Raw genomic sequence first — 43,463 nt, 5'->3', positions numbered from 1 at the left:
TTGTACACGATAGTAGCTTGTCTCGAATTAATGTAAGGTTACACTTGCCTAAAACGTACTAGAACCATGCACGTTTTAGGCAAGCGCAAACCTCAGATCAAAACAAGACAAGCTACTGGTACCATGACCGCTTAAGATGTTAGTTTACGCTCCTCGAAAACCCGTTTGAACCGTGCGTGTTTCCGATGAACGTAAACTTTAAATTTGATGCGGTCAAGGTACTGGATACCGTAAATCAGGGAGGGGAAGTCGCATGAGCGAAATTCCGAACGAGAACGCGGCGGCTTCGGTCGCCACGCTGATGATTATCACGGGAATGTCGGGCGCCGGCAAAACGATTGCTGTGCAGAGCCTGGAAGATTTGGGCTTTTTCTGCGTAGACAATCTGCCGCCGGTTCTGATCCCGAAATTTGCCGAACTGATTGAACAGTCGAACGGCAAGATCGCCAAGGTTGCGCTCGTTATCGACCTGCGCGGGCGCGAGTTTTTCGCGGCGCTGTCCGAATCGCTTGCGTACATCAAGGACCACTTCACCATTCACAGCGAAATACTGTTTTTCGATGCGAATGACGCGGTTCTGGTGCAGCGCTACAAAGAAACGCGCCGCCGGCATCCTCTTGCGCCGGACGGCATGCCGCTCGACGGCATTCGGTTGGAGCGCAAGATGCTGGAGGAACTGAAAAATTCGGCGACGCAGATCATCGACACGACCAACATGAAGCCGGCCGTTTTGAAAGAAAAGATCATTTCGCGCTTCGCGCATATGGAGACCAACCAGCTATCGGTCAACGTCACGTCGTTCGGCTTCAAGTACGGCGTGCCGATCGACGCGGATCTGATCTTCGACGTGCGTTTTTTGCCTAATCCGCATTATGTCGACAATCTGCGCCCGCTGACGGGACAGAATAGCGACGTCTATGATTACGTGATGAAGTGGCCGGAGACGCAGACCTTTTTGACCAAACTACTGGATATGCTGCATTTTCTCATTCCGCAGTACCGAAAAGAAGGCAAAAGCCAGGTGATTATCGGCATCGGCTGTACCGGGGGCAAGCATCGCTCGGTCGCCATTTCCGAATATTTGGGCCGCATGCTGGGAGCGAGCGAGACGGAAAAAGTGCGCGTTAATCACCGGGACGCCGATCGGGACCGCCACTAACTGCAATCGAACATTCGAGGGGTCCAATGTACTGAGGAGTGAACATTTATGAATACGAAGCAACAGCCGCAGCGCCCTGTTCGTCGCCCACGCATTGTCGTGATGGGTGGCGGTACAGGACTGTCTGTGATGCTGCGGGGATTGAAGGAGCAGCCGCTCGACATCACGGCCATCGTTACGGTGGCCGATGATGGCGGCAGTTCCGGCATTCTGCGCAGCGAGATGCAAATGCCGCCTCCGGGCGATATTCGCAACGTGCTTACAGCGTTAGCCGATGTAGAGCCGTTGTTGTCGGATATGTTAAGTTATCGTTTTAAAACGGGCAATGGCTTGGCGGGACATAGTCTCGGCAATCTGATCCTGGCTGCTATGACGGATATTTCCGGAGACTTTGTCACCGCCGTGCGTGAGCTCGGGCGGGTATTCGCCGTACGCGGACGCGTCTATCCGGCGGCGAAAGAAGGCGTTATTTTGCACGCGGAGATGGACGACGGCACGATCGTGACCGGCGAATCGAACATTCCGGAATACGGCGGCAAAATCAAACGGATCTTCCTTGAGCCGGCGGAAGTCGAAGCGTTGCCGGAAGCCGTTTTGGCGATTCAGCGCGCTGATGCAATCCTGCTCGGTCCGGGAAGTCTGTACACAAGTCTGCTGCCGAACCTGATGGTGCCGCAACTGTCCGAAGCGTTCGTCGCGTCGAGCGCTGTCAAGATGTTCATTTGCAACGTCATGACCCAGCCTGGCGAAACGGACGGATTCAGCGTAGCGGATCATCTTCAGGCGGTACACGACCATGTGGGCAGTCATTTGTTCGATTACGTGTTGGTCAACAGCGGACTGATTCCCGAAGCCGTGCAGCTTCGGTACGCGGAAGAAGGAGCGACTCCGGTCCGGTTGGATCTGGAGGAGATGGCGGCGACCAACTGTACCGTTATTGCCGATACTTTCGTCAAGTACGGCACGTATCTGCGCCATGACGCGGAGCAATTGAGTCGGCATATTAACCGGCTTGTGGAAGACTGGATGATGAGAAAGGGGTGAATAGTCCATGTCGTTCGCGGCTCAAACCAAAAAAGAACTGACCCTGGTAGAGGCGGACGCCTGCTGCGAAAGAGCGGAGTTATCCGCGTTGATTCGAATGAACGGCTCGGTCCAGCTCTCCAACAAGAAAGTCAGTCTCGATATTTCAACCGAAAACGCGGCGATCGCTCGCCGGATCTACTCGTTGATCAAAAAGCATTTCAGCGTGCATACCGAACTGCTTGTACGTAAAAAAATGCGGCTGAAAAAAAATAACGTCTATATCGTGCGGATTCCCGCCGGTGTGCAAGAACTGCTCGGATCGCTTAAAATCACGTCGGAAGGCTTCCAATTCCTGCCCGGCATCAGTCCCGAGATCGTGAAAAAGACCTGCTGCAAACGCGCTTATTTGCGCGGTGCCTTCATGGCGGGCGGCTCGGTCAATAACCCGGAAGGCTCGTCGTACCATCTGGAGATTGCCTCTATGTACGAAGAACACTGCCAGGCGCTCGTCGATCTTGCCAATGAATTCAACCTGAACGCTCGCTGCATCGAACGGAAGAAAGGCTTCATTTTCTACCTCAAGGAAGGCGAGAAAATCATTGAACTGCTGAATATTATCGGAGCCCACCAGTCTCTGTTCAAATTCGAGGACGTCCGCATCATGCGCGATATGCGCAATTCGGTCAACCGGATCGTCAACTGCGAGACGGCCAACCTCAACAAAACGATCGGCGCCGCCGTGCGACAGATCGACAATATCCGTTTCCTGCAAAAAGAAGTCGGTTTGGAAAGCCTGCCGGAAAAACTGCGCGAAGTCGCCGAAGTCCGTCTGGCCCATCCCGAAATCAACCTGAAGGAAGTCGGCGAACTGCTCAAAGGCACCGTCAGCAAATCCGGCGTGAACCACCGGTTGCGCAAACTCGACATCATGGCGGAGAAAATTCGGGGCAGCTGAATATGGCTGCCTAAAGTCTGCCGGGAAAGTTACGTTGGCGGGGGGAAGCGAGAAGACTGCGAGAGAAATTCGTTCAAAACGCTGTCTCACTTGGAAAACTGGAATGAAATTTGAGTGGAAGTTTTCCAAGTTCAAAGGCGTTTTTCACTGAATTTCTCTCTCCGTCTTCTCGCTTCCAGCTACGTTGGACGTTCCCGACAGAGTTCAGCCTTCTCGAATTTTATTTTTTAAAAAAAATAAAAGAAAAGCCCTACCCAAAAAGCCCAAGCGGAGGGAGAAATTCAGTTCAGGACGCCTTTGAACCGGAGAATTTGAGATTGGCATAAATGCCAATCTCAAATTCTCCGGTGAGACAGCGGCTTGAACGAATTCCTCCCGCAGCGCCCCGGCTTTTCAAGCACGGCGGTTTTAGACTAGTGTGAGCAACCGAAGTTATGTTATACTAAATATAATAATGCGTTTCGACAGGAACTTCATTTTGCATAGGGGGTAAGATTGCTCATGACCAAGCACCCGGTAGTCGTTCGACTGAAGACGGGGCTGCACGCCAGACCTGCGGCTTTGTTCGTTCAGGAAGCTAACAAATACTCTTCCGAGATCTTCGTAGAAAAGGAAGATAAAAAAGTAAACGCCAAAAGTATCATGGGGATCATGAGCCTGGCCATTAGTTCCGGTACCGAAATTCACATCAGTGCGGAAGGCGCGGACGCCGAACAGGCTGTAAACGCTTTAATCAGTCTTGTTAGCAAGGAAGAGTTGGAAAATCAATAATTTTTCCATATAGCGTCCATCTACGGTTATACGCGAAACCCTCTGAATTCTTTAGAGGGTTTTTACGTATTTCACGATTTCGGACTCTAATCTCTTTATGTTTTCACATTAAAAACAAATATTACCAATTAGAAGAAAAAATAATCGGAATTCCGCTATATAGAGCCCTTCGGGCATGTTTGGGAGGCAAGGCGGCAAGGGTAAAAATAAAGTACCGATACGCTTGCTACGTACATATATAAAAGCATCGGAACAACCCCATATGGATAGAGAGAAGGGAGATTAACAGATTGAAAACAAATAACGTTTGGAAAGCGGCATCGGTCAGGTGGACCAAAGCCGCAATGGCTGCTGCGCTCGCGCTTACGCTGCTGCCTCCGTCGCTGACTTCGGCCGCTGCCGAAACGACACCGTCGGCGACATCCGCTTCCGCCCAGAATACCGCGCTGACCGCATCCTCGGTCACGGCGTTCCTGGACGCTTTTTTTGCGGAAGAAGCGATTCAGGAGATGGCTCCGGGAGCCGCGGTGGTGGTGGTTAAAAACGGGCAAGTTCTTGCGGAAAAAGGCTACGGTTACGCCGATGTCGACAGCAAGCGCACCGTTGATCCCAAAAATGACGTATTCCGCATGGCGTCCGTCTCGAAAACCTTCACGGCCGCCGCGATCATGCAGCTTGTCGAGCAGGGAAAAGTAGGGTTGGATACCGATATTCGTACATACCTCGGCGATATAGCGTTTAATAACCCGTTCACCGAACCGGTTACTGTCGCCGATCTATTGACTCACCGAAGCGGCTTCAAGATTCAGGACCCGCGCCAGGAAGACCTGAATCCCGATCTGGACGAGTACGTCGATTTGAAAGATTATATTGCCAAATACATGCCGGACGTTGTGCGCGAACCGGGTACGGCTTACATGTATGACAACTTCGCTTTCCTGCTACTGGGTTATATCGTGCAGCAAGCGAGCGGAACTCCGTATGAAGACTATATGGACAAAAATGTTTTTGCGCCGCTTGGCATGGACAACACGGGCTTCCTGCTTACGGACGAGCTGCTGGAAAACGCGGCGACCGGCTATGCTGGAGGGGAACCTGTTGATCCGTATACGGTTCGACCGACTGTGATGCCTTCGGGAGGTATGCTGTCCACGGCAGACGATATTTCCAAATTCATGATCGCGTTCCTGAACGACGGTAAAACGGCTTCCGGTGCGCAACTACTCAAGGCAGATACCGTAGCTTCCATGACGGAATATCGCTCGGCGATCCACCCGCTGCTGCCCGATGCCACCTACGGCTTCGAAGCGGCATCGCAGCTTCCGGGCGCGGGCAGCAGCAGCAAGGTCATCACGAAAGCCGGCGATATTCCGGGTGCCAGCTCGTTGATGTTCCTGATTCCCGAGCAAGACACGGGCGTATTTGTCGTCTATAACCAAAATGGCGGACTGCGTGAACAACTGTATGCAGCGTTTATCGCTAAATTCTTCCCTCAGTATGCATTGGAAGCGAAGTTCCCGGCCTTTACCGAAGAATCGCCTGAACAGCTTGCGCGCTATGCGGGCCTGTACAAAGACCTTCGCGTGGAAAGCATCGTGTCCAAGGTTGGCCCGGGTTCGCGCGGACGCATGGTTATCTCCGACCCGCTGACGGGCGAACGCGCTTTGCGTCAGGTCGCGCCGGGACTGTTTATCGATACGAATAAGATGCTGGTCGCGTTCAAAACGGACGAGTCCGGCAACGTTTCGTACCTGAAAGAGCCGTACCTCAATCCGATGGGGTATGAGCAAAAAGGCGTAAAGCCGGCCGGATTCAACGATATTCCGTCGACGCATCCGTACTCGAAATATATTCTCGATCTCCAGTCGCTGGGCTACTACCCGAACGATCCGAACCAAGCTTTTGGCCCGGATCAGGCGGTGACTCGCGGCGAGTATATCGACATGCTGATGCGTACCTCGGCGATTCCATTGTCTGAAAATGCACCGGAGTTCTCCGATATTCAGGGACATCCGTATGCGGCAGCTATCCAGACTGCCTATGAATACGGTCTGGTTTCCGGGAATGAAAAAGGGTTGTTCCAGCCGGATCGCCCAATCACTCGCCAGGAAGCGGCCGTGATTATCTACAATTCGACAGCCGGTCTGTATCCGCCGGAGCTGTTGGAAGTTGTCGAATTGACTGGAAATACGGACAAATGGGCAGAATCGGCCGTGAAACTGGCGGTTATGCTAGGCTATCACGGTCCTGAAGTGACGTTTACCGATGCGGGAGCCGCGAACTTCCAATCGAAAAAAGCGCTGACCCGTGCCGAAAACGCGGCGATCAATGATATGCTGCTGACCAACACGATTACCGGAGCCATGCAGCTTGAGGATGCGGCAGCCGAACCGGAAGAAGAGCCGGCAGCCTGATTTTTAACGCGAAATTTTTGTCAAAGCCTTTTCGACTATTCTTCCTGTAAGAGTAGTCGGAAAGGCTTTTTTTTTGCGAATAAAAAGCGGGCGGCGGAAAAATATTCGATGTCTATCCATGTAGCTGCAACCTTTTTCCAACCGTTGGCGTTTAGAGGGTAATCAACGATAACAGGAGGCGTTAAACATGAAAATGTGGATGAAACCGTTAGGTAGCGTTTTGATCGCAGGATCTTTGCTGGTCGGAGGCGCGGCACTTCCCGCTTCGCTCGGAATCGGTCAAGCACAAGCAGCGGAGGTTGTACCGATGAACGTGATTAACGTAACAGGCAAAGGCGAAGTTAAAGTAACACCGGACGTCGCGTATCTGTACATCGGCGTAGAATCGAATGCAACGACGGCTACGGCTGCACAGAAGAAAACGGCGACCGTGATGAGCAAGCTGAACACCCTGCTCAAAAATGACTGGAAGATCGCGGCGAAAGACATCGAGACGGAACAGTTCTATGTATCGCCGAACTACACGTATAGCGAAGACAACGGCCAGACCATCAAAGATTACAGCTCCACTCACGTGCTGAAAGTCACCTACCGCGACCTCGACAAGATCGGTCAACTGCTGGACGCGGCTTCGGAAGCAGGGGCTAACCGGATTCAGAACATTAGCTTCGCATCCGAAAACCCGGATCAGTACGAAGAAGAAGCAATCACAAAAGCCATGAACAGCGCCAACAAAAAAGCAGCGGCACTCGCCAAAGCAGCAGGCCGCACGCTGGGCGCGGCAACGTCGATCAGCCTGGATAACGCGGACACGCCGATCGTGTACGCGCAATACGACCGTGCTGAGACGGCATCTATGGCACAAGAAGCTCCAGCCACTACGATCAACCCTGGAGAAATCACGATCAGCACCTTCATTACCGTTCAATACGAAATGAAATAAGGTCTGATTCCCAGCATCAAAAAACAAAACCCATGAAAGCCGCTTTCGCATCTTGCGAGGGTGGCTTTCTTGCTTAAATACGCGCGGGCAGGGCTTTTTTTCGATCGGTTGCCGGTTTGCGCGAACCATGAATATTTTACGAAAAAAGGATGTTCAACTGTTTTGAATTGAATGTGAGGTTTATAAAAGGAGTAAGAAACACATGCAGAACCCAATTCTTCGGAGCCGAAAAGTGAGGTGATTCCATTGATCGAAACATTGAACATTCCCGAAAGCCGAAAACAATACTATCGAAGACTTCTGCACGAGAACCCTAGCCGCAATCTGATCGAACGCTACTCTTTATTTTGCGAGGAGTATACCGATTTTGCCCGGAAAAGATTGTCTTATATCCCGGAGCTGATGCATAAAGGTTGGGTGCCTATCGTCCTGTCGGACGAAGGAATGAACTATGCGTTCACGATCGGATTGGAATACAGCTTTGGCCATCCCGAGATTCTGATTGCTTCGCCCCATCGTCCGGCACGCGTGCTGGCTCAAATGATCGAATGGTTTACGGATCGCGTGGAAGTCGGCGAACGGTTCGAGACTTGTTCGAACTATGCGAACGAGTTGAAAAAGCAACCGGATTTCAGCGATCTTGACGATACGGCGATTCTGCGTCCTTACGAGGAATCGGATACGGATAATTACCCGTGCGGGTATCTGTATTCCTTTTACGGATATTTCGCCGATCGCAACCTGGATATGAATAAGTTGCCGATGCTGATTCTGGAGTTGGATTTTCCCGTAAGTCCGGCACCGCCGGGAGGACGTTTATCCAATATCATGAATATGCAAAATTAATGGGATACAGGCGTCGACGCCTGACCCGTGGGTCGGAAATAGTAACAGCAACTCTGACAATTTTGTAAAAAATCCTGCTTGCGTATTGCAAACCTGTAACGCTCATTGTCACCCATTCTTGGTCAGCTCTCTTTATAATCACAAATGGATAGAAAAACATAGAGATCGCCAAGATGCGAAGGAGCTGAATGGATATGAAACGCGTAACCCCGACTTTGAAAAAGACAACCAAACTGATGACGGCAGCTGTGCTTACGGCAGGACTGTTGCTTCCAACGACAGCGCTTGTTGGCACGACCGGCGCACACGCGGCTACCGTTGCCGCAAGCACGCAAGCTACGAAGAACGTCAAAGTAACCTGGAACGGAAAATCCGTGACCAGCAATGCTTTTCAAGCCGCAGGCAATACTTACGTACCGGTAAAAGCGTTAGCCAAGGCCGCCGGCCTTTCGCTGACTTACGATAAAATGTCGGGACAGTACACGCTGGGCACGTCGCCGAACAAATTGACTTTGTCGGCCTACGAAGGCCAGGTATGGATCGGCGCAGGCGGCGTCGGGCTTCAAGCCGAAGGACGCGTCAGCGGCGGAACGATGTACGTGCCGCTATCGGTGTTGCGCGATTACGCGGGCATCGACGGCGTATGGAACGCTTCGACAAAGACCGTGGCTTTGAAAGCGGCGGCTTCTACAGGCATTACCATCGCGGAAAAAACACTTAAAAAAACAAGCGGCGAAACGGTGATTGATATCCGTTATCCGGAACTGTCCGGCAGCGCGGCAGGGATCGCCAAAATCAACGCGACGCTGAAACAGCATGCCGAAGCTTTTTTGGCGGATTTCGAAGCGCAAATGAAAGATTACGGCCCGCTGGATAACGAAGACCTGCATTACGAAGCGGACGGCGGCTACATGATCGCGTACAACAAAGACGGCTTGTTGAGCGTCGTTACGCAAGATTACGGCTATTACGGCGGCGCCCACGGCGGAACCGTGCAAAGCGGATACAACTTCAACGTGAAAACCGGCAAAGAAGTAGCGCTCGCCCAATTGCTGGGCGCCAATACGAATTACCGCGCGGCCGTCGACAAAAAGATTGCGGCGGAGTTCAAAAAACAAGGTTCGCTGCTCGAAACGGACGGTTTCAAAACGATCGGCAGCGACCCGGGCTTCTACGTCACGAACGGCGGATTCACGATCTTTTTCCAACAGTACGAATACACGCCTTATGCGGCAGGCATTCCTTCCTTCGACTTTACGTTCGCGTCTTTGCTGCCGAAAGGAACGAATCCGTTCGCGGGACTGTAAGTAACGAATACCGATTTTTAAACGAAACGATAAGCAACCCGGAACCGAATCGGCGCGGAATCTCTCCGCGCCGCTCGGTTCCGGGTTTTCGATTTTGGAACGGATTTCGGGTACACTAGGATCATGATCGCTTAAAAGCTCAAGGTTAGGGGGCACCCGTCGAAAACCTTAACTTTACTGCAAGTTTACTGCGATCAATCTATTAAGACCATTAGAATAGTAAGGCTGAATCAGGTCTTACGTATCTTGCTCGCATTTCCCTACCAATTCTTCGATGAAGCGCTCGGCGCTTCTCGACAGATAGCGGTCTTGCAGCCAGACCAGGCCGACTTCGGCTTGCAGCACCGCGTCTTCCAGCTCCAATACGCGAAAATCTTCGGAACGAAACGAAGACAGCACGGAACGGGGAAGCAGCGATGTGCCCAGACCTTGCGCGACCAGGCCCAAAATAACGGCTACGCTGGAACATTCGCAGAAGATGCGGGGCGACTGGCCGCGTGCGGCGAATTGCTGCATGATCCGTTCGTGCATGCCGGTCGTGCGGTCGGTCTTGAGCGTGAGAAAAGGACGATCGGACAACTCGTCGAGCCGAATGCTTTCGCGTCCGGCATATTCGCTCCATCCGGTGGGCACGGCGGCGGCGAGCGGGTCGTCCGGCAAAGCCGCGATGCCGTAATCGTCTGGGCCGGAAGGCGCTTCAAACGGCAGGCGGGCCACGATCAGCTCGATCTGACGCTTGCGCAGCAGCTCGGCGAGCTGAAAATGATCGCCCTCCTGGATCTTAAAAGCTACGGCAGGGTGTTCGCGCCCGAAGCGCTCGATCGCGCTCGGAAGCAGGGAAACGCAGGAGACGACGGCTCCGATCGACAAGGTTCCGCCGATGCCTTCGCCCAACTCGCGTATCTCCAGCAGCGTCTCTTCCAGCCGGAATAGCAATTCTTCCGATCGCTCATAGAGTCGCCAGCCTGCTTCGGTCGGCACGAGCTTCCGTCCGGTGCGATCAAATAAAGGCGTTCCCAGTTCCTCCTCCAACAGCTTCATTTGGCGACTGAGCGGAGGTTGCTCCATATTGAGCTTTTTGGCCGCAGAGGTGATTTGACCTTCCTTAACAACAGCAGAAAAGTAGCGCAATTGACGCAGATCCATCTTTTTTCTTCTCCTTTCATACTTTTGGGGTATGCAGAACCGACGAAAAGGATATTATTAATATAGGTAAGAGGCTGATATGATTCAATATAAAAAGAGGAGCGTGCATCATGCAGGGTGAACTGAGAATCGAAGAGACAACGCAGCGCAAATCGAAACCGGATACCGCCAACCTTTCGTTTGGCGTTTATATGACGGATCATATGTTTACGATGGACTACGAAAAGGGAAAAGGTTGGCATGATGCCAAGATCGTTCCTTACGGACCGATCCCTATGGACCCGGCCGCGAAAGTATTCCATTACGGTCAAACGATCTTCGAAGGCATGAAAGCCTATGTCGGCCCGGACGGCGATATTCGTTTGTTCCGTCCGGAGAAGAACTTCGAGCGTTTCAACCGTTCGTGTCGCCGGATGAGCATTCCGGAGATCGATGAAGCATTCGTGCTGAACGCGCTCAAAGAGCTGATCAAAGTCGATCGCAGCTGGGTACCTTCGGCGCCCGGCACGTCGCTGTATATCCGTCCGTTCGCGATCGCGACCGAAAACCATCTGGGTGCGAACCCGTCGTTGAACTACAAAATGATGATCATCCTGTCGCCGGTCGGCGCTTACTACGCGGAAGGTCTGAATCCGGTTCGTATCCACGTCGAGACTCGCGATGTTCGCGCGGTAGCCGGCGGCGTTGGCGAAGCCAAAACGGCAGGCAACTATGCGGCAAGCATGCAGGCTCAGGAAAATGCGTATGGAGCGGGCTATTCGCAAGTGCTTTGGCTAGACGGCGTACACCGTAAATATGTCGAAGAAGTCGGCAGCATGAACGTATTTTTCCGTATCGGAGATCGTATCGTGACGCCTGCACTCAGCGGCAGTATTTTGAACGGGATTACGCGCGATTCGGCCATTCATATGCTGCGCGATTTCGGACACGAAGTCGACGAGCGCCCGATTACGATCGACGAGCTGTTCACAGCGGCTGAAGACGGTTCGCTGCTCGAAGCTTTCGGCACGGGTACGGCGGCAGTCGTTTCTCCGATCGGCGAGATCGGCTGGGATGGCAAAACCGTACAAATCGGCGGCGGAGAAACAGGAGAATGGACGCGCCGCTTGTACGACGAGCTGACTACGCTGCAACGCGGCGAGTCCGAAGACCGTTTCGGCTGGACGCAGACCGTATGCAGTGCGGAGACCACGCAGGGTTGACATTGTCGTCTAATGTAACTACAATGGTTTCACGATAAAACGGAATGGAGGGTGCGCGTTCGGAACCTATAACCGAATGTGCGCCCGAAGTTCGTTATTGACGGAATACGCGAGTTTGATCGCTGGAAGGGAGGAATGCGAAGTGAATATCAGTACGAGATTTCCGGTTGCCGTACACACCTTGATTCTGCTGAGTATTTCGCAGCCTGGTACAGCGACTTCGGACATGATCGCGTCCAGCGTCAATACGAACCCGGTCGTGATCCGGCGTATTACAGGCATGCTGGGCCGTGCAGGTCTGGTCGAGGCCCGAGCCGGAATCGCGGGCGCGCGTCTAAAGAAGCCGTTGGCCGAGATCACCTTGCTTGAGGTGTACAAAGCCGTGAACGCGGTTGGCGAAGGCGGATTGTTTGCCGTACATGAGAGTCCGAACCCGAACTGCGAAGTCGGGCGCAATATCCAGGCTGCCATGAATCCGATCTTTATCAGCGCGCAGCGCGCGATGGAGCAGATTTTGGAGCAGACGACCGTAGCCGATGTTGCCGGGGATATCTCCCAATTGGAAGGTATCGTTCTGCCTGATTTTTTTGCTCCGATCAGCCGTTAAGTGGTTAACAAACGGAGTTTCCGCAATACGCGCGGTACGTTGACCGATCATAAGGTAGGGTTACGCACCTTGGAAACCCGCTTGAACCATGCGCGTTTTCGATAAACGTAAACTTTGAATTTAATACGGTCCAGCTATCGGGCTGTGCCCGAATAGCAAAAGGCTGCCCCGATCCGGGTTTCGGATATCGGGGCAGCCTTTTTCGGGTTTCTGCCGAAATCAGAACGGCCGCGTACGGAATGGAAGCGTCGGCGCCAACCAGACTTCGCCGCGTCCGCGGAACGTCTGAAGCATGCCTTCACCGGAGGAAGCCGAACCGAGCAGCGATTTCGTCGACTTTTCGACCGAGAATTCGATCGTGCTGCTGCGCAACACCGCGAAGCTTCCGTCTACTTTCAGCGTCTCGGTGCCGTCCAGTTCATAGCGGACCAGCTCGTATTCCGGCACAGGCAGTTCCAGCACGACATACCCGTTATCCGAAGCGGTGATTTTGGTCTGGAACAAGCCTTCCCCGCCGAACAGCGCCGAAGACACATTGCTTTGTTTGGCTACGCCGACTTTGACCGTGTTTTCCGCGCAGAAGAACAGTCCGTCGTCGACGATGATTTCTTCGCCGGGAGACAATTCGATCAAGGTGAAGTCTTTGCGTTTCGGCTCCAGATACATCTCGCCCGTGCCACGGTAGATCGGTTTGCTCGCCGTTTCGCCAGTTACCGCGCTGCCCACGAATTTTTTCGCGAATCCGCCTACGCCGCCCGATTTGTTTTCCATTTCGATATTGCCCATCATATATTGCAAAGCGCCCGCTTCCAGCACAACCGACGTATCTTGAAGCAAAATACGGACCTGCTGCCAACTGAACCGCTCGTGATCATGATGGTTGACCGATTTGGCGAGATCTTCGTTGTAGTTTTCCGGCAACCCGCCTGCCTGAATGACTTCGATGACCAGATTGTCTCTTTTCAACGAACTGAACACGCGAAAATCGTTATGACGAAACTGCATAGGAATTTTCCTCCTCGGTGTATGTAGATGGAATTAGGGGGTTATCTGCACCTATTACGCGCGGGCCGGACAAACGGTTGCGGAAAATTCGCGACAAGACTCCTGATTTTGCGGCGGGATCGATATTTTGAGCAGACTGAAGATTTTAACGGATCGAGACGACGCTTAGGAGGACTTTGGAGCAGTTTTGAATTTTTAACGGATCGAGGTGACGCTTAGAGTAAAAAATGGATTGATTTTAGCGGAAAAAGTAGGGGAACGGGCGTTTAAAGGCAATACGATCCGTTAAAATTTCGGAGGAGGTTGATTTGCAACTGTAAAGGACATACGATCCGTTAGCCGAGCCGAGCCGAGCCGAGCCGAGCCGAGCCGAGCCGAGCCGAGCCGAGCCGAGCCGAGCCGAGCCGAGCCGAGCCGAGCCGAGCCGAGCCGAGCCGAGAGCGAGTGCTTTCTCCGAATAAACGCACGCATTCCATACAAAAAGCCCCTTCCTGTTCGCTGCATTAGCGAACAGGAAGGAGCTTTCGGCGCGTCTCGGGAAAATTCGGCGATTCGTCCATTGCCCAATTTCTCCAAGCTGCAGATTCGATCTTACTTCACGCCGATTTCGGCAACGGGCTTCTCGATCACTTTATCGATAATGCCGTATTCAGCCGCAGCAGCAGCATCCATGAAGTAGTCGCGGTCCGTATCTTTGTCGATGCGTTCGATCGGTTGACCGGTACGCTCGGACATGATGCGGTTCAGCTTCTCGCGCAGCGCGATGATGCGGCGAGCGCGGATTTCGATGTCCGACGCCTGACCTTGGGCGCCGCCCAGCGGTTGGTGAATCATGATTTCGCTATTCGGCAAGGCAAAACGTTTGCCTTTCGCGCCGGCGTTCAGCAGGAAAGCGCCCATCGACGCGGCCATGCCGACGCAGATCGTGGAAACGTCCGCCTTGATGAACTGCATCGTATCGAAAATCGCCATGCCGGCCGTGATCGAACCGCCCGGGCTGTTGATATAAAGGTAAATGTCCTTCTCCGGGTCTTCCGCTTCGAGGAACAGGAGTTGTGCAATGATTGCGTTGGCTACGACGTCGTTGACTTCGGTGCCGAGGAAAATGATGCGGTCTTTCAGCAGGCGGGAGTAAATGTCATACGCTCTCTCGCCGCGATTGCTTTGTTCAACGACCATAGGAATGTAACCCACAGTGAAAAACCTCCTTGTGAACGGATCTATTCCGTCCTTAGAATTGGAATGGATGCCAGGCTGGATGGCCCGCCGAACCTTGTACGCAGAAGAGTCCGGTAAACGTCTAGCTGGTATTACCCATATGATAAACAATTCCAAACATAAAGTCAAAGAAAGTCAAACTTTCTGCAAAAAAAATAGCCGATATCGGCGTCATGAACAAAAAATACAGTTAAATAATAATGGCGCGCCCGCCAAGAATCGAACTTGGATCTCAGGCTTCGGAGGCCTACGTCATATCCATTGGACCACGGGCGCATAGACTGCAAGCAAACAGCAGCAATCATTATTATACTAGGCGGCAATGAGAATTGCAAGCCCTCTTTAGGCTGTGAAAAAGGGTACGATAAAAACCCCATATCATGAGTCCGTAAGCTTTATTTCACCTAGATCTAGTAGGAATGAAACCTGTTCGCTGTTCAATAAAATATCCGCTTGCCAAAGCTTGCATCACGGCGTCAAATTGGGTAAACTAGGTGTGGGACAAAAAAAGTGTTCCCGGGACAATAAATGTCCACTGATTTAAATTATACGGGCAGACGAAGTTTGCAGAGGTGGAACGCATGCAGAACATTCTCGAAATTCAGCAGCAGCTGCTTCCCGATCTCATGGAAACTCTCAAGAAAAGGTATACCATCCTTCACCAGATCATGCTGACGGGCACGGCAGGGCGCCGAACGCTGGCAAACTCCCTACAGATGACCGAACGCGTGCTGAGAGCCGAGACCGATCTGTTGAAAGCACAGGGCTTGATTGAGACGGACACGGCGGGCATGCGGATCAGTGAGGCCGGGCAACTCCTTCTTGAACGTCTGGAACCGGTATTGAAGGAATTAGTGGGATTGTCCAACCTGGAAGAAAAGATTCGCCGGTTTTACGGACTCCAGAAAGTCGTGGTGGTTCCGGGAAACTGCGAGGAATCGCCGCTGTCCAAGCGTGAACTGGGCAAAGCCGGAGCCAAAGCGCTGTTGGGCGTGATGCACGGCGGGGATGTGGTAGCCGTAACAGGCGGCACGACCCTGGCCGAGATGGCCGAGCAGTTGACGTATCCGTTGAACGGCCCTCTCAAAGGGAGTTGGTTCGTTCCGGCGCGCGGAGGATTGGGCGAAAGCCTGGAAATTCAGGCCAACACCATCGCTTCCAATATGGCCAAGCGGGTAGGCGCCGATTATCGGCTGCTGCACGTACCGGATCTGTTGAGCCGGGAAGCGTACGAATCGCTCGTGCACGACCCGAACATTCAGGAGATCGTCCGCGAGATCCGCACCGCGCGTATCATCGTGCACGGGATCGGCAACGCCGTGGATATGGCGCGCCGACGCAAACTGGACGAAGAAACGACGAGCGGTCTTCAGGAAAAAGGAGCGGTAGCCGAATCGTTCGGTTATTACTTCGACGAGAGCGGCAATGTGGTCCATAACATGTTGACTCTCGGACTCAGACTCGACGACATCAAGGCGGCGGACGTCGTGCTTGGCATCGCGGGAGGCAAATCGAAAGCGAAGGCGATTCATGCGGTTCTGCGATTCGGTCAGGAAGACATTCTGGTGATCGACGAAGCGGCCGCGCTCGAAATTGTCCGGGATCTGGAGAGCGCCTGACGAATTTGTTACTCATGGCGTGGCTTTTTCATCCCTATGAAGAAGAGACGCCTTGAATAAATGAAACATTTCTTCAAAAACCATCTATTTAGGAGGAACTGTTCAATGACTGTAAAAGTAGGTATTAACGGATTTGGTCGTATCGGACGTTTGGCTTTCCGCCGCATTCAAGACGTGCAAGGTATCGAGGTTGTCGCAATCAACGACTTGACCGATGCGAAAATGCTCGCTCACCTGTTGAAATATGATACAACTCAAGGTAAATTCAACGGCGAAGTTGAAGTACACGACGGTTTCTTCAAAGTAAACGGCAAGGAAGTAAAAGTCCTGGCTAACCGTAACCCTGAAGAACTTCCTTGGGGAGAGCTCGGCGTTGACATCGTTCTGGAGTGCACAGGTTTCTTCACAACTAAAGAAGGCGCTGAAAAGCACATCACAGCTGGCGCTAAAAAAGTTGTTATCTCCGCACCGGCTACAGGCGACATGAAAACGATCGTTTACAACGTGAACCACGAGATCCTCGACGGTTCGGAAACGGTTATCTCCGGCGCATCTTGCACAACGAACTGCCTGGCTCCTATGGCAAAAACACTGCAAGATCAGTTCGGCGTCGTTCAAGGTCTCATGACTACGATCCACGCTTACACCGGCGACCAAAACACTCTGGATGCTCCGCACCCTAAAGGCGACTTCCGTCGCGCTCGCGCAGCAGCAGAAAACATCATTCCTAACACGACTGGCGCTGCTAAAGCAATCGGTCTGGTTATCCCTGAGCTGCAAGGCAAACTTGACGGCGCGGCACAACGCGTACCGGTTGCTACAGGTTCCCTGACTGAGCTGGTAACGGTTCTGGAGAAAAACGTAACGGTTGACGAAGTCAACGCGGCGATGAAAGCTGCTGCTGACCCAGAAACTTACGGTTACACCGAAGACGAGATCGTTTCGTCCGACATCAAAGGTATGACTTTCGGTTCCCTGTTCGACGCTACGCAAACTCGCGTCATGACAGTGGGCGACAAGCAACTGGTTAAAACAGTAGCTTGGTACGACAACGAAATGTCTTACACGGCTCAACTCGTTCGCACGCTTGAATTCTTCGCAAAAAAAGCTCAGTAATTCCGGACATTTTCGCACGAAGAACGGCAAACTTATAGCATCATGAAGCGGCATCGGCCGGGTCGTCTTTCGACTTGGCCGACAAGCTTCGCGCAAACAAAGCGGAAACAGAGGTTCTTTGTTTCCGCTTTTTCTAAGTTGCCGGACGAAGGCGATTCGGACTTCCTTGGATTCCTGAATTCTAAATTTGAGGGCATGGGGGATTAATTTATGAATAAGAAAAGTGTACGTGACGTAGAAGTAAGCGGCAAAGTAGTGTTTGTGCGCGTCGATTTTAACGTTCCGCTCGAAGACGGAAAAATTACGGATGACACTCGTATCCGTGCAACGATTCCGACGATCGAATACCTGACCGAAAGAGGCGCGAAAGTGCTGCTGGCGAGCCACCTCGGACGTCCGAAAGGCGAAGTTGTCGATTCCATGCGCCTGACTCCGGCGGCAGAACGTCTGTCCGAACTGCTGGGCAAACCTGTTGCCAAAGCGGACGAGTCGATCGGAGAGACGGTCAAGGCTAAAATCGCCGAGCTCAAAGACGGAGACGTGCTGGTGCTTGAAAACGTACGTTTCCACAAAGGCGAAGAGAAAAACGACGCGGAACTTGCAAAAGAATTCGCTTCGCTCGCCGATCTGTTCGTAAACGACGCATTCGGCGCCGCTCACCGTGCCCATGCTTCGACGGAAGGCATCGCGCACCATCTGCCAGCCGTATCCGGCCTGCTGATGGAAAAAGAACTTGATGTACTGGGCAAAGCCCTGTCGAACCCGGAGCGCCCGTTCACGGCAATCGTCGGCGGTTCGAAAGTAAAAGACAAGATCGACGTGATCGACAACCTGCTGAACATCGCGGACAACGTGCTGATCGGCGGCGGTCTGGCTTATACCTTCTTCAAGGCTCAAGGCTATGAAATCGGTCAATCCCTGCTTGACGACAGCAAATTCGACGTCGCTCTGGGCTTTATCGAAAAAGCGAAAAAACTCGGCAAGAACTTCCACCTGCCGGTCGATATCGTGATCTCCGACGACTTCAGCGCTTCGGCCAACACGAAGATCATCAACGTCGAAGAAGGCATCCCGTCCGATTGGGAAGGCATCGACATCGGTCCGAAAACGCGTGAAATCTACGCCGACATCATCGCGAAATCCAAACTGGTCGTTTGGAACGGACCGATGGGCGTTTTCGAAATCGAGCCTTTCTCCCACGGCACGCGTGCCGTAGGCGAAGCTTGCGCGGCAACGGAAGGCTACACCATCATCGGCGGCGGCGATTCCGCGGCAGCGACCGAGAAATTCGGTCTGGCCGATAAAATGGACCATATCTCCACCGGCGGCGGCGCTTCCCTGGAGTTCATGGAAGGCAAAGCCCTCCCAGGCGTCGTAGCCCTGAACGATAAGTAAAAAGCTTCGCTTCCGCCCGCCCCAAACGGCCCGGAAACAAGCCGATCCATAGATTCGCGACACGAATTTCAAAACATGGCTTTCACAGCCTATTATTGCTTTAATCAGAAAAGCCAGCGGGGCCGCTTCAACCGACCCCGCCGCCTTTCCCTGCGTAGCGAGTTTTAAAGCGGTTCTGAAAAAGATTCAGGTTGGCACGTGCTGACGCAGCGGAGAGTTGTAGAGAGCCGTAGAAGCGAAGCGTTCGCCTTTGAAATTCGATTCCTCCCTCTGTTATGCTTCAATCAAAGGAATCGAATTTCAACACGCGATCGGAGGCCTCTACAACTCGCAGCGTCTCCCACGCACCCACCGTTTCTTTTCCGAGACAAGTCATTAAAAGGAGTGGATTATTTCGTGAGAACGCCAATCATCGCTGGTAACTGGAAAATGTTCAAAACCGTATCCGAAACGCTGTCTTTCGCGGAAGCCGTAAAAAGCAGCGCAGTCGTAGAAGGCGTGGAAACGGTGATCTGCGCACCGTTCACCAACCTTCCTGCCCTGACCGAAGCGGTTAAAGGCACAGGCATCAAAGTCGGCGCGCAAAATCTTCACTTCGAAGACAACGGCGCGTTCACGGGCGAAATCAGCGGCGTTATGCTGAAAGAACTCGGCGTGGACTACGTCATCATCGGTCACTCGGAACGCCGTCAATACTTCGGCGAAACCGACGAGATCGTCAACAAAAAAGTCGTGGCGGCTTTCCGCAACGACCTGACTCCGATCGTCTGCGTAGGCGAAAAGCTCGAAGAGCGCGAAGCCGACCAAACGAAAGAAGTCTGCAAAGTTCAAACGGAAGGCGCGTTCCAGGGCCTATCCAAAGAAGACGCGGCCAAAGTCGTGGTTGCCTATGAGCCAATCTGGGCGATCGGAACCGGCAAATCGTCGACTTCCGCGGACGCGAACGAAGTTACGGCTTACATTCGCACCGTGCTGGCAGACCTGTACGATCAAGCGACGGCTGACGTGATCCGTATTCAATACGGCGGCAGCGTGAAGCCAGAGAACGTAACGGAATACCTGGGCCAAAGCGATATCGACGGCGCACTCGTCGGCGGCGCAAGCCTTCAGCCTGACTCCTTCGTGGCCCTGGTTGAGGGGGCGAAGTAATGACGGCTCCAAAACCGGTAGCACTCATTATCATGGACGGCTTCGGTCTGCGCGAAGGCGTGGAAGGCAACGCGGTTGCTCAAGCGAAAAAGCCGAACTACGAGCGTTTTTGGAACAAGTACCCGCACACGACGCTGACGGCATGCGGCGAAGCCGTAGGTCTGCCGGAAGGTCAAATGGGCAACTCCGAAGTGGGTCACTTGAACATCGGCGCGGGCCGTATCGTGTATCAGGATCTGACCAAAATCACCAAGTCGATCCGCGACGGCGAGTTTTTCGAAAACGAGATTCTCGTATCGGCGATCGAATCGGCTCAAAAATCCGGCAAAAAGCTGCATGTGCTGGGCCTGTTGTCGGACGGCGGCGTGCATAGCCATATCGACCACCTGTTCGCGGTTTTGGAACTTGCCAAAAAGCATGATTTCCAAGACGTGTACATCCATGCGTTCATGGACGGACGCGACGTGGCGCCGGACAGCGGCAAAGGCTATCTTCAGCAGTTGATCGACAAGATCGCCGAAATCGGCGTCGGACATATCGCGACCGTGCAAGGCCGGTATTACGCGATGGACCGCGACAAACGCTGGGAACGCGTCGAGCTGGCTTACCGCGCGATGGTATACGGCGAAGGCGAATACGTGGAAAGCCCGCTTCAAGCGATCGAAGAATCGTACGCGAAAAACGTCATGGACGAATTCGTCCTGCCGGCTGTCGTGACGAACGGCGGCCAACCGACCGCCAAGATCGAATCGGGCGATTCCATCATTTTCATCAATTTCCGTCCCGACCGCGCGATCCAGATCTCCGAAGCGCTGACCAATCCGGAGTTCAACGGGTTCAACCGCGGAAGCGGCCAACCGGAAACGTTGAGTTTCGTATCGTTCACCACGTACAGCGTCAATGTCCAAGGTCTTGTGGCGTACGCGCCTAAAAACCTGAACAACACGCTGGGCGAAGTGCTCGTGAAAAACGACAAAACGCAGTTGCGGATTGCCGAAACGGAAAAATACCCGCACGTGACGTTCTTCTTCAGCGGCGGACGCGACGTGGAGCTGGAAGGCGAAACGCGTATTCTTATCAACTCCCCGAAGGTCGCGACTTACGACCTGAAACCGGAGATGAGCGCTTACGAAGTGGCTGACGCTTGCGTGGCCGAGATCGAAGCGGAAAGACAAGACTGCATCATCTTGAACTTCGCGAACCCGGACATGGTCGGACACTCCGGCATGATGGAACCTACGATCAAAGCCGTCGAAACAACGGACGAGTGCGTAGGTCGCGTGGTAGACGCGGTTCTTGCCAAAGGCGGCGTGGTTCTGATCACGGCCGACCACGGCAACGCGGAAACGGAAATCGACGAGTTCGGACGCCCGCAAACGGCGCACACGACGAACCCGGTTCCGTTCATCGTGACGAGCGAAGACGTGACGTTGCGCGAAGGCGGCATTTTGGCTGACATCGCGCCGACGATTCTCGATCTGATGCAAGTTCCGCAACCTTCCGAAATGACAGGCACTTCGGTTATTTCGGGACGCAAAACTTCTAATTAAGCCGCGAATGTGGCATAGTTAACGGTAGAGCTTGATTAAAAAAGTTATGATGGAGCGTCCGCGGCCGTTTGCGAAAACGGCTGCCGCTCCCGAATAAAACGAACTCAAAGGAGATTACTTAAAATGACGATTATTTCTGACGTTTACGCACGCGAAGTCCTTGACTCCCGCGGTAATCCTACAGTTGAAGTTGAAGTATACCTGGAATCCGGCGCGATCGGCCGCGCTATCGTTCCTTCGGGCGCTTCCACAGGCGTTCACGAAGCAGTTGAGCTTCGCGACGGCGACAAATCCCGTTACCTGGGCAAAGGCGTAGAAAACGCAGTTAAAAACGTAAACGAAACGATCGCTCCGGAAGTCATCGGCATGGACGCTCTCGACCAACTGGGCATCGACAAAGCGATGATCGCTCTGGACGGAACGCCTAACAAAGGCAAACTGGGCGCTAACGCGATTCTGGCTGTATCCATGGCTGTAGCCCGCGCTGCCGCTGACGCTCTTGATCTGCCACTGTACGTTTACCTGGGCGGATTCAACGCGAAACAACTGCCGGTTCCTATGATGAACATCGTAAACGGCGGCGAGCATGCCGACAACAACGTTGACGTACAAGAGTTCATGGTTCTGCCGGTAGGCGCGCCTACATTCAAAGAAGCTCTGCGTATGGGTGCGGAAATCTTCCACAACCTGAAAGCCGTACTGAGCAGCAAAGGTCTGGCTACGGCAGTAGGCGACGAAGGCGGGTTCGCTCCGAACTTCACGTCGAACGAAGAAGCGCTGAGCACAATCATCGAAGCGATCGAAAAAGCCGGCTACACGCCAGGCAAAGATATCTTCCTGGGTATGGACGTTGCTTCGACCGAGTTCTACAAAGACGGAAAATACGTACTCGCGGGCGAAGGCAAATCCTACACTTCCGCAGAGTTCGTTGACCTGATGGCTTCTTGGGTTGAAAAGTACCCAATCATCACAATCGAAGATGCTTGCGCGGAAGACGATTGGGAAGGTTGGAAACTGCTCACCGACAAACTGGGCGACAAAGTCCAACTCGTTGGCGATGACCTGTTCGTAACGAACACTGAACGTCTGGGCCGCGGTATCGAAGAAGGCATCGGTAACTCGATCCTGATCAAAGTTAACCAAATCGGTACGCTCACCGAGACTTTCGACGCGATCGAAATGGCTAAACGCGCGGGTTACACAGCTGTCGTTTCCCACCGTTCGGGCGAATCCGAAGATAGCACGATCGCGGACATCGCGGTTGCGACAAACGCGGGTCAAATCAAAACGGGTGCTCCTTCCCGTACGGACCGCGTTGCGAAGTACAACCAACTGCTTCGCATCGAAGACCAACTGGGCGAACTGGCTCAATACAACGGCCTGAAATCGTTCTACAACCTGGATCAAAAGAAATTCCAATAGGATTTTCGATATCCTCGTTCTGCCGCAAGGCGGAGCATTCGCCGGACGTTGTTGCTTGGGGACGCTTGAGCAACAACGAAAGGCAAACAAAAGAGACGCCGGACGCGGCGTCTTTTTTGTTTGCGAAAATAAAGAAACGAAAAAGCGTTATTCCAGCGTAAGCCTTTGCTCAAGCCGTTTGCTGAACGCGGACAACCCCCGTTTTTTACACGGCACAAAAAAGCCCGATACACAGTCATGCTGCGTATCGGGCTTTTCGGCGTATTGTAGAATCGAAGGTTCAGATCAATCTCCGCCGAAGTTCGGCTCCAGCTTCGATTTCGAGCCGCTTTTTTGTCCGTTTTCGCCGGAGCGGCGAGTCGAGGTCTTATGATAGAACGTGTACAGCGCCACGCCGAAGGCGATCACGACGATGATACCGCCGACCCAGGCGTTATACGTCACGGACGGCGCACGACTGATTACAACGCCGCCGATCGCCGATCCGGCCGCGATTCCGACTTGCAGGGCGGAGAAGTTGAAGCTTTGTTGAATCTCCGACGTTTCCGGCGAAGCTTCGATCAGGTAGCTTTGCTGCGCTGGCGACAATGCCCAGCTCAGCGCGCCCCATACGAAGACGAGAATCGCGAACAGCGGGATCAGGGAAGCCGTGAACGGCAGAATGAACAGCGAGAGGGCGAAGACGCCGACCACGATCAGAATGCTTTTTTTCGCTCCCAGACTGTCCGACATCACGCCTCCGATCATGCCCCCTGCAACGGCTGCAAGACCGAAGAAGAAGTACACGATGCTGATCCAGGACGCGCTAAGGTGCATAACGTTTTCCAGGAACGGCGTGAAGTAGGCGTACAGCGTATAATGACCCGCGAGCAGCAGCAGGGTCACCAGGTGTGCACCGGCGACTTTGGTGTTCTTCAATGAAGCGAGCTGCTGACGCAGAGGCATCACCTGCTGCGGTTGGATCGGCTCCATCAGCTTGTAGATCACGAACATCGCAAGCAGCGCGAATACGGCGATAAACAAAAACAGAATGCGCCAGCCGAGCTTGTCGGCAGCGAGAACGCCCAGCGGTACGCCGAGCACGATCGCGGAGCTGATCCCCATCGAGACGATCCCGATGACGCGCGCGCGGAAGTTTTCCGGCACGACTTTGACCGCGATGGTCAGCGATAGTGTCGTAATCAGCGATCCGCTGGCGGCCGTCACGAAGCGGGAGATCAGCAGGACGCCGAAATTCGGGCTCCAGAATGCAAGTAGAGCGCCGAGAATAAAGACGACGAGCGATAACAGATAAAGCTTGCGGCGTTCGATCTTGGCGGTCAGCGCGAGCAGCGTCGGGCCGGATACGGCATACACCAGCGCATAGGCGGTAATCAATTGGCCCACCGTGCTGACGGATACGCCCAGATCTGCGGCGATTTGGGGCAGTACGCCACCGATAATGAGTTCGACGAGACCGACAGTGAAGGCGGCAATCGTCAGAACAAGAACTTTGATATTCATGGTGCGGCAGGGCTCCTTTTCACGGAAGTAGTGCGCGCTGGGAGTCGAAAGGTTGCATTGGACGCAAAAATCCCGACTGCAAAGGCGCCTTCGGCGCGACTTTGTAGTCGGGAGGTATGGTCCCCGGTAGATACCCTCAAACCGTCTTATTGAGGTATACAATGTCAACTTGGCCTATTTTAAAGGAAGAAAGACGAAAAATCAACAGAAAAATTCGAAACTTTCAAAAAGGTTGGCGAGCGGGGGAACGGCGCTTATGATGGAAGAAAGAAAAAGCGTTCAAACCAACGAAGCGGAAGGAGGAAACGGCCATGACGGGGTATGCCGGCATTGACGCGGGAGGCACGTTGATCAAGATCGCTTACGGCAGAGGCACTGCGGCGGCGGAAAACGAGCAAAGCGGCGGGGTATCGGCATCCATGCCGATCCTGGTCAAGTTTCCGACCGCGGAGATCGACGCGGCGGTCGCCTGGGTGCGGAGACGCGTTCCGCGAGATACCGTGATCGGCTTTACCGGCGGGCAGGCGCAGCGGCTGCGCGATCTGTTGCCGGAATATATGGCTTCCGCGGTCGGCATACCGGAATTTGAAGCGACGGCGGAAGGCGCCGTGCGGATTTTGGAAGCGGAAAAGGAAGCGGGGGAGGCGGGAACGGCCTCGGAGCGCTTCGTGCTGGTGAACGTCGGGACGGGGACGTCGCTGCATATGATTGAAGGGGCCGAGCGGCCGAGGCTCGGAGGGATCGGTCTGGGCGGAGGCACGATCGTCGGTCTGACCGGGCTGCTGTGCGGGATGCGCGATTATGGGGAAATCGCGCGGCTGGCACCGCTGGGCGACCGGGAGGCGGTGGATCTGACGGTGGGGCAGATTTATGCCCCGGCGGTACCGCCGATTGCCGGCGACCTGACTGCCGCGAATTTTGCGCGGCCCGTTCCGCCCGCGAGCGGCGCGCGTCCGCAGGATTACGCGGCAGCCGTGATCGGCATGGTCGCGGAGATCGTCGTAACCGTCGGCGTGCAGGCCGCGGGTCTGCAAGGCACGAACAGAGTCGTGTACGTCGGCTCCTCATACGAGAACAATGCTTTGCTGCGCGAATTGACGCTGCGGTTTACGCATATGCTGGGCGCGGCGGCGCAAATACCGAAGCAAGGCCCTTACAGCGGCGCGATCGGGGCGCTGCATTTGGCGGCAGGGAATCTGACGGATCAAAAAGCGAATTAAAGGAGGAACGGATCATGGGACTGCATCAATCAAGTCTTCGCACGGTACGGGACACGCGTCCGGCCTGCTCCATGCAAAGCCTGTAAAGGCGCGCTGCACTCTGCATGGAGCCAGATAAGCAAGCAGCAACGCCCGGACAGGCTTTGCTTCGACCCGAACTTTATTCCGGGAAGGAGAAGGCCGAATGTCCGAACAACGGAATCGACCGTATATGGAAAAAAATCACGAAAAGAAGTTACCCGCTCAGGCAGCAAACACGGAGGCTTCGAAGGGGCCGGCGGCTTACCGCAATGCGGCGGTTTGTTTGCCGGAGGAGCTGCTACGGCAGCTTCAGCGGTATGTGGGAGGAGAATTGTTATACGTACCGGTCCCGGCGGGAACGAAAAAAGGCTGGGGCGCTTGTTCGGGTCGTCGTGAGCAATTGGAAGCGCGCAACGCCGATATGGTTCGTTTGTACGGGGAAGGCGTGCGTACCGAGGAACTTGCGGAACGCTACGGACTTTCGGTCGAGCGGGTAAGACGGATCTGCTACGGAAAAGGCTTGAACCGTGGCGTTTGAACCACAGCCGATATGCTTGATATGAGGTATTAGGCTATCCGAATAGCGTTTCCGATCGACGTCCAAGCAAATAAGTGCTCAAATACATGTATTTCTGATTTAAAATCGCCAATTCCGTAAATAAGCGCGTAGATGCAATTATTTCGTGCTACACAGCCAATAGAAGCTACTATCCGACGAAATACATGCACCTCGGCACTTATTTTTTTCAACCACGCAGAACCGCAGGAAATAAGCGTCGATCGGCACTTATTTCACTTCTCTGTCGACTCGACAGTTTCATATTCCGCCTGTACACATCCGGCATTCTTTTTTGAAAAAGGGAGCCGGGTGTGTTTTTTAATGCCTACGCGTTTTATGCCCTGGATGACCGCATGTCGTAGATAACCGGATCAGTCGAGAACGATTCAACTCATGCTCGGCCTATACGATCCGGGTCGGATTCCGTACAATCGAAAGCACCAAGCAGGACCAAGCCGCGCGCCGGTTCGACTTTTTCGCCCAATCGTTTCGATGTAAACGCCAAGCTTTTTCCCACGTATCCAAACTTGCAACGAAAGGAAAATATCCCTATGAATCGTTCCGAAAAACTCCAACCTGCTCGACGCGAAAAGAATGCGGATGGTCAACCGATACGAAAGCCGTCCGAAAAGCGTGCAGCCGATCCGACTTGTGCCTATAGGCCGGAATCGCCCGAGCCATCCATGACGCATTCACTCTCTTTGGCTTGCGGGCACAATTCCGTTTCCGCGTCTCCGGTTGCTCCTTTCGCTCCCGATCTTCTTCAGGCGTCCGTCGACACCCGCGAAGCTTTCGCTTCGGCACAGGAGATGTCGGCGAAAGCGCGGGACGCGTTGGGCGATGCTGTCAGCGGCGTTTACCTGCACGGTTCGCTGGCGATGGGCGGGTTCAATCCGCGTCGCAGCGATATCGACCTGCTGATCGTCGTCGACCGCGTCCCGGATCGCCGAGCACTGCACGCGCTGACGCAGGCGACGCTGCATCTGCACGACCGGCTGCCGGATGGGAGAGCGATCGAGTTTACGGTAGTGGAAGATTACGCTTTGCGCGTGTTTACGCATCCGGCGCCTTTCGTTTATCATTATTCGTCGGCTCACCGGAACAAGTATGCGGCCGATCCGAACTACCTCTGCGGCGGCTGGACCGATCCCGATCTGGCCGCGCAGGTTGCCGTCGCTTACGAGCGTGGTATCGCGCTATACGGACGGCCGCTGCGCGAGAATTATCCTCCCGTTCCCGAAACCGATTATCGAAGCTCGATCCTGCACGACGTGTCGACGGCGGAAACCGATATTTTGCACAATCCAGTGTATGTCGTGCTGAATTTGTGCCGCGTGCTGTTGTTTGCTGCGGAAAAACGAATATCGTCGAAACAAGAAGGCGGCGAATGGGCGCTCGAAGCGCTGCCGCAATGGCGGGACGTCGTGGGATCGGCGCTGGACGCGTATAGGGGAACCGACACCGGGCAACCGACGCTCGGCGCGCGGAGGAGAATCGGATTCGCGAAAGAAATGTTGGAACGCATACACCGGATATATGAAGCATAAATCGCACAAGACTACCGCAAAGGAGACAAAAAAACGAACATGGAACATACAGAAACCTATCCGTTGACGTTAAGCTGCCTACAGGCCGACTACGCAAACAAATCGACGCTGCGGCAGTTGTTGGAGTTGTACAAATACGATTTTACCGCGTACGATCCCGAAGACGTGAACGAATCCGGGCTGTACGAATACCGAGACTTGGACAGCTACTGGAACGTTCCCGGCCATTACCCTTTTTTGCTGCGCGCGGACGGGAAGTTGGCGGGTTTCGCTTTGATTCGCCGTTTCGAAGCGGACTCCGGCTCCGGGCATGAGATGGTCGAATTTTTCGTGTTGAAAAAATACCGGGGATACGGCTTGGGGAGAGCGGCGGCTCAGCGGTTGTTCGCGGCTTTTCCCGGAGCATGGAAACTAAGCGTCATGGAAAACAATGCTCCGGCGTTAGCGTTTTGGCAGCGAGCGATCTTCTCCTGTCCGGCCGCTTCCGATCATATCGAGCGGCGCGAGGAGGATTGGGAAGGGCCGGTGCTTCAATTTGAAGTGTGCAAGTCCGATGCCCCGCCGAACAAGTAGCAGCCCTGCCTCAAACTCCGAACAGCGGCTTTTGATTCCATCCGACCCGACCCAAAGCGGACTTTGAAATTTTTGCGTATGGAGCGGTTTGCGTTTTGCCGATGCAGGTTTGGTTTGGCGTTTTGGCGGCGAGAGGTCTATAATCGGTAACAGAATAACGGAGTCCTTTTCGTATCGGAAAGGAACCAGACCAAACCAACGAAACGGCAGGGGAACAGCATGAGCATCGCTTTTTTTGACTCGGGGATCGGGGGGTTGACCGTGCTGCGCGAAGCGGTTCGCAAACTTCCGGATGAAGACTTTATCTTTTTCGCGGATACGCTGCACGTGCCTTACGGGCCGAAAACGAAGCAGCAGGTCACCGAATACGTGTGCGAGTCGGCGGAACGCATTTTTGGGGAAAAGGTCAAAGCGCTCGTGATCGCCTGCAATACGGCCACCAGCGTGGCGGCGACCGAGCTTCGGCGCGTCTACGAGTTGCCGGTGATCGGGATGGAACCGGCGGTCAAGCCGGCCGTCGAGATGAACGGGGCAGGCGGACGGCGCGTATTGGTGCTGGCGACCGAGCTGACGCTTAGCCAGGCCAAATACATGGAGCTGGTCTCGCGCGTCGACGACAAGCGGATCGTGGATTCGCTGCCGATGCCGGAATTGGTGCAGTATTGCGAACGGTTGAATTTCGATCCGGCGGAGCTGGGCGATTATTTCCGGCGCAAATTCGAGCCTTTCGATCTGGACGCGTACGGCACGATCGTATTGGGCTGCACGCATTACCCTTATTACGCGCCGCTGCTGGAATCCGTATTGCCGCCGCATATTCGCGTGATCGACGGCAGCGCCGGAACGGTGCGCAGGCTGACCGCCGTGCTAAGCGAACGGGGCGTGCAAGGCGGAGGAAGCGGAAAAGTACGATTCATGAACTCGGCGGACGATCCGGCGTACAACGAGAAGCTGGAGCGCGCCTGGGAACTTTTGCATAAGACGATCGGATAACGGAACTTTGGCGCGCGAACGGAACGCTCCGCAACGTATCCGCGTCCGGACAGAACCTTTTGCCTGCATAAAAAGGGTTCTTCCGGGCGACTTTAAATGAAAGCGTTACCAAAATATTTTGCGGCAAAATGGTCTTCACGGTGGTTCGAGAAATCAAAAATTCGTGATTTTTTCGTTGCAATTTTGGAGAAAAGCGAAGATAATCGGAGATTTTCGGCGATAATAAAAGATTGAAGTTCGCAGGAGATCATGAGTTCAATTATTAACGCTCAAACCCCCAAAAACAGGTAAAGTTCATCCTTTACACAAGGTGTCAGCAGGAGTAAGATACGGTTCATAAAAGCAACGCGCAATTTTGTCCGATTGTCAAGCGCGTTCACTCTTTCGGTTTTGTTCGCTAGCGAACGGACCGACCTCCGACGGCACCGGATCTCCGGATGGAGATCGAAGGTTCCGGCTTGCCGCCTATATTTTCGGAAAGGATGATGGGATTCGTCACTTAATCGATCCAGTGGATCACGCACAAGAAGCTACAACTGCTGAATTTGTACTCGGAAACGGGGGAACCGATCGGGATGCCGCACGCGGCTCTCATGGGGTGAAGCCTTTCGCGCAGCCGGTCACGGCGTTGCGTCAGGCGGGACGACTCTTGCGTCCTAATCCGTCAGCTAACCTCGTAAGCAGAAACAGGAGAGGTGACCTTTCCGTTCTACTTTCATTTCGAAAAAAGGCAACGTTCGCACATCATCCAGATTCGCACCAGCAGAGGAGGAAAAGAGCATGTCGGATGCCATGGTGATCATGGTCATTCTGGTCCTTACAGCCGTATCCGCGGGATACATTTTGTGGACCGACCGTACCGTTCAAGCCAAAGAACAACGCCGCTAAGTAACAAGGCAGGCCAAAGGTACATTTAACCTATCGTTATTGACCCAAGCCGTGCCGCGGAGGATTTAACCGCAGCGCGGCTTTTTTACGCGGCCGGACCGGATTTCCGCCTGACCGATTGCGTTTCCAGCCCTTATCCGCCGGACGAAAAGCAGACAAGTTGCCCGATTGTCAAATAACGGCGATTGTGATAGGATGAGAGTGGTGTTTTGTTTAAATGACATTAAGAGTGTAGCAACAGGGGTAACCCACTTATTATACAGGATATGCGGTTTACGCTTAGGAGGTGGAATTACAATGGAAATCTTTCTGAAGGTACTTCTTTTGATCTTTTCCGTCGGTGTGATCACGGTCGTGCTGTTGCAAAAAGGGAAAAGCGCAGGCTTGGCAGGCGCCATCTCCGGCGGTGCGGAGCATTTGTTCGGCAAAACCAAAGCTCGCGGTATGGACTTGGTGCTTGAGCGTATTACCATCGTATTGGGTATCGGATTCGTCGTTATGGCGATTCTGACCACGGCTCTGACCAACTAATCTCGCGTTTTGGGCGACTTGTTCGCTCAGGGAAGCCTTCGTTGATCCTTGGACTCAAGGATACGGAGGCTTTTTTGTGTATAGATTAAGCAGGCTCCGGCACGGGTACTTTTAACGTATAATGGAGTTGTAGAAGAAGCAAAAAATCGAGCATTCGCGATCTGCAAGTTGACCGGGTACTTTGACCGCAACAAAGCTAACATCTTAAGCGGTCAGGGTACTGGTGCTTTTTCCTATCTTAAAGGGTAGGTTACGTTCGGCTGAAAGGTACAAATTCTGATGCGTTTCAGCCAAACGTAACCGTTCCTCATCTGGGACAAAGCACGGGCGGTCTGCCGGCAGCCGGAGCCATTTTGAGGTGATAATCATGATAACGCAAGAGATGCTGCTGGGCTTCATGCGCGAAGACGCATACAAGCCGATGACGTATCAGGAGCTGGAACAACATTTCGGCATCGAGGATGCGGAAACGTTCCGGGAATTTATGAATATGTTAAATTCGCTTGAAGAAGACGGCGAGGTTGTGTTGACGCGTACCCAGCGCTACGGCGTGCCCGAACGGATGGACCTGCTGCGCGGAAGGCTGCAAACACATGCAAAAGGATTCGGGTTCCTGATTCCCGAGGATCGCGAGCATGCCGACGTCTATATCAACGCCAGCGATATGCTGAGCGCGATGAACGGCGATACGGTGCTGATCCGCATTGCGTCCCGCCGTTCCTCCAACGGACGGATGGAAGGCGAAGTCGTGCGGATCGTGAAACGGGCGGTGACGCAAATCGTCGGTACGTATCAGGACGAGGAATCGTTTGGCTTTGTGCTGCCGGACGATAAGCGCATCACGCGCGACATTTTTATTCCGGCGGGACGTGCAGGCGGGGCGATCAACGGGCAAAAGGTCGTCGTGCGCATTATCTCGTATCCGGACGGCCGTGCGGCGGCGCAAGGCGAAGTGATCGAGGTGCTCGGATACAACAGCGATCCGGGCGTCGATATTCTCTCGATTATCCGCAAGCACCAATTGCCGGAGTCGTTCCCGGACGAAGTGATCGCGGAAGCCGAAGCGGCGCCGGAAAGCATCACGGAAGAAGAAATCACCAGCCAGGGCCGCCGCGACCTGCGGGGCAAACAGATCGTCACGATCGACGGCGAAGACGCCAAAGACCTGGACGACGCGGTCAACGTGGAACGTCTGGACAACGGCCACTACGTGCTGGGCGTGCATATCGCGGACGTAGGCTATTATGTGCCGGAAGGCTCCGCGCTCGATCAGGAAGCGTATAACCGGGGCAGCAGCGTGTATTTGGTGGACCGGGTGATTCCGATGCTGCCGCCGCGTCTGTCCAACGGCATATGCAGCTTGAATCCGCGCGTGGACCGTTTGACGCTGTCGTGCGAGATGGAGTTCGACGCGTCGATGAACGTAGTCCGTTACGATATTTTCAAAAGCGTGATCAAGACCGTCGAACGGATGACGTACAAAAACGTGCGCCTCATTTTGGAGGAAGAAGATCCCGAGCTGATGGAGCGTTACGGCTATCTGGTCGACAACTTCCGCACGATGCGCGATCTGTCGCTGAAGCTGAACGCCCGCCGCATGAAGCGGGGCGCGGTCGATTTCGATTTCGAAGAAGCGAAGGTGCTGCTCGACGACCAGGGCAAAGCGATCGATATCGTGACGCGCGAGCGTTCGGTAGCCGAGCGCCTGATCGAAGAATTCATGCTGGCGGCGAACGAGACGGTGGCCGAGCATTTCAGCAAAGCCAAAGTGCCGTTCCTGTACCGGATTCACGAAGACCCGGATCAGGAAAAATTGGAGCTGTTCGCGGCATTCGCGGCCAATCTGGGACATCAGGTCAAAGGCACGCGCGGCGGAAGCATCCAGCCGAAAGAATTGCAATCGCTGCTGGACGACGTGCAGGATACGCCGGAGCAAAAAGCCATCAGCACGCTGCTGCTCCGTTCGATGAAGCAGGCGAAATACGATTCGGTGAATCTGGGCCACTTCGGCCTTGCCGCCGAATACTATACGCATTTCACTTCACCGATTCGCCGTTATCCCGACTTGGTTATTCACCGGGTGATCGGCGAGATGGCGGAAAACGGCGGTAAGCTGACGCAGCAGCGCGAAGAGCAGTTGGCGGCGCGGATGTCGGATTACGCGCAGCAGTCTTCGATCCGCGAGCGCGTGGCGGTCGATGCGGAACGCGATACGGCGCAACTGAAAAAAGCCGAGTACATGATGGACAAAGTCGGCGAAGTATTCGACGGCGTGATCGGCAGCGTGACCAGCTTCGGCCTGTTTATCGAACTGGAAAACACGATCGAGGGCCTGATTCATATCAGCAATCTGACCGACGATTATTACCATTATGACGAATCGCGCCTGACCCTGATCGGCGAACGCACGTCGCGCACGTTCCGGATCGGCGACGTGGTCGAGATCCGCGTGGCGAAAGTCAGCATGGAAGAGCATACGATCGATTTCGAACTGGTCGATATGAAAAAAAGCAATAACCGCGGAGGCGGCGGACGCCGTCGGGACGGCGGAGGAAGCAGCGACGCGTTCAAGCGCGGTCCTCGCGGCGACAAAACGGGCAAAGAAAAGTTCGGCAAAGATAAAGGCAAAGGCAAGGGCAAGAAAAAGGACAAGAAAAAGCGGCCGGACGTGTTCCGTCCGAACGACTCGGCGGGCGCTGCGCCTGCCGCCGGAGCAAACGCGGGAAGTTCGGAGAGCGGTTCCGGTTCCGGGCAGACGTCCGGCAAACGGAAAAGAAAGCGCAAAGGCGGAAACGCCGAGGTTGTCGGAGCTGCGGGCGCTCTGCAAGCGCAAACGCAAAGCGGCGAAGGCGGCTTGCCGAGCGGCGGTCGCAAGCGTAAAGGCAAAAAAGGAACAGGCGAAGCGAACGTGACGTCGCCGACGCAGTCCGGCGGAGAAAGCGGAGGCCGCAAGCGCAAAGGCAAGCGCGGCGAAAGCGCGGACGGCGGTTGGGCGTTCGGCGGCGTAGCGGCCGGAGGGCAAGGAAGCGGGAACGGCGGCAAAGCAGCCGATCAAGGCGGCGTAGCGGCCGCAGGCCAAAGCGGGGCAAAAGCGGGCGGCGGCGCAGCCGGGAAGCCGGCTCGCGGCAAGCGGAAAGGCGGCGGCATTCATATCGAAGCCGGACCAAGCGGCGGAGATGCGTTCAACGGCTCGCCAGGCGAAGCGGGCGAGTGGAGCAATCGGCCGCCTGGCGCAGCCGGTGGGCGCAAAGGCCGTTCGAGCCGAGCAGGCGGCGGGAACGGCGGAGCCGCAGGCAAAAGCGGCGCGGACAACGGGCGCGCGCCGGGCAAAGGCGCCGGCCGCGCGTCGAGCGGCGGCAACAGTACCGACGCGGACGGCAGTCGCGAACCGGGCAAAGGCCGGTTCAGCTTCGGTTCCGGCACGGGCGGCTATGGCGGCGAGACGGCGACGTTCTCGCGCAACGGCAACGAGCGGCCGAAAAGCGGCCGCCCGGGCGGCAAAGGAAAACCGGGCAAAGCGCGCGGCTGATATGTCGGCCGAAAAAACCTTATCAATCACCGCTAACGGATTGTATGTCCGTTAGCGGACTTTTTTAGGCAGGTTTTAGAATTTAACGGACCGCATGTCCGTTAGATGGCAGAATCGGGCAGTTTGAAGCCGGAATTCGGCGATTTGGATGCTCTAACGGATAGGCGATCCGTTAGAATCGGCGGGAGCCGATTAGGGTGTTTTAAGCGTCATCTGTATCCGTTACGTTCCGCTTATGCTCCCCCGTTGCTCGTTTTCTTGCCTTTTCCAAAGAGAGCTTGTTACAATTTAGGTAGGTTCAGATTCAGAATAAGATGCGGGAGGTGAGACACATGAAGAAGAATACCGAACAGGGCAAATTGCTGGCTCAGAACAAAAAGGCGTCCCACGATTATTTCATCGAAGACACCTACGAGGCGGGGCTGGTGCTGACGGGGACCGAGATCAAGTCGCTGCGCAAAGGGCGGGCGAATATCGGGGACGCGTTCGCGACGATCCGGGGCGGCGAGGCTTTTATTCACAATATGCATATCAGTCCGTTCGAGCAGGGCAATATCAACAATCCGTCCGATCCGACGCGCACGCGCAAGCTGCTGCTGCACAAGGTGCAGATCCGCAAGCTGGTCGGTCAGTCCAAGCAGGAAGGCTATACGGTCGTGCCACTGAAGGTCTACGTGCGCAACGGCTACGCCAAGCTGCTGATCGGCCTGGGCAAAGGTAAAAAGCAGCACGACAAAAGAGATACGGCCGCCAAACGCGACGCGCAGCGGGATATCCAACGTGCGCTCAAGTCGCGGCAAAGATAGGGTAAGGCTTGCTTTCTTGTTTGGCACGGAGCGAGCGCGGGTAATCTATCTTTGCAGCGCGAAATATGTTATAATCTAGGTCTATGGGAAACGCTGCATCCTCCCATAAGCGGTCCTTTCTTTTATGGAGGGAAAGGCTGCGTGAACTTTGGACAATGCGGCTCGTGCTTGGAACCTTGCGGTTCTTTGAGCGACGTCCCTTTAATCCGGAAGTTCCCTTTTACGGAAAATGTACGCCGGCTTCGATCTTCGGAGGGCGACGGTTTTCCCATCAGGGGGCGTTTATGGATTCGACGGGGGTAGTTCGGGCATGGGTAGCGGGTAGTGGGGACGCGTCCGCTTTACTAACGCTAAAGCCTATTAAATGGCAAACAACAAAACAACTACGCTTTCGCAGCCTAAGAAACTGTGATGCGTGCTCTCGCTCAGCATCGCCCATGTGCCGGGATGAGGGCCCAACCTAAAGTGGGATACGCCGGTTAGTCTCCGCCTGGGGGTAAACGGAAGAAGACAATCAGGCTGACCCGAAGGGAATCCGGTTACGGGGAGTTCCTAGGGTGACATCAAAACCGTGACTACACCCGTAGAAGCCTATGCTGCGTTATCTTCGGACAGGGGTTCGACTCCCCTCGCCTCCATACTAAAAAGTCCGCTCACTTGAGCGGACTTTTTGCTATTTAAAAGTATTTTTGTAATCAGATTTTAGAAAAGTAGCAATTCTGCAACAAAAGATTACTTGAAATATAAAAATATTTCAAGTAATAGTTGACGAAATAAAACTTGTGTGGTTTAATTTGAAATATAGATATATTACTAAAAATCAATTAGAGGTGAGTTTTTTGGAAAGAAGACCTTTAAAAGAATTTGTGTCATTCACCCCAGGTATAAATCCAACAAGGGCGCAAAAACAATTTGGAAATCAAAAAATGAATTATTATGATCAGCAGTCTTTTGAAGCTGATTATAGACATGAGGAGATATTTGTTGAGAATGAAATAAAACATTTAGCTGAAGAGACTCCATCATTAAATAAAGGTGATGTTGTTATCAGTAATTCTTTACAGCTTGCAGCGATAGTCAGTAGGAATAATGTTGGAAAAGTATTGTCTCTCAACTTCACAAAAATAGAATTTAATAGTGAAAAATTTGATAAAAGGTACTTTCTTTTCTTGTTTAACGCTTACAAGGATGTGAAACGTCAAAAGGAAAAGGAGTTACAAGGGACTGGTGCTATTTTAAGAATTCCGCTTCGCTCCTTTAGTGATATTAACGTTCCTATTGTTCCTCTCAAAGAACAGAAGAACATAGGCGCTATTTATCTAGAAACATTGAAGCTGCAAAGCAAGTTGAGTAAATACACGAATTTGATTGAGCAGTTCACAAACTCAATAATTGAAGAAACTCTAAAGGGAGAGGAAGACTAAATGAAAAGTCAATCAGAATTAGCTTTTGAAAATGAAGTTGTCGATTATTTAACTAAAATCGGTGGCGTAAAACAATGGGAGTACAAAAAAGAAATTAGAACAGACGAACAACTCTGGGATAACTTTAAAATAACCTTAGAACAAAATAATCGTGCACGTTTAGATGAACCATTATCTGTTACTGAATTCAATCAAGTAAAGAAAATCATTAATAGCATCGAATCGCCCTACCATGCTGGACAGTTTTTATATGGTGTTAATGGTGTGTCTGAAATTGAAATTGACCTTGATGATGGTAAGCATGTGTTTTTGACAGTGTTCGACCAAGCCCAAGTAGGTGGCGGGAATACTGTTTATCAAGTAGTAAATCAAATTAAACGACCAAAAGTAATAGATGGAAAGCCTGACCGTCGATTCGATATAACGCTACTCATTAATGGCTTGCCAATTATTCAAATCGAATTGAAGAAGGCACTTCACAGCACTACAGAATCCTTGAATCAGATGGAACAATATATTGCCGAAAAACAGTACGGCGGTATCTTTTCGACTTTGCAGATTTTAATCGCAATGACGCCGTTCGATATTCGTTATATGGCAAACACGCTACTTCAAAACTTTAACCGGGCTTTTGCTTTTAACTGGCAAGACGAAGATCATGCTCGTCCTATTCGTTCTTGGAAGACATTTGCGGATAAAGTATTATCGATACCAATGGCTCATGATTTAGCTACACGCTATATAGTGCTGGATGGTACTAAAAACAAAGAAAATATTAAAGTCATGCGTCCGTACCAAGTCTATGCCACAAAGCGTGTGCTTGAGAAGGTCAGAAAATTCGATTTCAAATACGATGAGGGTAAACTAGGATACATTTGGCATACTACAGGCTCAGGCAAGACAATCACAAGTTTTAAAACAGCATGGCTTGCAAGTCATCTCTCCAATATAGATAAAGTTGTCTTTTTGGTTGACCGAATTGCGCTCACGAACCAGACATCTGATGCATATAAAGCATATGACCCTGTTGCTGGGTTTGGAGGAAAAACGGGTGTCGTGGGTGATACTGCAAATATTGCAGATCTTCATCGTAAATTAACGAAGAAGAGTGATAAGAACATCATTGTGACAAGTATTCAAAAGATGTCGCGTTATGTAACGAGAGATAGCTTCAAGCCGCTGAATGAAAATATTCTTTTTATTGTCGATGAAGCTCACCGTTCAACTGGTGACGGTACTGAAAATGAAGGTATGCTTGAAATGATCCGACAAGGCATTCCAAATTCCGCTTGGGTGGGCTATACGGGAACGCCAAAGTTTCCTGCAACCAGAGACATCTTTGGTGATATTCTACATGCTTATACCATCAAAGAAGCAATAGCGGATAAGAATGTCTTGGGATTTAATGTTGAATTCAAGGAAACGATTGAAGTTCCCGAAAATCCAACTGAAGAGGATATCGACGATAATGTTCGTGGGAGTGTTTACGACTATAGTCCTGAACATGTGAGTTTGGTGGTTAAGGATATATTTGATAACTGGAAGAAACGTTCAAATGATCGAAAGTATAACGCCTTGTTTACAGTCCATGTTGGGGGGAACAAAGCAAGTACACCAAGAGCGATGGAATACTTCGATAAGTTTACTGAAGAAAATTTGAATCGTTCTATGGAGCAACAATTAAAGGTGGCAGTAAGCTTCTCAGTGGATACATCTAATAGTATTCATCAACTAAAAACGAACGAAAACTTGCACAGAGCAATAAAAGTCTATAACGAAATGTTCGGCACAGCTTTTGATATGACGACAGTTAAAGCCTACACAGAAGACTTAGCACGACGCTTGAATAAAACAGCTGATGACGGTAACTACTTAGACTTGGTAATTGTTGTTGATCAACTTCTGACCGGCTTTGATGCTCCTGAGTTGAATACGCTCTACATCGATCGAACACTTAAAGGTGCGAACCTGATTCAGGCATACTCACGCACAAACCGAATGCATAATTTTGTCGATAAGCCTTGGGGAAATGTCGTCAATTATCGTTGGCCTGAGCAAAATGAGTATGAAATGAATAGGGCGTTTGCTGTCTATTCCAATCGTGCATCTGCTGACGAACAGCTTTCACTTGAAGATTTGAAAGAAGGTAACGAAGAATCAGGGATTCTTTCTAAACCATTTAGTAAGGTTCAAGCTGAGATGCAAGAAATTGTTAAAAAACTTGGATCGCTCACAGATAACTTTGTACAATTACCACCAAGTGAAAAAGCTCAGGATGAAGTCTTTGAGAATTTGAAAGAGTATAATCGCTTGCTTAGCCAGTTGAAGCAATATACCGAAGACGATGATAAAAACCCTGTTTCCGCTTATGATAATTCCGAAGAGTTCTATGAGCTTCTAGGTATTACTGAGGAGCAGGAAGTCATTTTAACAACTGTTATCGCAGGCGAGTTGAAAGAAAGACGTGCGAAGCAAGAAGACATTGATATTTCGCAAGTCAATCTCTCTATGGTTCATATTCACGATGTTACCATCAACTACGACTACTTGATTGATCTGATTGCCCGAATGGCTGATGAAGTTCATGCGAACTTTATGTCTAAAGCAGAAGAAACACGTGATGAAATTCATGTTGAGATTGCCAAGTCAGATAATGATAGCGAAAAATCTAAGGTGCGCAACTTTGTATCTAAAATTTTCTTGAAAGAGTTTGAGTTTGAAAATTACCCAGCACCGCGAAGTGTTGAGAAAATGAATCAGGCGATGGATAGAGCACAAAAGGATACGAATATCCAACTTATAACGAACTTCATCCGTACTTGGGGACTTGATAACAGCATAAGACCTAAGGAACTTGAAAGTTTGATTAAGAAACATCGCTTAGGTCAGGAGGATATGGATAAACAAGGGGAGTTAACTACAATCATGAATGACGCAAGAGCAGATTACAAAGAAATTGCAGCCCAAAAGATTGCAGAATTATCTTGGGTACGATATCGCATTGAATTCCGTAAAGCATTTTACGAAATGGCTGACGAAATTAAGAAAGCAGAGTAGTTAAATGAGAAAATTATATAGACAAAAAGGAGAATAGAAATGCATTTATACACAGAACGTCATGGACTAAGAAAACCAATTACACGTACAATTGAAGTCTCTAAAGAAGTTTATACTTTGCTGCTGAATATGTGTAAAAAATATTATAATAACCTAGCGCATAACTTTAGACTTCAGCAGCGCTGCACTTTTACAGGGAAATATTATATTGAATTTGATCGTAATCAATTTGAAAAGAGAATGGCAATAAAAATTCCTGATATTCTCAGGGATGAGGATGGTTATATAGCTGCCCCACAAGATAATGATGATTATGATCAATATTCATTAATCGACCTTATAGAATATGTTGCTCAAAATATAAAAGATATTTCTGAAGGATGGAATGATCATCGCTACAAAAATTACTGGGATATTCATTGCTTGGATACAACAAATGTTTTTAATGATTATCGAAATGAAATAAACGAAATATTCCAAGAGTCGGGATTGTTGTTTACATTAACCCAAGGAAAACTTATTGAGCGTGTAGTAGAGAATACTCCACTTTCACCTGAAATGGAGACACAAATACAGAAGATTTCTGAACATGGTACGAGAGAATTGATGAAAGATGCAATTGCATTATACAAAACACCAAATCCAGCAGCACGTCAAGATTCAGTGGAGAAAATATGGGATGCTCTCGAGCGCTTGAAAACTTATTATACTCATCTTGATAAACGTGGCTCCGTAACCAAAGTGGTAAATGATATGAGCAATGGAAAATCTGATTTTATTGAAATTTTTGATTGTGAATTTAAGGAACTAACGAAGATTGGTAATAATTTTAGAATCCGTCATCATGAGACAAGTAAAACAGATATTACGGATAATCGCCACTACGATTACTTTTTCAACCGCTGTTTATCATTGATAGCATTAGCAATTCAATATTTAAAATAAGAGGAGATTAGAAATGAGTGATAAAATAACAAAATCACCTGACATTAGATTCGCAGGATTTACGGATGCTTGGGAACAGAGACGGTTGAACGAATATTTAACAACTTCAAAAATAAAGAACAGAGATGAGCGTTTTAGAAAAGAAGATGTGTTATCAGTTTCTGGCGAGTTTGGAATAGTTAATCAGATTGAATTTCAAGGGCGTTCATTTGCTGGTGTATCAGTTGCAACTTATGGGGTAGTTGAGAAGGATGATGTGGTATATACAAAGAGTCCGTTAAAATCTAATCCTTTTGGAATTATCAAATCTAATAATGGACAAGCAGGTATTGTTTCAACGCTTTATGCCGTTTATAAACCAAATGATAATGTTGATAGCAAATTTGTCGAACGATATTTTGAAAGCCATCAACGATTAAATAGTTACTTGCTGCCCTTGGTAAATAAGGGTGCTAAAAACGATATGAAAGTTAGCGACGATAACGCATTAAGTGGTATGGTGGTTTATCCAGTTGAAGTAGATGAGCAACGAAAAATTTCGTCATTTTTCAATCAATTAGACAACCTCATCACCCTTCATCAACGCGAGTTAGAACTACTAAAGGATACGAAAAAAGTTCTACTTCAAAAAATGTTTCCGAAAGTTGAAACCGATGTTCCTGAAATTCGCTTTGCAGGATTTACTGAGGCTTGGGAACAGCATGAGGTTGGAGAATTCCTTGAAGAAAGCAAGATTAAAGGTTCGGATGGATCAGTTGCAAAAAAGTTAACAGTTAAGCTTTGGAGAAAGGGAATAGTTCTAAAAGAAGAAATATATAAAGGAAGCATATCTACTCAATACTACATTAGAAAATCAGGACAATTCATGTACGGAAAATTAGATTTTTTAAATCAAGCATTTGGCATTGTCCCAGATGAATTAGACGGCTACGAATCAACTTTGGACTCTCCAGCATTTGATTTTAAAAATGAATTGAATCCTACTTTCTTTTTAGAATATGTAGCGTTAGAACGATTTTATAAATATCAAGGAAATATAGCTAATGGGTCTAGAAAAGCAAAACGTATTCATATAGATACTTTTTTTAGAATGCCAATATTTGTTCCTAGTTATGAAGAACAACAAAAAATCGGTTTATTTTTTAAACAATTAGACGATATTATCGACCTTTATCAATGTGAGTTAAATTCTCTTAGAATTTTGAAGAAATTACTACTTCAAAAAATGTTTGTATAAGAAAAGGAGATTGCACAAATGAGTACTGCAACAGATATTACATCAAAGCTATGGGAAATGGCTAACAAACTCCGTGGGACGATGGATGCAAGTGAGTATAAAAACTATATTTTACCATTTATGTTTTATCGTTACTTATCAGAAAACCAAGATGAATATTTGAAAACTAATAATTTGGAAGAGTTCTACGAAGTGACAGATAAAATTGAGAAAGAAGATTATCTCGAAGAAATCAGCAAAGGTATCGGATATGCAATTGATCCAGATTATATGTGGGAGAAAATTGTATCAAAAATTGAAAATCACAAAATCAAAGCTAGTGACTTCCAAGATATGTTTGAATCTTTCAATACAAATGCTAAACGTAATACAGTCGCAGAAGCGGACTTTGCTAATGTATTTTCAGATGTCAACCTTGGGGATACACGTCTAGGTTCAAGTACAAACGAACGTGCAAAGGCTTTGAATGAAATCGTTTTGATGATTAACGATTTTACGTTCAAAGACGATTCAGGTCGTGACATTTTGGGTGACGTTTACGAGTATTTGATTGGGCAATTTGCTGCCAGTGCTGGTAAAAAAGGTGGAGAATTCTATACCCCTCATGAAGTTAGTAAGGTATTGGCAAAAATTGCAACACAGGAGGCCGCTGATACTAGAGGTCAATTCCGTGTTTATGATCCTACAATGGGATCAGGTTCACTCCTCTTAACCGTTCAAAAAGAATTGCCAAATGGTGATGAAGAAGGAAGCGTTGAGTTTTATGGGCAAGAGTTAAATACTACAACTTATAACTTAGCTCGTATGAACTTAATGATGCATGGGGTAAATTACCGCAATATGGAATTAAAACGAGCAAACACACTGTATGCTGACTGGCCATTTGCTGAGAAAGAAGGAGTACAAATTCCTTTGAAGTTCGATGCGATTGTATCAAATCCTCCATATTCCCATAAATGGGACACGAAAAATATTGATCGAGAAAAAGATATACGATTTAAAGGTTATGGTGTGGCGCCTGCATCTAAGGCAGATTATGCTTTTGTTCTTCATGGACTTTATCACTTAGATAAAGCAGGCACAATGGCTATCGTGTTGCCGCATGGAGTGCTCTTCCGAGGTGCCTCTGAAGGTAAGATTCGCCAAAATATCATAGACAATAATTTATTGGATACTGTTATTGGATTACCAGCTAACTTGTTCTATGGTACAAACATTCCAACCTGTGTGCTGGTGTTCAAAGGTCTTGAAGCTCGCAAGAGTAAAGACATTTTATTTATCGATGCTTCAAAAGAGTTTGTAAAAGGCAAAAACCAAAACAAACTCTCTCCTAAAAATATCGACAAAATTATTGAAACTTACAGTAACCGTGAAGACGTTGAGAAATTTGCCCATGTGGCATCTTTGGATGAAATCAAAGAGAATGACTACAATTTGAATATTCCACGATATGTAGAAACGTTTGAAGAAGAAGAAGGGATTCCACTTTCACAAGTGGCTCAAGAATTGGTTGAAGTTAGAGCAGAAATTACGAAATCATACGATAACTTGCTTGGTTTATTGAATGAGTTGGAAGGGACAAACGATGACGCTAAAGAGGAATTAAGCAAACTAATCAGTTTTTTAGGTAAGAGATAACATTAGAAAAACAAAAAAATGATAGAAAACCATATCTTCGAATCGATATGTAGGATCAGAAGCGGCCGCCGATTAGTGGCCGTTTCTTTTTGTATTTCTTCTTATAGAGAATAATACTTTATGTAAAAGATTTTTTAAAAAA

Annotated in this window: 34 protein-coding genes, 1 tRNA gene, 1 other RNA gene and 2 riboswitches; of the genes, 30 read left to right on the top strand and 6 right to left on the bottom strand. The window is 51.0% G+C overall.

Translation table 11 applies throughout. The features are described from left to right. The first annotated feature begins 253 nt into the window (after positions 1-253). From rapZ to WKI47_RS25925, 8 genes are all read left to right on the top strand, one after another. A complete protein-coding gene (gene rapZ / locus WKI47_RS25960; RefSeq protein WP_340230112.1) occupies positions 254-1,159 on the top strand; it encodes an RNase adapter RapZ in 906 nt (301 codons plus the stop codon). A gap of 48 nt (positions 1,160-1,207) precedes the next feature. Then, the gene (locus tag WKI47_RS25955) at positions 1,208-2,203 is read left to right on the top strand and encodes a YvcK family protein (protein WP_340230111.1); all 996 of its coding nucleotides are present in this window, start codon (positions 1,208-1,210) and stop codon (positions 2,201-2,203) included. 7 nt (positions 2,204-2,210) lie between these two features. Further along, the gene (whiA, locus tag WKI47_RS25950) at positions 2,211-3,140 is read left to right on the top strand and encodes a DNA-binding protein WhiA (protein WP_340230110.1); all 930 of its coding nucleotides are present in this window, start codon (positions 2,211-2,213) and stop codon (positions 3,138-3,140) included. Positions 3,141-3,641: 501 nt separating this feature from the next. After that, positions 3,642-3,911, top strand: a complete 270-nt coding sequence (locus tag WKI47_RS25945; protein ID WP_018978064.1) for an HPr family phosphocarrier protein — start codon at positions 3,642-3,644, stop codon at positions 3,909-3,911. 290 nt (positions 3,912-4,201) lie between these two features. Further along, positions 4,202-6,325: a serine hydrolase gene (locus WKI47_RS25940; protein ID WP_340230109.1), complete on the top strand. Its 2,124-nt coding sequence runs from the start codon at positions 4,202-4,204 to the stop codon at positions 6,323-6,325. 187 nt (positions 6,326-6,512) lie between these two features. After that, positions 6,513-7,268 carry an SIMPL domain-containing protein gene (locus WKI47_RS25935; RefSeq protein WP_340230108.1) on the top strand — a complete coding sequence of 252 codons (756 nt, stop codon included), beginning with the start codon at positions 6,513-6,515 and terminating at the stop codon, positions 7,266-7,268. Between the two features lie 237 nt (positions 7,269-7,505). Continuing rightward, positions 7,506-8,114, top strand: a complete 609-nt coding sequence (locus WKI47_RS25930) for a hypothetical protein (protein WP_340230107.1) — start codon at positions 7,506-7,508, stop codon at positions 8,112-8,114. 194 nt (positions 8,115-8,308) lie between these two features. Beyond that, on the top strand, positions 8,309-9,421 hold the full coding sequence (locus tag WKI47_RS25925; RefSeq protein WP_340230106.1) for a PdaC/SigV domain-containing protein: 1,113 nt from the start codon (positions 8,309-8,311) through the stop codon (positions 9,419-9,421). A gap of 237 nt (positions 9,422-9,658) precedes the next feature. Here the strand turns inward: WKI47_RS25925 and WKI47_RS25920 are convergent, their stop codons facing one another. Next, entirely contained in the window at positions 9,659-10,567 is a 909-nt protein-coding gene (locus WKI47_RS25920; protein ID WP_340230105.1) for a LysR family transcriptional regulator, read from the bottom strand. Between the two features lie 110 nt (positions 10,568-10,677). Here WKI47_RS25920 and WKI47_RS25915 point away from each other — a divergent pair, with 110 nt between their 5' ends. Then, a complete protein-coding gene (locus WKI47_RS25915; RefSeq protein WP_340230104.1) occupies positions 10,678-11,769 on the top strand; it encodes a branched-chain amino acid aminotransferase in 1,092 nt (363 codons plus the stop codon). A 142-nt stretch (positions 11,770-11,911) separates the two neighbouring features. Further along, a complete protein-coding gene (locus WKI47_RS25910) occupies positions 11,912-12,376 on the top strand; it encodes an Rrf2 family transcriptional regulator (protein WP_340230103.1) in 465 nt (154 codons plus the stop codon). Between the two features lie 219 nt (positions 12,377-12,595). Here WKI47_RS25910 and WKI47_RS25905 read toward each other — a convergent pair whose 3' ends face one another. The 4 genes from WKI47_RS25905 to WKI47_RS25890 form a co-directional block, all read right to left on the bottom strand. After that, positions 12,596-13,381 (bottom strand): AIM24 family protein, encoded by a 786-nt coding sequence (locus WKI47_RS25905; protein ID WP_340230102.1) that lies wholly within the window; start codon positions 13,379-13,381, stop codon positions 12,596-12,598. 335 nt (positions 13,382-13,716) lie between these two features. Further along, complete coding sequence (locus WKI47_RS25900) at positions 13,717-13,857, bottom strand: hypothetical protein (protein ID WP_340230101.1); 141 nt, start codon at positions 13,855-13,857, stop codon at positions 13,717-13,719. Positions 13,858-13,972: 115 nt separating this feature from the next. Then, positions 13,973-14,575, bottom strand: coding sequence for an ATP-dependent Clp endopeptidase proteolytic subunit ClpP (gene clpP, locus WKI47_RS25895; protein ID WP_340230100.1), 603 nt, complete (start codon positions 14,573-14,575; stop codon positions 13,973-13,975). Between the two features lie 225 nt (positions 14,576-14,800). Further along, positions 14,801-14,875: transfer RNA gene (locus WKI47_RS25890), tRNA-Arg, on the bottom strand. 305 nt (positions 14,876-15,180) lie between these two features. Here WKI47_RS25890 and WKI47_RS25885 point away from each other — a divergent pair. The 6 genes from WKI47_RS25885 (at position 15,181) to eno (ending at position 22,850) form a co-directional block, all read left to right on the top strand. Next, positions 15,181-16,218, top strand: a complete 1,038-nt coding sequence (locus tag WKI47_RS25885; RefSeq protein ID WP_340230099.1) for a sugar-binding transcriptional regulator — start codon at positions 15,181-15,183, stop codon at positions 16,216-16,218. 105 nt (positions 16,219-16,323) lie between these two features. Then, positions 16,324-17,334: a type I glyceraldehyde-3-phosphate dehydrogenase gene (gap, locus tag WKI47_RS25880; RefSeq protein WP_340230098.1), complete on the top strand. Its 1,011-nt coding sequence runs from the start codon at positions 16,324-16,326 to the stop codon at positions 17,332-17,334. Between the two features lie 210 nt (positions 17,335-17,544). Then, positions 17,545-18,729, top strand: coding sequence for a phosphoglycerate kinase (locus WKI47_RS25875; protein WP_340230097.1), 1,185 nt, complete (start codon positions 17,545-17,547; stop codon positions 18,727-18,729). Positions 18,730-19,125: 396 nt separating this feature from the next. After that, complete coding sequence (gene tpiA / locus WKI47_RS25870) at positions 19,126-19,878, top strand: triose-phosphate isomerase (protein ID WP_340230096.1); 753 nt, start codon at positions 19,126-19,128, stop codon at positions 19,876-19,878. After that, a complete protein-coding gene (gene gpmI / locus WKI47_RS25865) occupies positions 19,878-21,428 on the top strand; it encodes a 2,3-bisphosphoglycerate-independent phosphoglycerate mutase (protein ID WP_340230095.1) in 1,551 nt (516 codons plus the stop codon). The genes tpiA and gpmI overlap by 1 nt, the downstream gene beginning before the upstream one ends. Positions 21,429-21,551: 123 nt before the next feature. Beyond that, on the top strand, positions 21,552-22,850 hold the full coding sequence (gene eno, locus WKI47_RS25860) for a phosphopyruvate hydratase (RefSeq protein WP_340230094.1): 1,299 nt from the start codon (positions 21,552-21,554) through the stop codon (positions 22,848-22,850). 285 nt (positions 22,851-23,135) lie between these two features. On the opposite strand, the gene WKI47_RS25855 is transcribed toward eno, so the two are convergent. Further along, positions 23,136-24,353, bottom strand: coding sequence for an MFS transporter (locus WKI47_RS25855; RefSeq protein WP_340230093.1), 1,218 nt, complete (start codon positions 24,351-24,353; stop codon positions 23,136-23,138). A gap of 84 nt (positions 24,354-24,437) precedes the next feature. Then, a riboswitch (purine riboswitch) is annotated at positions 24,438-24,535 on the bottom strand. 129 nt (positions 24,536-24,664) lie between these two features. On the opposite strand from WKI47_RS25855, the gene WKI47_RS25850 reads away from it, so the two are divergent. The 14 genes from WKI47_RS25850 to WKI47_RS25785 all read left to right on the top strand — a co-directional run bounded on the left by WKI47_RS25850 (position 24,665) and on the right by WKI47_RS25785 (position 43,321). Then, a complete protein-coding gene (locus WKI47_RS25850) occupies positions 24,665-25,573 on the top strand; it encodes a type II pantothenate kinase (protein ID WP_340230092.1) in 909 nt (302 codons plus the stop codon). A 184-nt stretch (positions 25,574-25,757) separates the two neighbouring features. Then, on the top strand, positions 25,758-26,132 hold the full coding sequence (locus tag WKI47_RS25845) for a CD3324 family protein (protein WP_340230091.1): 375 nt from the start codon (positions 25,758-25,760) through the stop codon (positions 26,130-26,132). Positions 26,133-26,704: 572 nt separating this feature from the next. Beyond that, positions 26,705-27,700 carry an aminoglycoside adenylyltransferase domain-containing protein gene (locus WKI47_RS25840; RefSeq protein WP_340230090.1) on the top strand — a complete coding sequence of 332 codons (996 nt, stop codon included), beginning with the start codon at positions 26,705-26,707 and terminating at the stop codon, positions 27,698-27,700. Positions 27,701-27,739: 39 nt separating this feature from the next. Then, positions 27,740-28,273: a GNAT family N-acetyltransferase gene (locus WKI47_RS25835; RefSeq protein WP_340230089.1), complete on the top strand. Its 534-nt coding sequence runs from the start codon at positions 27,740-27,742 to the stop codon at positions 28,271-28,273. 219 nt (positions 28,274-28,492) lie between these two features. Then, positions 28,493-29,266 carry a glutamate racemase gene (gene murI / locus WKI47_RS25830; protein WP_340230088.1) on the top strand — a complete coding sequence of 258 codons (774 nt, stop codon included), beginning with the start codon at positions 28,493-28,495 and terminating at the stop codon, positions 29,264-29,266. A gap of 527 nt (positions 29,267-29,793) precedes the next feature. Next, a riboswitch (cyclic di-AMP (ydaO/yuaA leader) is annotated at positions 29,794-29,964 on the top strand. Positions 29,965-30,451: 487 nt separating this feature from the next. Continuing rightward, positions 30,452-30,685, top strand: a complete 234-nt coding sequence (secG, locus tag WKI47_RS25825) for a preprotein translocase subunit SecG (protein ID WP_340230087.1) — start codon at positions 30,452-30,454, stop codon at positions 30,683-30,685. Positions 30,686-31,052: 367 nt separating this feature from the next. Further along, positions 31,053-34,214 (top strand): ribonuclease R, encoded by a 3,162-nt coding sequence (rnr, locus tag WKI47_RS25820; RefSeq protein ID WP_340230113.1) that lies wholly within the window; start codon positions 31,053-31,055, stop codon positions 34,212-34,214. A 332-nt stretch (positions 34,215-34,546) separates the two neighbouring features. After that, positions 34,547-35,020, top strand: a complete 474-nt coding sequence (smpB, locus tag WKI47_RS25815) for an SsrA-binding protein SmpB (protein ID WP_037285755.1) — start codon at positions 34,547-34,549, stop codon at positions 35,018-35,020. Between the two features lie 274 nt (positions 35,021-35,294). After that, positions 35,295-35,661, top strand: a transfer-messenger RNA (tmRNA) gene (ssrA, locus tag WKI47_RS25810). A gap of 198 nt (positions 35,662-35,859) precedes the next feature. Then, complete coding sequence (locus WKI47_RS25805) at positions 35,860-36,444, top strand: restriction endonuclease subunit S (RefSeq protein ID WP_340230086.1); 585 nt, start codon at positions 35,860-35,862, stop codon at positions 36,442-36,444. Next, positions 36,445-39,501 (top strand): type I restriction endonuclease subunit R, encoded by a 3,057-nt coding sequence (locus WKI47_RS25800; RefSeq protein ID WP_340230085.1) that lies wholly within the window; start codon positions 36,445-36,447, stop codon positions 39,499-39,501. It begins immediately after the preceding gene. Positions 39,502-39,540: 39 nt separating this feature from the next. After that, entirely contained in the window at positions 39,541-40,446 is a 906-nt protein-coding gene (locus WKI47_RS25795; protein WP_340230084.1) for an AbiJ-NTD4 domain-containing protein, read from the top strand. A gap of 13 nt (positions 40,447-40,459) precedes the next feature. Continuing rightward, on the top strand, positions 40,460-41,683 hold the full coding sequence (locus WKI47_RS25790; RefSeq protein ID WP_340230083.1) for a restriction endonuclease subunit S: 1,224 nt from the start codon (positions 40,460-40,462) through the stop codon (positions 41,681-41,683). 18 nt (positions 41,684-41,701) lie between these two features. After that, on the top strand, positions 41,702-43,321 hold the full coding sequence (locus WKI47_RS25785) for a type I restriction-modification system subunit M (RefSeq protein ID WP_340230082.1): 1,620 nt from the start codon (positions 41,702-41,704) through the stop codon (positions 43,319-43,321). Positions 43,322-43,463: the final 142 nt, after the last annotated feature.

The organism is Saccharibacillus sacchari, from assembly GCF_037722395.1.
In the GTDB taxonomy this organism is placed as follows: Bacteria; Bacillota; Bacilli; order Paenibacillales; family Paenibacillaceae; genus Saccharibacillus; species Saccharibacillus sacchari_A.
Note: the sequence above shows the minus strand (reverse complement) of the source record. Positions and strands in the feature narration are given on the sequence as shown.

Coding starts and splice junctions, on each gene's coding strand:
- rapZ (WP_340230112.1), top strand. CDS start 254: ATGAGCGAAATTCCGAACGAGAACGCGGCGGCTTCGGTCGCCACGCTG.
- WKI47_RS25955 (WP_340230111.1), top strand. CDS start 1,208: ATGAATACGAAGCAACAGCCGCAGCGCCCTGTTCGTCGCCCACGCATT.
- whiA (WP_340230110.1), top strand. CDS start 2,211: ATGTCGTTCGCGGCTCAAACCAAAAAAGAACTGACCCTGGTAGAGGCG.
- WKI47_RS25945 (WP_018978064.1), top strand. CDS start 3,642: ATGACCAAGCACCCGGTAGTCGTTCGACTGAAGACGGGGCTGCACGCC.
- WKI47_RS25935 (WP_340230108.1), top strand. CDS start 6,513: ATGAAAATGTGGATGAAACCGTTAGGTAGCGTTTTGATCGCAGGATCT.
- WKI47_RS25925 (WP_340230106.1), top strand. CDS start 8,309: ATGAAACGCGTAACCCCGACTTTGAAAAAGACAACCAAACTGATGACG.
- WKI47_RS25920 (WP_340230105.1), bottom strand. CDS start 10,567: ATGGATCTGCGTCAATTGCGCTACTTTTCTGCTGTTGTTAAGGAAGGT.
- WKI47_RS25915 (WP_340230104.1), top strand. CDS start 10,678: ATGCAGGGTGAACTGAGAATCGAAGAGACAACGCAGCGCAAATCGAAA.
- WKI47_RS25905 (WP_340230102.1), bottom strand. CDS start 13,381: ATGCAGTTTCGTCATAACGATTTTCGCGTGTTCAGTTCGTTGAAAAGA.
- WKI47_RS25900 (WP_340230101.1), bottom strand. CDS start 13,857: ATGGAATGCGTGCGTTTATTCGGAGAAAGCACTCGCTCTCGGCTCGGC.
- WKI47_RS25885 (WP_340230099.1), top strand. CDS start 15,181: ATGCAGAACATTCTCGAAATTCAGCAGCAGCTGCTTCCCGATCTCATG.
- gap (WP_340230098.1), top strand. CDS start 16,324: ATGACTGTAAAAGTAGGTATTAACGGATTTGGTCGTATCGGACGTTTG.
- WKI47_RS25875 (WP_340230097.1), top strand. CDS start 17,545: ATGAATAAGAAAAGTGTACGTGACGTAGAAGTAAGCGGCAAAGTAGTG.
- gpmI (WP_340230095.1), top strand. CDS start 19,878: ATGACGGCTCCAAAACCGGTAGCACTCATTATCATGGACGGCTTCGGT.
- eno (WP_340230094.1), top strand. CDS start 21,552: ATGACGATTATTTCTGACGTTTACGCACGCGAAGTCCTTGACTCCCGC.
- WKI47_RS25855 (WP_340230093.1), bottom strand. CDS start 24,353: ATGAATATCAAAGTTCTTGTTCTGACGATTGCCGCCTTCACTGTCGGT.
- WKI47_RS25850 (WP_340230092.1), top strand. CDS start 24,665: ATGACGGGGTATGCCGGCATTGACGCGGGAGGCACGTTGATCAAGATC.
- WKI47_RS25845 (WP_340230091.1), top strand. CDS start 25,758: ATGTCCGAACAACGGAATCGACCGTATATGGAAAAAAATCACGAAAAG.
- WKI47_RS25840 (WP_340230090.1), top strand. CDS start 26,705: ATGAATCGTTCCGAAAAACTCCAACCTGCTCGACGCGAAAAGAATGCG.
- WKI47_RS25835 (WP_340230089.1), top strand. CDS start 27,740: ATGGAACATACAGAAACCTATCCGTTGACGTTAAGCTGCCTACAGGCC.
- murI (WP_340230088.1), top strand. CDS start 28,493: ATGAGCATCGCTTTTTTTGACTCGGGGATCGGGGGGTTGACCGTGCTG.
- secG (WP_340230087.1), top strand. CDS start 30,452: ATGGAAATCTTTCTGAAGGTACTTCTTTTGATCTTTTCCGTCGGTGTG.
- rnr (WP_340230113.1), top strand. CDS start 31,053: ATGATAACGCAAGAGATGCTGCTGGGCTTCATGCGCGAAGACGCATAC.
- smpB (WP_037285755.1), top strand. CDS start 34,547: ATGAAGAAGAATACCGAACAGGGCAAATTGCTGGCTCAGAACAAAAAG.
- WKI47_RS25800 (WP_340230085.1), top strand. CDS start 36,445: ATGAAAAGTCAATCAGAATTAGCTTTTGAAAATGAAGTTGTCGATTAT.
- WKI47_RS25795 (WP_340230084.1), top strand. CDS start 39,541: ATGCATTTATACACAGAACGTCATGGACTAAGAAAACCAATTACACGT.
- WKI47_RS25790 (WP_340230083.1), top strand. CDS start 40,460: ATGAGTGATAAAATAACAAAATCACCTGACATTAGATTCGCAGGATTT.
- WKI47_RS25785 (WP_340230082.1), top strand. CDS start 41,702: ATGAGTACTGCAACAGATATTACATCAAAGCTATGGGAAATGGCTAAC.